Raw genomic sequence first — 56,645 nt, forward strand, 5'->3', positions numbered from 1 at the left:
GATCGGGTCGAGGTAGGCGAGCACGCGCTCGGACCGGCCGATGGCGATGCCGAGCACGACGCCGGCCACCACCGACAGCAGCAGCGCGACGGCCATCCGGCTCAGGCTCGGCGCGATGGAGTCGCCGGCGTCCCCGCCGAAGTACAGGTGCGCGGCCGGGCCGGAGAACCACATCTCCCGCATCCGGCCGACGATGTCGGACGGCGGCGGGAAGAACGGGCTCTCGGCGATCCGGGTCGCGGCCTCCCAGCCGGCGATGAGGACCACCAGCGGGAGCGCGCGGTGCAGCAGGCCGCGGACCAGCCGGCCCGCGACGCCGCGCGGGCGCGCGGCCCGCACGGTGAGGGCGGCCGCCGTCACGATGCACCACTCCCCTGTGCCTTGTGCCACCGGAACGCGCGGTTCTCGGCCTGCACCAGCACCATGTTGATGATCAGTCCGATGGTGCCGGCCCACACGGTGCCGGCGAGGACGTCGGTGTTGCCGTCCGGCACGGTGCCGGCCTGGGCGATGAACATGCCGAGGCCGTCGCCGAACCCGGAGAGGATCTCGGTGCTGACGGCGAGGATCAGCGCGATCGCCGCGGCGAGCCGCACGCCGGTCGCGATGAACGGGGCGGCGCTCGGCAGCGAGACCTTCAGCAGCACCTGCCACCGGCTGAAGCCGAAGGTGCGCAGCGTCTCCTTCGCCGTCGGGTCGACGTCGTGCAGCCCGTACATGGTGTTGAACAGGATCGGCCAGCTGGAGGCGTAGACGATGAGCGGCACCTCCATGCTGAGGCCGGAGCCGAGCAGCAGCCCGGCCAGCGGGATGAGCGCGACCGACGGGATCGGGCGAAGGAACTCCACGATGGCCCGGACCGCGGTGTTCACCGCGGGGACGCTGCCGAGCAGCAGCCCGAGCGGGACCGCGATGGCGGTCGCGATCAGCATGCCGAGCGCCCACGCGGTGAGCGTGACGCGCACGTTGAACAGGAAGTCGGAGTCGCCGAACAGCTCGACCGCGCGCACGGTGATGGTGGAGGCCGGCGGCAGATAGGAACGGTCCACAATCCCGGCTCTGCCGAGCAGCTCGCTCGCCAGGAACAGGACCGCCACCCCGGCGGCCCCCCGCGCCCACTTGCCGGGACGCGAGAGGCCACGGGGTGGCGTCGTCTGGTGTGCCATGGGGGAATCAGTGCTCGCCGGTCAGGACGTCGGCTGGAACAGGACGGACTTCATGTCGGGCTTCTGCTTGAGCAGGCCCGCGGTCAGCATGAGGTCCACGGTCCGCTGCATGCGGGTGGTGTTCAGCGAGGTCGGGTAGCCCGGCAGCGTGATGACGCCGGCGACCTTCGCGTCGATCTTGGTGTAGGTGGGCAGCGCCTGCTCGACGACCTTGCGGTCGCCGGTGGCGAGCTTCTGCGCCTTGATGATGGCCCGCTGGAACGCCGCGGCCGTCTTCGGGTTCTTCTGGGTGAACTCCTGGGTGCTGACGTAGCCGCTGATCGGCAGGTCGGTCACCGGCTCGGAGCCGCCGTCGACGGCCACCCGCGCGCCGAGCTTCTTCTCGGTGTCGGAGGTGAAGGGCTCCACGGCGTGGATCGCGTCGACCTGGCCCTTCTCCAGGGCGGTCGCCATCTGCGGGAAGGGCACCTGCACGTACTCGATCTTGGAGGCGTCGACGTTGTTGGCCTTCAGGATCGCGTCCAGCGTCAGCGACTGGATGTTGTTCAGGATGTTGACCGCGACCTTCTTGCCCTCCAGGTCCTTGGGGGTCTTGATCTTGGAGTCGGACTTGACCAGCAGGTCGAAGGTGTGCGAGGCCAGCGTCGCGCCCTCGGCGACCACGCTCAGCTTGAGCGTGCCCTTCTCGTTGGCCTGCAGGAACGACACGTAGTTGGCGCCGGCGATGACGTTCACGTCGCCCTTGATCAGCGCCGGGATGGCCTGGGTGCTCTGCTGGACGGGCTTGATCTCGACCTTGAGGCCCTCGGCCTCGAACAGCTTCTGCTTCTGGGCGATGTAGACCGCCACGTTGTCGGCCAGCGGGAGGGCCGCCACCGTCATCGTGTCCTTCTCCAGACCCTGGCCGCCCTTGGCGGAGTCGTCGGAGTCGCCGCAGCCCGCCGCGGCGGACAGGACCAGGGCGAAGGCACCGACCAGTGCTGAAAGACGGAGGGATTGCCGCATGGGCACTCCTTAACTCGCGGGGGAAGTTGCTTCGGCGGGGCCGCCGGTCGGGACTTGTGAGCCGGAGGAACGACTGTAGCCACCGCACCGCCACGCCTGAAGATCACGTTCGAGGGAGGGTATCGCGAAGTGTGCGACTTGAGTGGTTTGGCTCCGAATTGCGTGACTTTCTTGTGTCCTGGCGGCCGGTGTCCGGGCGGCGCCCGCCGCTCCCCGGCCGCCGGGAAGGGTCCCCTGGTCGAGCCGCCGCCGCCCGCCGGCGGACGTCCCGGCCGCGGGCGCCGGGAGGCCCGGAACCCCGCGGGGCTGCGGGTTCCCGCGTTGTCGAATATGGCGTCCAATGGCGCGCCGAAGTCACCGGGGCATTCCCGGAGGGCCTGATTGGACGCCGGCGGTGACAATCCAGCGCCATTCCAATTCGGAGAGTAACTGGTCACGGTCCGGTTGCGATGTACTTTCCCCTTCCGTTCACCGAAAGGAATGGAGCCATCAGCCGATGTCACGGTGCGTGACCATCGCATTGCGGTACGCGCGGACACCGTCCGTGATCGTCCATGCTCAGGAAAACGGACATATGGGTATAAAGTCACGATCGCTCCATTGGTCTATAACCGCTGACCTATGGTCCTTTGCGGCCTATCCGGGAATGTGCTGCAATGTCGTGCGCCGAGGGTGGAGGTGAGGTCGCTTTAACCCTGCGCGCCTATGAGGCCACGGAGAGTGCGACATCGTGTGGAGAGGGTGTTAGCGGCGGATGCAACCAAGCGACGAAGGTCGCGACGGTCCTCGACCAGGTAACGTCGAGGTTCAGTCGGACCGTTCGACACGGTCAGGCAGCAGGCTGAGCCTGCGGAACTGGCGTGTGCCACAGCGGCTGATCGTGCTGGTCCTGGTTCCGACGGTCGCCGCCGTCGTGCTCGCCGGGGTGCGCATTTCCAGCTCCCTCAGCGAGGCGGAGACGTACGGGCGCGTCGAGCAGATGGCCGAGCTGGGCGAGGGGATCACCCGCTTCGTCCAGGAGTTCGCGGCCGAGCGGGACATGGCCGTGGAGTACAGCGCCGCGGGCCGCGCCGGCGCGCTGCTGCCGGAGCTGCAGGCCCAGGAGCGGCGGACCGACGCCCAGGTCGCGGCGGTGCGGTCGGCCGCGAACGCGATCGACGGCTCCTACGGCTCGGAGGCCGTCCGCGACGCCCGCGCGGTGCTCAGCCGGCTGGACGGGATCACGGCCCTGCGCTCCCTGGTCGTCGGTACCAAGGTCCCGGCCTTCATCGTGCTGCAGAAGTACACCGGGGCCACCAGCGAGCTGATCGCGGTCCTCGACGGTATCTCCCAGAACGCGGCCGACGACCGGCTCGCGGAGGCGAGCCGGGCCCTCGGCGCCCTCGCCCGCGCCAAGGAGGCGGTCTCGCGCGAGCGGGCCCTGCTCCTCGTCGGCGCGCGGTCCCGGCAGCTGGCGGCCGACGAGCTGAACGAGCTCCGGGCGGCGCGCGCGCAGGAGGACAGCGAGCTCGCCGCCTTCCGCGACTCCGCGACGCTGGAGCAGGTCCAGCTGTACGAGGACACCGTCGTCGGCACCAAGATCGACCAGGCCCGGCTGCTGCGGCAGCGCGTCATCTCCGGCGTCGCCACCACCGGCGGGCCGCTGTCGCGCACGCTCGGCACCGCGCGCTCACCCAAGCTGCTCCGCGACTCGATGACCAGCATGATCGACAAGATGCGCGAGGTCGAGACGCGGCTGGCGAGCGACATCAGGGCCAGGAGCGACGACAAGGGCGCGGCGGCCCGGACGTCCTCGATCACCGACGCGGTCATCATCGCCGCGCTGCTGGCCATCGTGCTGCTGATCACGATCGTGATGGCGCGGTCGCTGGTGCGGCCGCTGCGCCGGCTGCAGGTCGGCGCGCTGGACGTCGCCAGCACCCGGCTGCCCGGGCTGGTCGACCGGCTGCGCGATCCGGAGGCCGCCGCCGGCGGCATCGAGGTCGAGCCGATCGACATCGACTCCACCGACGAGATCGGCCAGGTCGCGCGGGCCTTCGACGAGGTCCACCGCGAGGCGGTCCGGCTCGCGGCCGACGAGGCCGTCCTGCGCGGCAACATCAACGCGATGTTCGTCAACCTCTCCCGGCGCAGCCAGTCGCTCATCGAGCGCCAGCTGCGGCTGATCGAGGAGCTGGAGCAGAGCGAGCGCGACGAGGAGCAGCTCGCGAGCCTGTTCCGGCTGGACCACCTGGCGACCCGCATGCGGCGCAACTCGGAGAACCTCCTCGTCCTCGGCGGCCAGGAGCAGGTGCGGCGCTGGAACAAGCCCGTCCCGCTCATCGACGTCGTCCGGGCGTCGCTGTCCGAGGTGGAGCAGTACGAACGGGTCGCGCTGCGGGTTCAAGGCGACATGGCGGTCACCGGCCCCGTCGTCAACGACCTCGTCCACCTGCTGGCCGAGCTGGTGGAGAACGCCACCGCGTTCTCCTCCGAGCACACCAAGGTCACCGTCTCCGGGCAGATGCTCAGCGGCGGCGGCTGCATGCTGCAGATCACCGACAACGGCGTGGGCATGTCGCCCGAGGAGCTGGAGCAGGCCAACTGGCGGCTCGCGAACCCGCCGGTCATCGACTTCTCCGCGGCGCGCCGCATGGGCCTGTTCGTGGTCGGCCGCCTGGCCGTCCGGCACGGCATCCGGGTCGAGCTGCGCGCCGCCCAGGGCGGCGGGCTCACCGCGTTCGTCGTGCTGCCGGACGCCGCGATCAGCGCCGGCGAGTCCGGCGGCATCGGCGCCCGCGGGCTCGGGCCCCGCGAGTCCGGCTCGCACGGCCAGCTCTCCCCGCTCACCGCGACGGCCGCCGACCGGCCCGCCGCGGCGGGCGGCGCGTTCCGCCAGGACGGCTACGGGGCCGCCGGGTCGCCGATGGGCGCCCCGTCCGGCGGGACCGGCGGGCACCCCATGGTCGGCGGCGGCACCGGGCCGCTGCGCTCGCTCCGCGGCGGCACCGACGCCCAGCCGATCATCGGCGAGACCGGCCCGATCCCGGTCGGCGGCTTCTCCGGCACCGACGCCCAGCCGACGGTGCCGCCGCCCATCGAGCGGCGCCCGCCGCGCGACCGGCTCCGGGCGCAGGAGACCCGCCAGCCGGCGGACGACCCCTACCAGCCCGGCGACCGGCAGCGGCCGCGCCGGCCGGGCGAGCTGCCCATCCGCGAGCCGGGGGCGAATCTGCCCGACCGCCCGTCCGACGACGGCGCCCCGAACGGGCTGTTCCAGCCGCGCGGCGAGCGCCCGCAGGAGCCCGCCGCCCCCGCCGCCCCCGGCACCGCCGGGACCAACGGCTCCGGCTACCGGCCGGGCGGCCGCACCGGCCCGCAGTCCGTCGTCCCGGAGGCGCAGCCGGCGGTGCCGGAGCCCCGCTCCGCGCGCCAGATCCCGTGGGAGACCGGGCCGCTGCCGGTCGAGTCGCTCCCCGCGGCCGACGGCTACGCCTACTCCGACGGCGCGGCGCCGGCCCCGATGGAGGAGTACGCGCCGGAGCCGCCCGCCCCCGAGCCCGCCATGCGGGCCGCGGCGCCGCCGCCCGCGCCGGCCGAGCCGGCGGGGCCGCCGCGGATGCCCGAGCGGTCGCCCATCTTCGACGCGATGCAGTCCGAATGGTTCCAGCGCAGGTCCGGAGGGTCGTCCGGGGAGGATCCGGTGAAGGGTTGGGAATCGCCCGCGGACGCGGGTTTCCGCGCCGCCGAGGCCGCCCGGCGGCCGGTGGCGACGTCCCGAACGAACGTGGGGCTCCCGAAGCGGGTGCCCGGCAAGAACCGCGTGCCCGGAGCGGTCGGCCGCACCCCCGCGGGGGCCGCGCAGCCGGCCGGCGCCGCGCAGCCGCCGGCGGCGCCGCCGCCGGGAGGCCCGTTGCCGGGCGGGACCGGCCCGGTGCAGTCTGTGCAGGGACAGCAGCTCCCGGCGCCGCAGGGACCGCAGGTCCCCGGCCAGGAGGGGCCCGGCCAGTCGGCCGACGTGGTACGCAGCCGTTTCGCGAGCCTGCAGCGCGGCGTCCACCGGGGACGCAACGAGGCTCGAGGCACAGGAACTTCAGGTGAGGCGCCGTCACAGGGTGACGGCGAGACAGGAGGCACGCGGTGAGCGGGCAGGATCTCAACTGGTTGGTGACGAACTTCGCCGACCGTGTCGCGAAGGTCGCGCACGCCGTCGTGGTCTCCTCGGACGGGCTGCCGATGGCGTACTCGTCGGGGTTCCCGCCCGAGCGCGCCGACCAGCTGTCGGCGATCGCCTCGGGGCTGATGAGCCTCACCCAGGGCGCGGCGAAGATCTTCGACGCGGGCGGGGTGAACCAGACCGTCGTCGAGATGGACCGCGGGCTGCTGTTCGTCATGTCCATCACGAACGGGTCGGTGTTCGCGGTGCTGGCGGCGCCGGACTGCGACCTCGGGCTGGTCGCCTACGAGATGACGCTGCTGGTCGAGCGGGTGGGCCGGGCGCTGACCCCCGCGCTGCGCACCCAGGAGCAGCAGCCGCCCTACTCCGGGCCGTCCGTGACCGAGATGGGCGCAGGCCCCGCCCGCTATTGATCGTGACTGACTCTGACGGAGGTCGGCGACATGGATCGAGGCAGTCACTACGGAGGCGCCCCCGGCGGGCCGGGCGGCTCCGGACGCTGGCCCGGTGACCAGGGCCGGGCGCCGGGCCGCCCGCCCGAGCGGGACGAGGGCGAGGGCAGTTCGCTGGTGCGCCCCTACGCGGTCACCGGGGGGCGCACGAAGCCGCGCTACGACCTGGCCATCGAGGCGCTGGTCACCGCGGCGCCCTACCCGCCCCGGGACGTGGCCGTGCTGACCCCCGAGTACCGGGCGATCATGGATCTGTGCCGGTCCGCCCGCTCGGTGGCCGAGGTGTCCGCGCTGCTGCGCCTGCCGCTCGGCGTGGCGCGCGTGCTCGTCGCCGACATGGCCGTCGAGGGCCTGCTGCGGCTGCACCAGTCGCAGCCCGCAACCACCGCCGGCGGACAGCCGGACATCCGCTTGCTAGAAAGGGTGCTCAGTGGCCTTCGGAAGCTCTGACCAGGTCCCGCCCCCCGGGCCGCACGGCGGAGAGGCCGAGCTGACCTCGGTCAAGATCGTCGTCGGTGGCGGATTCGGCGTCGGGAAGACCACGTTCGTCGGCTCGGTCTCGGAGATCATGCCGCTCACCACCGAGGCGGTGATGACCGCGGCCAGCGCCGACGTGGACGACCTGTCGGCCGTGCCGGACAAGACGACCACGACGGTCGCGATGGACTTCGGGCGCGTGTCGCTCGACAGCGAGCTGATCCTGTACCTGTTCGGCACCCCCGGGCAGCACCGGTTCTGGTTCATGTGGGACGACCTGGTCCGCGGCGCGATCGGCGCCGTCGTGCTGGTCGACACCCGCCGGCTGGAGGACTGCTTCGCCGCGGTGGACTACTTCGAGGAGCTCGGCCTGCCGTTCGTGGTGGGCGTCAACGGGTTCCACGGCGAGTTCCAGTACGCCGTGGAGGACATCCGCGAGGCGCTGTCGATCAGCGCGCACGTGCCGATCGTGCAGTGCGACGCGCGGAGCCGCGAGTCCACCAAGCAGGTGCTGATCACGCTGGTCAAGCACGCGATGACGGTGCACGCCGGCGGTGCGCACGCCGCCGCGCCCGCCCCGCAGCCCGGTTCCACCTCCCCGAGCTGGACCTAGCCGCCCGCGCCGCCCGCCGGGGGCGCGGGCGCCGGGTTACGGTCGCGTAGGTCGTATGCACGATGCATGATTAATGGTCGTGTTCGATCATGTTGACGCGTATGGGGGGTTTGCGGTGAGCGAAGTGGAGCGGATCCGGACGTACGTGGCCATCGGCGATAGCTTCACCGAGGGCCTCAACGACCCCTATCCGGGCGAGGACGACGTGTTCCGCGGGTGGGCCGACCGGCTCGCGGAGCACATCGCCGCCCACAGCCCCGGTCTGCGCTACGCCAACCTCGCCGTCCGCGGCAAGCTCGTCCGGCAGATCGTGGACGACCAGGTGCCGCACGCCGTCGAGCTCGCCCCCGACCTCGTCACGCTGTGCGCCGGCGGCAACGACATGATCCGGCCGGGCGCCGACCCGGACGCGCTCGCGGTCGTGTTCGACGACGCGGTCCGCCGGCTGCGCGCCACCGGCGCCCGGGTCGTGGTCTTCACCGGCTTCGACACCCGCGGCCTGCGCTCGGGCCACCGGATCCGGGGCAAGGCGGCGACCTACAACATGCACCTGCGGGCCATCGCCGACCGCCGCGGCTGCGACGTCGTCGACCTGTGGCCGCTGCGCGCGTTCGACGACCCCCGCGCCTGGCACGAGGACCGCCTGCACCTGTCGCCGGAGGGGCACCGCCGCATGGCACTGCTGGTCGCCGGCGCGATCGGCGTCCCGGTCGAGGGGGACTGGCGCGAGCCCTGGCCGCCGCTGGACCGCGCCGACTGGCTGACCATGCGCCGCGAGGACGTCCGCTGGGCGCGCACCTACCTCGTCCCGTGGATCGGGCGCCGCGCGACCGGCCGCTCGTCCGGCGACGGCCGCGCCCCGAAGCGCCCCACGGCCCTCCCGCTGTAGGGCCGCCCCCCGGGGCCGGGCGCTCCGGTCAGCCGGCGAGGGCCTCCTGCAGGGTCTCGGTCACGGGGATCCGGCGGTGCAACCCGGTGATCTCCAGGGCGCGGCGGACGATCGGGCGAGGGCCGGCGAGGGTGAGGCTGCCGCCGGCGGCCGTCGCGGCCTTGTAGCAGGCGACGATGACCGACAGGCCGTTGGAGTCCATGAACTCCAGCTCGGCGAGGTCGAGGACGAGGTGCTCGCCGTGCTCGCGGCGGGCCTCGTTCAGCTCCCTGCGGAGGTCTTCCGAGCAGGCGATATCGAGTTCCCCGCGCAGCCGGACGACGGCTCGCCCGCCGTCGGCGCGCGTGGTCACTTCCCAAGGTGGCACGGGGGGTTCCCCTCCTGTGAGCCCAGCGTCCGGCGGAGGGCCGTCCGGCGGATGCTTTCCATCTGACAACTATCACCGACGCCCGCGCGCCTGCCAACCCGCCGCGACGGGGGTGTGTCCGTGTGTGCCGGGTCATAGGGTGCTGTCGGACGTGATCGCCCCCGCCGCTGTACAGGAGACGCGACTTGAGTGCCCCCCGGCTGCCGGACCATCTCGAAGTGCTGCTCACCGAGGAACCCGTACTGGACGTGTACGCGTACGGGCCCTGGCGCGTACCGGACGGCCTGTACGAGGAGATCCGCGAACGGGCGGTCGCCTACAACACCGACAAGCGCGCGGTCGTGCTGACCCGGCGGCTCAGCGACTTCTACGGGGACGGCACCAGCGCGGCGGGGGCCGAGCAGTGGTCGCTGCTGACGTTCCTGCTGGGGGCGTCGGCGGTGCGCGGCGGGTCGCGCGGCGACGTCGACTACGAGCTGCTGTCGGACTTCCTGGCGACGCCGGAGCCGGCGGTGCGCGACCCGCTGGCCTGGTTCACCCAGGGCGGGCGGTGGCGGCCGCCCGGCCTGTGGCTGCCCGAGCCGGCCGGGGACGACCCCGAGCGCCGAACGGTGATGTTCGAGCTGGCGCGGGCCGGGCTGGACGTCTTCGCGGGGCTGGAGCCGGTGGAGCGGCGCCGCGCGGCGCTGGCCGAGCTGTTCGACCGGCGCGCCGCCGACCCGGAGCTGCGCGAGGCGGACATGGCCGTCCCCAACCGGCGGCTGGAGGACGCCTGGACCGCCGGGCTGACCGACGCGGAGCTGGCCGTCCTGCCGGAGCTGGCGGGCCCGGTCGGGTACCTGGGGTGGGCGTGCCAGGGCCTGGACGCCGCGCACGAGCGGCTCGCCGCATCGGTCGCCGACGGGGACGAGGCCGACGCCGCGCTGGCCCGGCTGCTGCTGGCGGCCGAGGCCCAGGTCGTCCCGGCCGAGCTGGCGGTCGTGCTGGGCACCGCCCGCTACGAGAACGTGGAGGAGCGGTTCCGCGCCGCGCGCGAGGGGTTCTCGGCGGAGGCGTGGCAGGGCGACGTGCGCGCCTGGCTGGCGCGCGGCCTCGTCGCGGGGGAGGCCGACGCCGCCCGCGCCTGGCTCGACATGGCCGTGCGCCTCACCGGCGCGGTGCAGGGGCTGCCCGACGCGCCGGTCACGCCGAAGTGCCGCGTCCCGGTGCGCCCCTTCCAGGCCGACCTGCGCCGGCTGTTCACCGCCCGCCGCATCCTCCACGTGCCGTCGTTCGGGACCGGCGACAAGGATGCGGCCGCCGCGGCGGAGCGCCCCGGACGCGCCGCGCCGCCGGAGCCGGGGCTCGTCGGGCAGCCGGAGCTCACCCGGGTGCTGCGGGACGCGGTGACGGCCCGGCTGGCGGGCGAACGGGCCGTCCGGCTGCTCGTCACCGGCCCCGAGGGCACCGGCAAGGGCACCGCCGCCGAGGCCGTCGAAGAGCTGCTGGCCGCGCGCGGCGCCGTCCGCGAGGCGCTGTGGATCTCCGACCAGGTGTTCGCGTCGCTCGGCGTGAGCGACGCCGTGCTGTGGCTGCAGGCCCGCGTCCGCGACTGCCTGGAGGGGCGCATGCTCCTCGTCGTGGACGACCTGGAGAAGCTCGCCGCGAGCGAGCGCTGCGGCGCCGCCGCCGTGGAGGAGCTGCGGCGGCTCATGGCCCGCGCGCCGTCCCTCGACGTCGTCGCGCTGTGCCGGCCCGGCGGCGACCGCCGGTTGTTCGACGCCAACCCGGCGCTGGTGCGCGCGTTCGACGTCGCCCGCACCCGCGACTTCGGCGAGGACGACTTCGCCGAGCTGTTCACGCTCGCGGTCGCGCGGCGCGGCGGCCGCACCGCGCCGGAGGCCGCGGCGGCCGCGGGCGCGCTGCTGCGCCGGACGCCGCCGCTGCGGAACCTGCGCGGCGCCCGGCTCGCCGACCACATGGCGGGCCAGGCCGTCGCCGCGGCCCGCGCGCGGGCCGCGGACGCCGGCGCCGACGGGGTCGAGGTCACCGCCGCCGACCTGCCGCAGCGCCTCGTCGCGGGCCGCCCCGCCGAGACCGACCCGCTCGCCGAGCTGGCCGCCTGCGTCGGCATCGACCCCGTCAAGCGGGAGGTCGACGCCCTGATCGCCGAGGCCGAGGCGGCGCGGCTGCGCCGGGAGGCGGGCATGACGGCGCGGGCCCGCCCCCGGCACCTGGTCTTCACCGGCAGCACCGGCACCGGCAAGGGCAAGGTCGCCCGGATCCTCGGCCGGATCTACGCCGACCTCGGCGTGCTGTCGTCCGGCCACCTCGTCGAGGTGGAGCGCGCCGACCTGCTCGGCGAGTACGCCAGCGAGAGCGTGCTGCGGGTGCGGCGCGCGGTGGAGCAGGCGCACGGCGGCGTCCTGCTGGTCCGCGACGCGCACGCGCTGGTGTCGGTGTCGGCGGACGCGGCGCGCGGCCGGGAGGTGCTGGACGTCCTGCTGACCAGCGTCCAGGCCCACACCGAGGACCTCGTCGTCGTGCTGACCGGCCCGCACGCGGAGATGAACGGGCTGCTCAAGGCGCATCCCGAGCTGGCCGCCCACTTCCCCCGCACGATCCGGTTCGCCGACCTCACCGACGACGAGCTGGTGCAGGTGTTCGCGGCCAAGGCCGCCGCGTCGGGGTTCGAGCTGGCCCCCGGCGTGCTGGACAAGGTCCGCGCGCTGGTCGAGGCGGCGCCGCACGAGCGGAGCCTCGGCAACGTCCGCATCATGACCAACCTGCTGGACCGGGCCGTCGCGATGCAGGGCCGCCGCGTCCTCGCCGACGGCATCGTGGACGAGACCGAGTCCCTCGACGTGATCCTGCTGGAGGACGTCCCCGACACGCTGACCCGCGGCCGCGACGACGTGCCCGGCGACCCGCTCGCCGAGGTCGAGCGGCTGATCGGGCTCGCCGACATCAAGCGTGAGGTGGCCGCGCTCGTCGCGGAGGTCCGCGCCGAGCAGCTGCGCCGCGACGCCAAGGTGTCGCCCGCGCCCCCGGCCCGGCACATGGTGTTCAGCGGCAACCCCGGCACGGCCAAGACGACGATCGCGCGGCTGATCGCCGCCGTCTTCGCCCGGCTCGGCCTGCTGTCGTCCGGGCACCTGGTGGAGGTCACCCGCGCCGACCTCGTCGCCGAGTTCGTCGGGCAGACCGCGCCGCGGGTGCGGGGCGCGGTCGAGCGCGCCCTCGGCGGCGTCCTGTTCGTCGACGAGGCGTACGCGCTGTCGTCGGCGGGCGGCGACCGGCGCGACTTCGGCCACGAGGCGATCGCCGAGCTGCTGCGGCTGATGGAGGAGCACCGCGGCGACCTGGTCGTCATCGTCGCCGGCTACGACGCCGAGATGGAGCGGTTCCTGGAGGCCAACCCGGGCCTGGCGTCCCGGTTCCCGAAGAAGCTCCGCTTCCCGGACTACACCGACGACGAACTCGTCACGATCTTCGAGTTCATGGCGGCCGAGGCCGGGTTCGCGCTCGCGCCCGGGGTGCTGGACGCGCTGCGCGAGCGCGTCGCCGCGCAGCCGCGCGGCTCCTCCTTCGGCAACGCCCGGCTCGTCCGCAACCTGCTGGAGGCGGCGATCTCCCGGCAGGCCCAGCGCATCACCGCGGGCGACGACGCGGGCCGCGAGGTCGACCCGGCGGAGGTGGTGCTGCTGCGGTCCGAGGACCTGCCCGACGCGCCGCCCCGCGCGGACGAGGGCGGCTACGGCCTCTACATCTAGCCCGCCTGCGCGGTCTCCTGCGGGCCGCCGGCGCCGTAGGCGGCGGCCTGCAGCGAGTACAGGTCGGCGTAGAGGCCGCCGCGGGCCATCAGCGCGGCGTGGTCGCCCTCCTCGCTCACCTCGCCGCGCTCCAGGACGTAGATCCGGTCGGCGTAGCGGACGCTGGCGAGCCGGTGCGTGATCAGCAGCACGGTCCGGCCGTCGGCGTGCGTGCGGATCCGCTCGAACAGCTGGTGCTCGGCCCGCGCGTCCAGCGCCGCGGTCGGCTCGTCGCAGATCAGCAGCGGCGCGTCCCGGAAGAAGCCGCGGGCGACCGCGAGCCGCTGCCACTGCCCGCCGGACAGGTCGGCGCCGCCCTTGAACCGGCGGTCCAGCAGCGTCCCGTATCCGCGGGCGAGCTCCGCGACGACCTCGTCGGCGCCGGACGCGCGGGCGGCGGCGAGCATCGCGGGGTCCTCGCCGCCGTCCTCGCCGTCCTCGCCGGCCCCGTTCGCGGCGCGGTCGCGGCCCCGGCCCATGGTGATGTTCTGGCGGGCGGTCATCGGCCAGTGCGTGTACTCCTGCGCGATGACGGCGATGCGCTCCCAGACGTCCTGCGGGGGGACGTCCGTCAGCGGCACGTCGTCCCACCGCACCTCGCCGGAGTCCGGGTCGTACAGGCCCGCCATGATCTTGGCGAGGGTCGTCTTGCCGGAGCCGTTCTCGCCGACGAGCGCGACCACCTCGCCCCTGCGCAGGTCCAGCGAGACGCCGTTGAGGGACGGCGCGTCCGCGCCCGGGTAGGTGAACACGACGTCGCGGACGCGGATGTGCGCGAAGCCGTCCGGCAGCCGCCGGCGCTCCTCCGCCGGGGCGGGCGCGAGGGCGCGGTGCGGGATCCGCTGCTCGGCGGCGGCGCAGAACGCGACGTAGTCGCCGAAGTACAGGCCCTCCTCGTAGCACCGGTTGACGGCGAACACCAGGTTGGCCAGGGACGACTGGCCCGTCCGGATCGCGAGCACCGCCGTGCCCGCGACCGCCAGCGGCACTGCGCCCTTCCACAGCATGAACCCCAGCGCGACGTAGACGAGCGCCGTCGCGACGCCCTTCAGCATGTCGCCGGTGACCTTCACGACCAGCTGGCGGCGCGCCACGTCCAGCTCCACGCTCCGCTGGTAGGAGGCCGACCTGTCGTACTGGTCCAGCAGGAAGCCGCGCATCGTGAACGACCGCACCTCGGCGGCGTGCTGCCGGTCGACCATCAGCTCCGACAGGATCCACTTGCGCCGCGTCACCCCGATGAGGGACAGCATCATCACGTACCGCATCCGCGCGCTGCGCAGGGACGCCCACCCCTCCGGGACGGCGGTCAGCAGGAGCAGCGGCAGCAGCAGCGGGTGCAGCACGCCGAGCGTCCCGGCGGCGGCGACCATGCCGATGGCGCCGGTGAGCACGTCCACGGCGTGCTGGACGACCATGGGCGCCGACACCATGCCGCGCCCCTGGGCGCGCTTCAGGTCGTCCAGGAAGTCGGAGTCGTCCAGCGCGGTCATGTCCACCGCGGTCGTCGCCTCGTAGAGGCGCAGCTCGACCAGCCGCTCGACCTGCGGCTCCAGCCGCGCCTGCGCCCATCCGGCGCCGGCCTGGAGCGCGGCCCGCAGCGCCACCGCGCCCGCGACGAGCGCCAGCGACGGCAGCGCGTCGCGGACCCGGGACGGCGTCGGCGCCGCGCTGAACAGGGCGGTGAGCACCCCGGTCGTGGCCAGCAGCCAGAACGCGGTGAAGAACCCGGCGGCGACGTTGAGCGAGACCGTGGTGATCGTGTCGGGGGGGGGCGGGCCCGCCCCCCCCCCCCCCCCCCCCCCCCCCCCCCCCCGCCTGCGCGAGCGTCGCCGGGAACCGCCGCGCGATCGTGCCCAGCCCCGTCTCGGTGAGTTCCTTGTCACGTGCGTGCCAGGTGAGGATCACCTCCGGAAGCCCCGGGTCGGCGGGGGCCGCCCGGCGGCGCCGGTTCCTCCCGCGCAGCGTGAACCGCCTGGATAAACGCCGTCCCGCACCCATGCGCCGCCCTCCGCGCGTCCCGCCGGATTACTCCCCGCCGGGGGCAGTGTGCGCCTTAAGGGGGATGGTGTCCGCTTCATTCGTCACAGAGCGCGGTGATTTGTTCAAGTGGACAATCATGCGGCGGAGGGACGCGCCGCACCCTCAGTGTTGTCTAAGGTCTACGCATGAACGACGGCCGGTCGCACCAGCAAGCCGCCTACGGACGGGATCCGTACGGAGACCGCTACGACCCGTACGACGACCCGTACGCGGGTGACCAGCTCGCCGGAGGGCGGCACGACCGGGGCGGCCCGTACGACGGCGCGCCGGTCCGGCGCCGCCGGCGGCGGCGCTGGCCGCGGGTGCTCGGCGCCGTCGTGGTCGTGCTGCTGCTGGTCGTCGTGGGCGGGTACTTCTACATGGACTCGCGGCTCAAGCGCGAGTCGGTGCTGGTCGACTACCCCGGCCGCGTCGCCGACACCCCGGGCACGACCTGGCTGGTCGTCGGCTCCGACAGCCGCGAAGGCCTGTCGAAGGACGACCAGAAGCGGCTCGCGACCGGGTTCGCCGGCGGCCGCCGCACCGACTCGATGATGCTGCTGCACTACGGCTCCGGCGGGACGTCGCTGATCAGCCTGCCGCGCGACTCCTACGTCCCGATCCCGGGGCACGGGTCGAACAAGCTGAACGCGGCCTTCGCGTTCGGCGGCCCCAAGCTGCTCGTGCAGACCGTGGAGAAGGCCACCGGCCTCCGCATCGACCACTACGCGGAGATCGGCTTCGGTGGCTTCGTGGGCGTGGTCGACGCCGTCGGCGGCGTGGACATCTGCGTCAAGGACGACATCAAGGACCCCAAGGCGGGGCTCGACCTCAAGGCCGGCTGCCAGACGCTCAACGGCGGGCAGGCGCTCGGCTACGTGCGGACCCGCAAGTTCGCCCGCGCCGACCTGGAGCGCGTGGAGCACCAGCGCCAGTTCTTCGCCGCGCTGATGAAGAAGGCCACGAGCCCCGGGACGATGCTCAACCCGTTCCGCGGCGTCCCGCTGGCGATGAACGCCACCAGCAACTTCCTGGTGGACGAGAACGACCACCTGTACGACCTGGTCCGCATGATGTGGGCGATGAAGGGCGTGAGCGGCGGCAGCGGCGTGACCACGACGGTCCCGATCGGCGGCAGCGGCAGCTCGGCGGCGGCCGGCTCGTACATCACCTGGGACAGGGCCAAGGCGTCCAAGCTGTTCGACGCCCTCAAGCAGGACCAGCCCATCCCGCAGGACGTCATCACCAAGTGACGGGGAGCCGCCCGCCGGCACTCCTTGGCTACAGTCGGATTATGGCCGATGTGACGCCGGACGGCGCGGACCTGGACGAGCTGTCCTCCAAGGAGCTGTACGAGCGGGCGATGGACCTGGCCAGGCGGCGGCGGGACGTCGGCTTCCTGTGGGAGCTGCTGCGCGCGATCCCGGCCGCCGCGGCGGCGACGGGCGAGGTCGACCGCGCCGAGTTCGACCTGTTCCACGGCCTGTCGCTGCTGGAGGAGTTCACGCACGCGGGGGAGGGCGAGGTCGGCGAGGCGCTCCGGCCGCTCTACATCGGCTACCTCGCCGAGCACGCCAACCGGACCTGACCGTCTCTTTGCCCTCTCTTGATCTCTGTTCTGCCGCCCCTGGGAATCACTCTGCGTAGGCAAGCGACCGCAGAGGGTGGTTGAAGTGAACAAGAAGCATATGAAGATCGCCGCCATCGCCTTCGTGGCGTGGTACGTCATCAGCAGGCCCCAGGGGGCGGCGACTCTGGTGAACAACGCCCTGAGCGGCCTCGGGAGCGCGGCGGAGTCGTTGTCGCAGTTCATGAGCGCCATCCCGAGCTGACCGACGGCTCCCGGGCCCCGTACCCCCGGCGGTGCGGGGCTTCTTCGCGTCCGGGCGACCAAGCGGTGGCGCGCGCGTCACAGTAAAATCCCGCTTTGCGGGCAGACGCCGCTGGGCACAATTGGATCGGGTCAGTTGTGTCGCGCGCTACAACCAGGGACGGGCGTAATGAACAAGAAGAACTTGCGCTATGTGGCGATCGCCTTCGTCATCTTCTACTTGCTGAGCTCCCCGACCGACGCCGCGGGCGTGGTCAACAACGCCCTCGACGAGCTGGGCAACGCGGGCAACCAGCTCGCCGCCTTCGTGAACGCCTTGGGCTAGGACGACGGCGGCCGGGGCCGGTCGGGGGAGGCATCTCCTAAGATCGGCCTCATGTCTGTCTTCGACGTAGAGATCGACGGTCTGCGGGGCGGCTCCGCGGACCTCGCGCAGTACCGGGGCAAGGCCGTGCTCGTCGTCAACGTCGCGTCCAAGTGCGGCCTCACCCCGCAGTACTCCGGCCTGGAGCGGCTGCAGGAGCGCTACGCGGAACGCGGCTTCACCGTCCTCGGCGTGCCCTGCAACCAGTTCATGGGCCAGGAGCCCGGCACCGCCGACGAGATCGCCGAGTTCTGCTCGGCGACGTACGGCGTCACCTTCCCGATGACCGAGAAGGTCGAGGTCAACGGGGACGGTCGGCACCCGCTGTACCAGGGCCTCGTCGACGTCCCCGACGCCGAGGGGTACACCGGCGACATCCGGTGGAACTTCGAGAAGTTCCTCATCGCCCCGGACGGCGCGGTCGCCGCGCGGTTCGCGCCGCAGACCGAGCCGGAGACCGACGAGGTCACCGGCGCCATCGAGAAGAACCTGCCCGCCTGATCCCGGACGCGCCCTCCGCGCTCCGGGGGGCGCGCCGGCGCGGGGCGGGCGCGGCGCGGGCGGTGTGAATCGCGCCACACCGCGGCCCGGTTGCCCTCTATTCGATGACCCGTCTAACTTGGCAGTCCCGCGCGGCGACGCGAGTCCCGCGCGACGACGTGGAGGTGCCCATGCGCGGATGGACGGCGAACGACATCCCCGGCCTGTCCGGGCGGCGGGCGGTCGTCACCGGCGCCAACAGCGGCATCGGCTACCACACCGCGCTCCAGCTCGCCCGGCACGGCGCGTCCGTCGTGCTGGCCTGCCGCAGCGCCGAACGCGGCCAGGCCGCCGTCGACCGGATCCGGGCCGCCGCGCCCGGCGCCGACCTCGCGCTCGGCTCGCTCGACCTCGCCGACCTGGCGTCCGTCCGGGCGTTCGCGGACCGGCACGGCGCCGAGCCCCTCGACGTCCTCGTCAACAACGCGGGCGTCATGGCGATCCCGCGCCGCGCCACCGCCGACGGCTTCGAGATGCAGTTCGGCACCAACCACCTCGGCCATTTCGCGCTCACCGGCCTGCTGCTGCCCGCGCTGCGCTCCGCCCCGTCCGCCCGCGTCGTCACCGTCACCTCCGGCTTCGCCTGGACGGGCCGGCTGGACTTCGACGACCTGCAGGGCGAGCGCCGGTACCGCAAGTGGGCGGCCTACAGCCAGGCCAAGCTCGCCAACCTCCTCTTCGCCAAGGAGCTGGACCGGCGCTTCCCGGAGCTGACGAGCGTCGCCGCCCACCCCGGCTACGCCGCGACGAACCTCCAGCAGACCGGGCCGAGGATGCAGGGCAACACGCTCATGGAGAAGGCCACCGGCATCGGGAACGCGCTGATCGCCCAGTCCGCCGCGGCGGGCGCGCTGCCGTCCCTGTACGCCGCGACGGCGGACGTCGAGGGCGGCGCCTGCTACGGCCCCCGGCTGCTCCAGTACCGCGGCGCCCCCGCCAAGGTGGTCACGCCCCCGCAGGCGAACCGCCCCGGCCTCGGGGAGCGCCTCTGGGAGGTCTCCGAGGCCCTCACGGGCGTCACCTACGAGCACGCGCGGACCTGACCCGCTAGGACAGCCCCCGCACCGCCTGCGCCACCGTCGCGTCGACGACGGCCCCGGCGCCGGACGGCCGCCGCTGCGCGAGCCGCGCGGCCGCGTCGACCAGCCCCTGGATCAGTTCGGCCCGCAGCTCCGGCTCCGGGACGCCGCCCGCCTCCAGCGCGGCGGCGAGCGGCCGCAGCAGCTGCGCGTGCCCGGCCCGGATGCGGTCGAGGGCCGGCTGGGCGAGGGCGTGCTCGGCCAGCGCGACGGCGGCGGCGTGCCGGCCGTCCGTCATGACCTCCAGCTGGCAGCGGACGTAGGCGGCGACCTTGCCGTCCAGGCCGTCCGCACCGCCGAGGGCGCGCTCGACGAGCGCCGCCCAGCGCGGCAGCTCCTCGTCCAGGATCGCGGCGACGAGGTCGTCCTTCGAGCGGAAGTACTCGTACAGGCCCGGCCGGGACAGCCCGACCCGCCGCGCCAGCGCCGCCAGCGTCAGCGCCTCGATGCCCTCCTCGGCCACCAGCGCCCGCGCCCCGTCCAGCAGGTTCCGCAGCTGCCGGGCCCGGTGCTCCGCGACGGTCGCCTCACTGATCTTCGGCACCCGCCCATTCTAGGCTTCCCGACTCCTCGTCGGTATGTTCACGGGGCCCGGCCGATGTCCCAGTCGAGGGTCGCGGGGAGGGCGCCCTCCAGCGTGAGCAGCCAGCGCTTGACCTCGACGCCGGACCCGCCGCTGTAGCCGCCCAGCCCGGTCGAGGCGACGACCCGGTGGCACGGCACGATCAGCGGGATCGGGTTGCTCCCCATGATCTGCCCGATGACCTGGGCGTGCACGCCGGTGCCGCTGCGGTCGCCCAGCTCGCCGTAGGTGACGGTCCTCCCGTAGGGGACGGACTCGTACAGGGTCGTGAGCACCTGCCGCTGGGCGTCGGAGGTGAGGCGCCAGTCGATCGGCACCTCGAACTCCTTCAGGTCGCCGGCGAAGTAGTCGCGCAGCGCCGCGAGGACCGGGGCGACCCGGCCGGGGGCGTCCACGACCGGCAGCCCGGCGGCCTTGGCGGTCCGCGCACGGGCCGCGGGGGTGTCGCGGAAGTGCAGCGCGGCGATCCCCGTCCCGGTCTCGGCGACGAGCAGGCGCCCGAGCACAGTCTCGACCGTGCCGAACGCGAGGGTCTCGGTCATCGTGCGATGCTCCTTCCCAGTGCCCCCAGCCTCCCACGCCCCACCGACACCCCCCACCCGTGCTGGGTTCGCAGGGTCCGCGTGCCAGTGCTGGTCCTTTCTCCTTTAACACCGGGACGTGGCTTCAGGTTGCAAGCGTGCTGTGGAGGCGGGCGCATTCGGTGACCAGGCGGCCGGAGCCGGCGCGTGAGGCCACTTCGGCGACCTCCGGAATGGGGCCCTTGGCGCCGGTGAGCTCGGCGAGCCGGGTGGCCTGGGCGACCAGGGAGGGAAGGCCGGAGGGCGCGCGTTCGCCCGGCGCGGGGAGGAGGCGAGGGAGCGCGGTGGCCAGGATCGTCCAGACGCCGGCGTGGGCGCCCGCGTCGGCGGCGGCCGTGAGGGCCTTGAGGGTGCGCGGCAGCGGGATGCGGCCCAGCGCGGCGAGTCGGCCGAGCGCGGCGCCCGTCTCCTCCGCCGGGAGGGCGCCCCGCGAGCTGAGCGTGACCAGCGCGTCGACGGCGTTCGACCTGTCGCGCTGGTCCTTGTCGGCCAGCGTGCAGGCGAGGAGGGTGCCGGTGGCGACCCCTGCGGGGCCGTCGGCCTCGGCGACGCCGAGCATCGCGGCGCCCGGTTGCCATCCGTCGTCCCCCATTCGGGCCACGTAGCGGACGAGGTGCGCGGCGGCGACCTCGCGGTGGGACGGCAGGACGGCGGGCCAGTGGCCGATCCGCTCCAGGAAGCGCCAGGACTCCCCGTTGCGCCCGCCCGTCGCGGGGAGGGCGCACGCGTGGTCGATGTCGGTGTCGCCGGTCATGGCCACCGTGGCGCGCACCGGGGACGGGGCGCGCCACGCCGGGCGCTCGGCGGCCGCGCCCGGCCGGCCGAGGACCGTGCAGGTGACCACGGGGTCGGGGAGCCCGCCCGCGGCGAGCCAGGACGCGACGGCCCGGCCCGCCTCGGACGCCAGCCCCTTCGCCCGCGCCGCGGCCGCCGGGTCGATCTCGCGCGGGACGCGGAGCATCGCCTGCGCGAGCTCGGCCCGCCCCGGCGCGGCGCCCGCCTCCTCCAGGCGTTCGAGGCGGCCGACGAGGACGTCCGGGTCGATGTGCCCGCTCGCCTCGGTCGGGGCCGCGAGCAGGAGCGGCACCGTCCCGACGGCGGCGGCGATCTCCTGGAGCCGCCACGCCAGGAACCGTGCCAGCGGCGGCCCGGACGCCTCCGCGGCGGGACGGAGACGCCGCAGGGTCAGGGCGGCGCGGAGGCCGGCCGCGCGCGACCGGCGCTGGAGCAGCAGGTTCTGCGCCGGGAGCGCGATCCAGCTCTCCCGGACGAGGTTGCGCATGTACGAGCGGTCGTCCGGCTTGGTGATCCACGGCGCGATGTCGCCGGCGACCTTCCGGAGCGCCTCCCGGGTCCCGTCGGGGTCGCGGTGGGCGGACTCCATGAGCGCGGCCAGGAACCGCTCCGCCGGGGCCCACTCCTCGTCGGAGCGCAGCCGGACGGCGAACTCGTCCGCGAGTTCGGCGAGGGAGCCGACGGGCGCGGGCATCGACCGGGGGACGTAGGGCGGCGGGCCCGGCGGTGCGGGCTCGGGGACGGCCTCGACCGCGCCGAACGCGTCGGCGATCACCGCGCGCGGCCCGGCGGGCAGGACCGCGGCCGCGTCCCGGACCTCCGCCCGGACGGCCTCGCCCGCGTGGGCGGCGTGCTTGGCCGCGATCTTCACGGCGCGCTCGCGCAGGTCGACCGCGTCGGACGGGAACACCGCGGTGAGGGCGCGCAGCGTGGCCTCGACCCGGCCGCGCTTGCGGGCCGTCCGGTCGAGCCAGGTCAGCGCGGCCCGCACGAGCTTGCGCTCGGGCCGGAACAGCACCGCGTCCGCCGCCTCGGCGAACAGCGCCGCGTCGAGCCGGCCGAGGTCGTCGGCGCGGCGCACCTGCCGCAGCGCGAGGTCGGCGACCGCCGGCGGCGCGGCGGGCAGGAGCCGCACGTAGTCGCGGACGCGGGCGGTGGTCTCGTCGTCGGTGGGCGCGAGCGCGTCGTGGAGCTGGACGAACCAGCGCAGGGTGTGCGCGGTGCCGCCGCGCAGGAAGCGGCTGACGCACCCGTCCAGGAGGAGTTCGCGTTCGACGCGTCCGGTAAGGGCCAGGCCGGTCAGGGAGTCGGCCCAGGTGCTCTTGCGGGCCTTGTCCCACTGGACCCAGTTCGCGTCGTTGGCGAGGGCGGCGCCCACGCCGTCCGCCTCGAACAGCCTCGGGAGGAGGGTGTCCAGGAAGGGGTCGTCGGCGAGCCCGTCCGCGTTGCCCGCGCCGGTGACCCAGCCGACCACGAAGCCGTCCGTCACCGGGGGCGCGGCACCGGCCGACGTGGCGAGCGCCGCCGCGGTGTGCCAGCGCGACCACTCCTCGTCGGAGACCCGCAGCCGGTCGCCGATCCGGCGCGCGACCTCGGCGCGCCACTGCGCGGGGCGGTCCGCCGTCACCTCGACCAGCAGCCGGGTGGTGTACTCGCTCCACGACCAGAGCCGCAGGTCGGTGCGGCACAGCCAGGTCGCGGCCGCCGCCGGGCCGCCGATCACGCCGGCGCCGGCGATGAGCAGGCGGCTGATCCCCTCGTTGTCGAGGAACCCGTACCGCGTCCGGGCGCGCAGCTCCTTCAGCAGCCTGGGGAGTTCGGCTGCGGCGGTGCGGCGCTCGGCCTCGTCCAGCGCCCTGACGGCGCGCGCCGTCGCCTCCATGCCGCCCGCCTCGATCGCCTTCCGGAGCTCGGCCCAGGTGCTCATCGCGCGGCCTCCGCCGTCTCCTCGGCCGTCTCCTCGGCCGCGCGGCGGGCGATGCGCGCCGCGAGGACGTGCTTGCACGGCCCGCGTTCGCCCCGATGGTCGAACCACCAGGGGCACGTGCAGGCGGCGCGGTCGCCGTCGAAGCGGACCTCCCGCTCACCGCCGCCGCTCAGCACGATCGCCGTGCCCGCGGAGGTGAACCGCACGGCGCCGTCCTCGACGAGCGCCCGCGCCGACCGCAGCCGCGGGTTGAGGCCGGCCACGCGCGCCGGGTCATAGGGGAGTTCGCGGTGGAAGAAGGCGGCCTCGGCGGCGTCGAAGCCGACGCGTCCCGACGTGCCGAGCTGGGTCAGCGCGGCCCTCGTCCGGGCGAGGTCGAGGCCGGACCGCTCGGCGAGCAGGCCGGGTTCGACGCGCGGCTCGAAGGACAGCAGCGCGCCGAGCAGGTCGGCGTCCCCGGCGGCCTCGTCGGTCGCGATGTCCTCCAGCACGGCGCCCTCACCGGAGAAGCCGCGCGAGTGCTGGGGGGACAGGGTGAGGACGTACCTCATGCCGGGAAGCTCCAGCTCCCACACGCTCGCCACGGGCCCGCCGCCATGGGTGAGGGGCGGCCCGTAGACGCGCAGGGCCCGGGCGAAGCGGAGCAGCGGCAGCATCGTCCGCAGGCGGTCCGGGCCCGCGAGGCACACGGCGCCGGGCGCCGGACGGGACGTGACCCGCAGCGTCCTCCCGGCGGGCACGGCCCACAGGGGTTCGCGCTGCGCGCGCGGCAGGGTGCGCAGGAACCGCACGGCGCTCGGCCCGTCCAGCTCGCCGCGCGGGTCGAACCCGGCCGTGATGACCTGCACCTCGGCGAACCCCCGCAGCCACCGGTCGGGCAGCGGCACCTTCTTCTCCACGACCGCGCCGTCCATCGTGGTGACGGCCAGTTCCTCGGCGCCGACCGCCAGGTGCAGCGGATCGGACCCGCCGACGCGGGCGAGGGCCTCCCGCAGGGGGCCGTTGACGTCCACGTTGGTCGTGCCCCGTTCGTGGACGTCGCCGTCCAGCGCGGGCTCCAGCACGTCCAGCCGGGCGTACACGCCGCCGCACGCGGAGAACGACTCCATCCGGATCCGGTCGCCGTTGCAGGTGACGACCGGGTCGCGGAAGGACGTCGGGCGCGGCTGGAAGTAGCGGGTCTGGGCGACGTCGGCCAGGGCGAGCAGCGCCGCCGCGGCCGGCGCCGCCTGGGTGAGCACGCCGCTGAAGAAGTGCGGGTGCGCGCTCGGCCCGCTGCTCGTCGTCCCGCCGGACGTCGACAGGCCGAGAAGCCCCGCGTCCAGCCCCGAGGGCCGCGTGTACGTGTACGACTGCGCGGCTCCGGCCGCCACTGTCCTGCTCGCCATGCCCGAGAACGTAGAGTCCGCCTCGGACAAATCCTCCGGTTCCCGGGTCAGCCGAGCTGGCCGGGGAAGAGGAGCGACAGTTCGCGCGGGTACCCGGCGATCAGGCGGAGTTCGTCGTCGGTCAGCGGACGGCCCGTCTGGGCGTTGCACAGCTGGACGAGCTTGAACGCGAGGTCCTCGTCCTCCGGCTCGACGCCCAGTCCGTCCATGACGTGCCTGAAGCCGGCCTTGCCGCCGTACTCGCCGGTGAGGACGACCCGTCCGGGGCGGGTGGCGTGGATGCCGGACTCGTGCGCGAACGCGTTCCCTCCCACGCCTACCTCGCGCCCGACATCGACTTCGCGCTGGCGGCGCTCGGCGCGGTCGCCGGTCTCGTGCCGGGGCCGGGGAGGCCGTGTTCGCCGTCGCCCGCACGGCCGGATGGCTCGCGCACGCGCTGGAGGAGTACGCGCGGCGCGGCCCGCTGCGGCCCCGCGCCGTCTACACCGGCCCGCCGGTCCGCTGAGGCGGGGTCGCGGCGGCACCTCGCAGAACCGGGGGTAGGCTCGGTGACGTGCGACGGTTCCTCACCCCAGGCTGGCTCGGGCTGCACGCGCTCGCGATCGTGCTGTGCGGCGCGTTCCTCGGGTTCGGCTGGTGGCAGTTCGACCGCGCCCAGTCCGGCAACGACCGCAGCTGGGCGTACACGTTCGAATGGCCGATCTTCGCGATCTTCGTGATCGTGATGTGGATCAAGATGATCCGGGACGAGCGGGCCGGTGTGAAGCCCGCGCCCACGGTCATCGAGGAGCCCGCGGAGGCCGAGGTCAAGCGGGAGCTCATCAAGCAGCACGAGGAAGAGGACCCCGCCCTCGCCGCCTACAACCGCTACCTCGCGCGCCTCAACTCCGAGAACGCGCGCGGCCGCCGCTGAACCCCCGCGTGCGGGCGCGCGGCGCGGTGGAGCCCCCGTCCGCCGAACGAAAGGTGTGTTTCCTGTGGAAGGCGCGGTCACCAGGTACCGGATCCTGGCGCTGATCGTCGGCACCCTGCTGGTGCTGCTGGTGATCGGGATGGTCCTCAAGTACGGGCCGACCGACATGCCGGAGATGGCGGGCATCGTGTCGCCGATCCACGGCCTCTTCTACATGGTCTACGTGGCGTTCGCCTTCGACATGTGGCGGCGCACGGGCTGGCCGATCGGCAAGATGGTGCTGATCGTGCTCGGCGGCGTCGTGCCGCTGATGACCTTCTTCGTGGAGCGCAAGATCGTCCGCGAGGCGCGCGCGCTGCCCGCCGCCAAGGCCGAGGCCGGCGCGAGCGCCTGACAATCCTCCTCCGGGGCTGGTGCCCGCGGCCCTTCATCGCCTAACGTTTGACTGAGTCAAACGTTTGGAGGCGCCATGGAGGTGACCGAGGAGGACGTCGGCACGGTCCGCGCGTTCAACCGCTTCTACACCGGTGTCATCGGGGTGCTCGGCGAGGGGCTCGTCCGGTCGCCGTACTCGCTGACCGAGGCACGGGTGATCTTCGAGCTGGCCCAGCGGGAGGACACCGAGGTGCTCGCGCTGCGCCGCGCCCTCGACCTCGACGCCGGCTACCTCAGCCGGATGCTGGCCCGGTTCGAGGCCGACGGGCTCGTGCTGCGCGAGCGCGCGCCCGGCGACGCCCGCCGCCAGGTCGTCCGGCTCACCCCGCGGGGCCGCGAGGTGTTCGCCATGCTGGACGAGCGGACCATCGCCGAGATCCGCGGGCTGCTGGACGGCCTCGCCGCCGGCGACCGCCGCCGGCTGCTCGCCGCGATGCGCACCGTCCAGGGCGTCCTCGGCGGCCGGCCGCGCGCGGACGACGTCGTCCTGCGCCCGCTGCGCCCCGGCGACCTCGGCTGGGTGGTGGAGCGCAACGGCGCGCTGTACGACGTGGAATGCGGCTGGGACCGCACCTACGAGGCCCTCGTCGCCTCGGTGGTGGCCGACTACGTGCGCGACCACGACCCGGAGCGGGAGAACGCGTGGATCGCCGAGTCGGACGGCGTCCGGGTCGGCGGGGTGTTCTGCGTCAAGCGCGCCGAGGACGTCGCGCAGCTGCGGCTGCTGCACGTCGAGCCGGACGCCCGCGGCCTGGGGGTCGGCGCGGCGCTCGTCGACGCCTGCGTGCGCTTCGCCGCCGAGGCCGGCTACCGGGAGATCATGCTGTGGACGACGGCGCTGCAGCGCCCGGCGCACCGCCTCTACGCGCGGGCCGGGTTCGTCCTCGAGGACGAGGAGCCGCCCGTGGAGCGCTTCGGCGACGTGGTCCACGGGCAGGTGTGGCGCAAGAAGCTGTGACCCGGGACCCGCGGAGGCGACGCGCCTCCGCGGGCCCGGTTCTCGCAGCGATCCCTAACTGCGGCGGCGGCCGGGACGGGGGTCGGACGGAGTTCCGGCCGCCTGTGCTACCGGCGTGGTGCCGGTCTTTCTGGGGGCTGGCTCTCACCTCCCTTCCGCTCGCGCCGGCCGGGGGCGTGACGGCCCGTCCGGCGAAGGGGGGAGGGCGCCGAAGGGCGCCCGGGTGACTGAGACCGGGCCGGCGGCGCGGTGGGACGTGGCCGCCGGCCCGGCCGCCGGGGGGTGCCGGTGCCGCGGGGGCGTGCGGCACCGGGGCCCGGGGAAGGCCGCTGCGCGGAGCCGGCCGGGTACGGCCGAGAACCCGAGGTGTGTCGCCGCGCGCCGGCGTGGAGCGCGCCGCGAACGCCCTCGGCCGTACGGGCCGGGCCGCCGGGGAGGGGGAACGCGGGAAGGGGCCGCCCGGTGCGTCGCATCTCGACTCCTCCTGGTTCCCGACCTGGGACTTTGCCGCCCCGAGGATCTTTCGTTCACTGTGTGTCACGATCTCGTTGCGTTAAGTACCCGGCCGTCATGTGCGCGTAAACGCGCTCCGTGCAAAGAATCAAGATCGCGAAGTGGTCTTTGCCTCCGCATTGCCCGGGGCGGCCTTCCGGCATCCTTTGCGTCATGCCTTGCACCTCGTGCGGCGGGACGGTCGCCCCGGACGGCCACTGCTGGGACTGCGGCACCCGCCAGCCCGCCTACCGCGCCCACCTGGAGACCGCCACCCCCACCGCGGCCGCCGTCACCGACCGCGCCGGCCGCGCCGTCAACGCCGACGCCGCGGCCCTCACCGCCGCGGGCCCGTGGACGATCGCCGCCGTCTGCGACGGGGTCTCGATGTCGCCCCGCGCCGATCGCGCGGCGCGCGTCGCCGCCGACACCGCCGCCGCCGTCCTGGCCGCGCGCCTGCCGGGAGCCCTTCCCGAGCACGCCCTGGACGAGGCCGCTCTCCGCGCCTCCCGCGCCGTGGCCGCTCTCGCCGCCTCGGTCCACGCGGCTCCCGCCTGCACCTATGTCGCGGCCGTCACCGGTCCGGACGGCGTCTGGGCGAGCTGGGTCGGCGACAGCCGCGCCTACTGGCTCCCCGACGAGGGCCCGGGAATGGCCCTGACCCAGGACGACGTTGACGCGCAGGAAGTCCTGACCGCCTGGCTGGGCGCCGACGCGGGCGACCCGCACCCGCGGACCCGCAGTTACCGTCCGCAGGGCGCGGGCCACGTGCTCCTGTGCACCGACGGCCTGTGGCGCCACCTGTCCGACCCCGCTGCCCTGCGCGCGCACTTGGGCGGCCACACCCCGCTCGATGGCGCACGTGCCCTCGTCCAGTACGCCTTGGACGAGGGCACCCGCGACAACACCACCGCTCTGGTCATCCGCGTAGAGCCGGCTCAGCGTTGAACGAGCGTGGTCAGGAGCGGACGTCCTTGAGCCGCTGCGCGAGGGCCTTGTTCATCGCGTGGAACTGGGGCAGCGTCCGATCGGTCAGCTGGCCTCGGACGAAGGGCACCGCGACGCCGCTGAACTCCTCGCTCTGGACGAGCCTGACGCGGCCCGGCGCGATGGGCTCGATGCGGAACCGGTGCTCCCCGTCGAAGACCCCGCCGGGGCCGATCTTGCCGATCCAGCGGAGCTCGCGGCCGGGGTCGGCCGCGAGGACGGTCGGGGTGAAGGTTGTGTCGCCGCCCGGGTCGCGCAGGACATTGCGCAGGGTGGCGCCCTTCTCCAGCCTGCCCTCGGAGGAGACGATGAACGGGTTCCACTGCGCGTAGGCGGGCAGGTCGGCCAGGACCGTCCACACCTGCTCGGGCGTGGCGTCCAGCTCGATCGAGGTGCGCAGCGTGAAGGGGCGCAGGTTCGTCCAGGCCGTGTAGCCCGCGAGCAGGGCGGCGACGACGGCGAGTGCGGCCAGGAGGCGGCGCCGTCCCCGCCGCGGTGCCCGCTCGCCGTGGTCCGGGCGGGCGGGGATGGACGGAGCGATGGTCATGCCGGGTTCTCCTTCACGGGCAGGACGCCGCGGAGGGCGGCGTCGACCAGGTGTTCGGCGTAGGCGCGGTCGATGGGCAGGCCGGTGATCAGGAGCCGGTAGTACAGGGCGCCGGCGAGCTGGTCGAACAGCAGCGCCGGGTCGCTGTCGGGCCGCAGGTCGCCGCGCCGCCGGGCCCGGTCGATCAGCCCGATGGCCAGCGCGTTGCGCTGCTCGAACACGGCGCGGACGAGCGCTCCGATGTCGGGGTGCCGCGCGGCGGCGGCGACCAGCTCGCCCACGAGGCCGGACGAGGGGTCGCCGGGCGGGTGCCCGGGGCCGGCGCTCCGCGTCCGGTTCAGGCCGAGCGCGATCTGCTCCAGGTAGTCGGCGAGGTCGGCGCGGAGGTCGCCGGTGTCGGGCACCGGCACCTCGTCCTGCATCCGGGCGATGACGGCGATGGCGAGGTGGTCCTTGGTGGGCCAGCGCCGGTACAGCGTCGTCTTGGCGACCGCGGCCGCGCGGGCCACCTGGTCCACGGTGAACGCGGCGTAGCCGTGCGCCAGGAGCTGCTCCTCGGCGGCCCGCAGGATCTGCTCGTCGGCGTCCGGGTCGCGGGGGCGGCCGCGGCGCGGCCGTGCGGGAGGCATCCGGCCCTCCTTTCGATACGGGCGTTTCGTAAATCCACGGTAGCCCGGCCGGACGGGATTACGCAACGCCCGTATCGAAATTCGGGCTTGATCGCTCAGAGCGAACGTTGCTGCGGAAACAAAATGCAGCTCCGTTTTCTTGAGTGTGTATGACTCAACTTGAGGTTGGGTCGATGACGGACTTGGAGCTGAGCATGAGCGAAACCCTGACGCTGCCGGTGCTGCCCCTGGAAGACGGGGTCGTTCTGCCCGGCATGGTGGTCCCCCTGGACCTCTCCGAGAACGGCGAGGTCCGGGCGGCCATCGAAGCCGCGCGGGCGGTGTCGCAGTCCAAGGGCCCGGGCATCCGGTCGGCGGCCAAGCCGCGGGTGCTGCTGGTGCCCAGACTGAACGGACGGTACTCCGACGTCGGCACCCTCGGGGTGGTCGAGCAGGAGGGGCGGCTGCCGGGCGGCGAGCCGGGCGCGGTCGTCCGCGGCGTGTCCCGGGTGCGGATCGGGACCGGGACGACCGGCCCCGGCGCGGCGCTGTGGGTCGAGGGCACCGTGATCGAGGCGCCGCCGGCGTCCGGGCGGGCGCAGGAGCTGGCCAAGGAGTACAAGGGCCTGGTCGGCGCGATCCTGCAGAAGCGCGGCGCCTGGCAGGTCGTGGACGTGGTGCAGCAGATCGACGACCCGTCCACGCTGGCCGACAACGCCGGATACGCGCCCTACCTGACCGACGAGCAGAAGATCGAGGTCCTGGAGACCGTCGACGTGGTCGAGCGGCTGGAGCTGCTCATCGGCTGGACCCGCGACCACCTCGCCGAGCTGGACGTGGCGGAGACGATCCGCAAGGACGTCCAGGAGGGCATGGAGAAGACGCAGCGGGAGTTCCTGCTGCGGCAGCAGCAGGAGGCCATCCGCAAGGAGCTGGCCGAGCTGAACGGCGACCCCGCCGACGAGGAGGACGACTACCGGGCCCGGATCGAGGCCGCGAACCTCCCCGAGAAGGTGCGCGAGGCGGCGCTGAAGGAGGTCGACAAGCTGGAGCGGTCGTCCGACGCCTCGCCCGAGGGCGGCTGGATCCGCACCTGGCTCGACACCGTCCTCGACATCCCGTGGAACGAGCGCACCGAGGACGCCTACGACATCGCGGGCGCCCGCGAGATCCTGGACGCCGACCACGCCGGGCTGGACGACGTGAAGGAGCGCATCGTCGAGTACCTGGCCGTGCGCAAGCGGCGCGAGGACCGCGGCCTCGGCGTCGTGGGCGGCCGCAGAAGCGGCGCCGTGCTGGCGCTGACCGGTCCTCCCGGCGTGGGCAAGACCTCGCTGGGCGAGTCCGTCGCGCGGGCCATGGGCCGCAAGTTCGTCCGGGTCGCCCTGGGCGGCGTCCGGGACGAGGCCGAGATCCGCGGCCACCGCCGCACGTACGTGGGCGCGCTTCCCGGCCGCATCGTCCGGGCGATCCGCGAGGCCGGCTCGATGAACCCGGTCGTCCTGCTGGACGAGGTCGACAAGGTCGGCGCCGACTACCGGGGCGACCCGACGGCGGCGCTGCTGGAGGTCCTCGACCCCGAGCAGAACCACACCTTCCGGGACCACTACCTGGAGGTCGAGCTCGACCTGAGCGACGTGCTGTTCCTCGCCACGGCGAACGTGGTCGAGGCCATCCCCGGGCCGCTGCTCGACCGGATGGAGCTGGTGGAGCTGGACGGCTACACCGAGCACGAGAAGGTCACCATCGCCCGCGACCACCTGCTGCCGCGCCAGCTCGACAAGGCGGGGCTGGAGGCGTCGGAGGTGGCGTTCGGCGACGACGCGCTGCGGCTGCTGGCGGCCGAGTACACCCGCGAGGCCGGCGTCCGGTCCCTGGACCGCTCGATCGCGCGGGTGCTGCGGAAGGTCGCCGCGAACGTGGCGCTGGAGAAGGCGGCGCTGCCGGTCGCGATCGGCGCGGCCGACCTCAAGGAGTACCTGGGCCGGCCCAGGTTCACCCCGGAGGTCGAGCTGAGCCGGGGCGAGCGCCGCACCGGCGTGCCGGGCGTGGCGACGGGCCTCGCGGTCACCGGCGCGGGCGGCGACGTGCTCTACATCGAGGCGTCGCTGGCCGACAAGGAGACCGGCGACACCGGCGTGACGCTCACCGGGCAGCTCGGCGACGTCATGAAGGAGTCGGCCCGGATCGCGCTGTCCTACCTGCGCTCGCGCGGCGCGGAGCTGGAGCTGCCGGTCGGCGACCTGAAGGACCGCGGCGTCCACGTCCACGTGCCCGCCGGCGCGATCCCGAAGGACGGCCCGAGCGCGGGCATCACGATGACGACGGCCCTGGCCTCCCTGCTGTCGGGGCGGCCGGTCCGCGCGGACGTCGCGATGACCGGCGAGGTGTCGCTGACCGGGCGGGTGCTGCCGATCGGCGGCCTGAAGCAGAAGCTGCTCGCCGCGTCCCGGCTCGGCATCACCACCGCGATCGTGCCGAAGCGGAACGAGCCCGACCTCGAGGACGTCCCGGCCGAGGTGCTGGAGAACATGACGGTCTTCACCGTCAGCGACGTCCGCGAGGTGCTGGACCTGGCCCTGGAGCCGGCCACCACCGCGGTGGCGGCCTGACGCACGGCGGACGCCCCCGACGCACGGCGACCGCCTGAAGCACGGCCGAACGCCCGCGCCGATCCGGCGCGGGCGTTCGCATGCCGGGATTCGGTCCCGGCCGTAACCCGGGGCCGCGCATACTCCGGGACGGGGCGGGGACCAGCCGCCGGGTGTTGGTGGAAATGTGGCAGCCCGCGACGCCGGGCGAACGGGTCCCGTGGTACATCGTCGCCTTGCGCGTCCTCGTCGTCCTGGTGGCGCTGGGCCTTCTCGGCGTCTTCTTCTACTTCGCGTTCAGGCTCACGCTCACGCCCGTCCAAGACAACGGCCAGGCGGGCGGCAACACCGATCCCGGCCGCTCACTGCGCTTCTACCTGGACCGCCCCACCAAGGAGGCCGTCTTCCAAATAGGCGGCAACCTGGCGCTCCTGGCCCCGCTCGGCGTCCTGCTGCCCATCGTCTGGACGACGCTGCGCGGCCCCATACGCCTGGCTCTCCTGACCGGAGTGCTCTCCCTGACCATCGAGGCCATCCAGGGCGCCCTGGTGGTGGGACGCGCCTTCGACATAGACGACGTCATCCTGAACGTGTCCGGCGTGGTCCTGGCCTACCTCTTCCTGGGCCGCCGCCTATCCAAGGCCCTCCGCGGCGCCTAGCAATTTGAGGCGCGGTGCGGGTTTTCTCGGAGAGTTATCCGGGAACCACGGAATTGATCAAGCTTTGACCGTGGAACTACTGGATCGCCGCGCCGAATAGGCGACAGAGTGGCCGACATTGGCCGTCCATAATGTCGCGAGCGGCGAAGTCGTTGATGGCTTTCTGGATATCTTTCCTTGCATGACGCATGTGCCGGTTCGGCGGGGGAACTGGGCTCCGGTCATGGCCGGGCTCGCCTGCACGGCGGGGTTCTGCGTGCTCGCCGCACTGTGGTTCACCCGGGGCATCTGGTCGGACGACGCCACTGAGCGCCTGCCGGGCCTTTTCGACTATCCCAGCGCCTACCTCGGCGACAGCGTCCTGCTTCCGGTCGCCGTCGCGCTTCTCGGCGGCGGGGCGCGAGCCCTGCCCGCGGCTGCCAGGGAGCGTTCGATCGCCGCGATCGCGGGGACGGGCGGCGCCATTGCGCTGACGTGCCTGCAAATGCTGTGGCTGCTCGATGACGATCCGGGACGCAATTGGACGCTGCCGTCCCCGCACCGATTCAATATCGCGGGGATCTGGCACGCGGTCTACGCGGTGGCGGTGGCCGCCCTTCTCGCGGGCGCGGCCGCGTTGCTGGCCCGCCGGATGTCATGCGCGCTGAGGGCGGGCGGCGCGCAGCGCGAAACGGCTCAGAGGCTGCTGAGCGGAGCCGGGGCCACGGCCGTGCTGTGCTGCCTGTTCTGCTACGCGGTGCTGGCGGCGCGCGACTCGTCGGCCGCGACCTTCGGTTCCCGATCCACCCTCGCCGGCTTGGGGCTGGCGTTCGCCGCCGTCCTGGTCCTGGCGGCGCTGGTGCTGCGGCGCTCCTTCCGGCACGTGTGGCCGGCGGCGCTCCTGGGCCTGCTCGCGGCGGCCGCGGCGATCGCCTTCTTCCGCGTCTCCTGGCGCGCCGAACGGACCGAGATCCTGGGCGCCGCCCAGGCCGTCCTCACCGCGTCGGGGGTCGCCCTCGTGACGCTGGTGCCGCGGCGTGCCGCTCCGCAGGCCGACGCGGACGCCGAGGCCCTCGCCTACCGCGGCTATCGCCCCGGCCTGGGGAACGCGGCGCTGGCCGGGCTGATCCTCGCGGTCCTGCTGCCCGTCCTCTGGACCCTCGCCGCCGCGGAGACGGCCGCGTCGCACTGGCCGGCCGCGGCCGGGTGGACCGCCGGCTACGCGGTGGCGATCGCCGCGGCCGCCGGGGCCGTCGTCCGCGGGAACCGGCTGGAGTGGCTGCGCCAGGCGGCGGACGTGCTGGCGGTCTTCGCGCTGCTCGGCGTGATCGTGCTCGGCGCGGTGACGGCGCCTCGCTGGCACCAGGCGTCCGACTCGGCGCCGCTCATCAGCTTTGTCATCGCGATAGGCATCTCGCGGGTGTTCTTCCCCGTGCTCGGCAGCCGCCTGCACGCGGAGATCAGGGACGAGATGGAGGGGGCGGACGCCGAGGGCCGCTTCCAGTTGAGGGGAGCGGCCCGGCTGAGCGCGACGGCGACGCTCGGCATGCTGATCGTCGCGGGCCTGACCGCCGCGATCGCACTGCTCTCCTTCACCCTGGCGGCCGCGATCGACCGGAAGTACGCCGACGACGCCGGCGCCCTCCCGGGCGTGTGGTGGCTGCTGGCCGCGGGGCTCGGGCTGGTCGCGGGCCTGGCCGCGCTGGCCTGGGTCAAGACCAGGGCCGGGGCGCCGGCCCTCGCGTTCGCGGTCCCCGCGGCCGTCCTCGCCTGGCCGGCGGTGGTGGTCGTCCGCGGCGTGCACGGGGTGCCGCCGGAGACCTGGGCGGCGGTGGCCGGCGGCGTCCTGCTGGCCCTCTGGTCGGCCAACAGCCTGCTCAACAACGCGGGCCTGCTGCGCCGCAGCCCCATCGACGCCCTGTTCTGGGCGGTGATCGGGTCCGTGGCCGTGAGCGCGTTCGTCTCCGGATCGTTCGCGCTGTCCGCGGCCCTCGCATCCGATCCCGCTCACGTGTACACCTGGTTCGCGGGGATCTCCACGGCGACGGCGGTGCTCGCGGTGCACGGCGGGCTCACCGCGGCGGCGGGCAGCCTGGTCTCCCGCGGGCCGCATGAGCAGACCCGCCACGGGCTGATGCACAACCTGGTCCAGGACTCGACCGTCATGGTCCTGCTCTATCTGATCGCGCTGGTCATCCCCGTCGTCACGGTGCTGCACCTGCCGGCGAGCATGAACTACTGGGAGCGGCTCGTGGCGACGTTCGCGATCGTCGGTCCGTTCCTCACGTACTTCCTCGGCCCCTACCAGTGGCAGCTGACCACGAACCTCGAGCACCTCGGCCGGGAGATCGACTCCAGGCTGGAGCCGGACGAGCGCGAGGGGGCGCGGCGGCTGATCGACGCCGAGTCCGGTCCGCTCGCCCGCAACAGGGCCCTCCTCGCGGCCGCCGGGGGCCGGATGGCGGGGGGCGAGCAGCAGAGCTTCCTCCGCGTCCTCAGCGCGCACATACGCAACCAGAACCTGGTCGCCAACGCCGTGGTCGTCCTCGGCCTGATCGGCATCCTGATCCTGGTCGGAGGCAAGACCAGTGCCGCGTTCGCCTACCTGCGCCGCGAGATGCGCCTGGACCCCCGCCCCCAGCCGTGAAGGGCGGCCCGCGCCCGGCCTCGGCTCAGCGGGGGATCAGGTGGAAGACGCGTAGCTCGCGTTGGGCGCGTTCCACGTAGTCGTTGTAGACGGGCCAGACGGCGGTGAGGCGGGGCCAGACCTCCTTGCGTTCCCTGTCGTCCAGGAGGTGGGCGGTGACGGGGACGGTGCGGCCCTGGAAGCTGACCTCGGCGGCGGGGTTCTTGAGGAGGTTGCCCGTCCAGGCGGGGTGCTTCTCGCGGCCGAAGTTGGAGCCGACGACGTACCAGCCGCCCGCCGGGTCGGGCAGGCAGGCGAGCGGCGTCCGGCGGGGGAGGCCGCTCTTGGCGCCGGTCGCGGTGAGGACGAGGCTCGGGACGAGGAGCTGGCCGAGCATGAGCCGGCCGCCCGTCGCCCTGTGCAGGGCCCGGTCCACGGGCGGGACGACCTTCGGGCCCACCTTGGCGAACCATTCGGCGCCCGAGACCCGGTGGAAGACGGGCCCGAAGGTGCGCTGGATCAGGGTCGGCATCGGCTTCTCCTCGGCGGCGGCGAGCCGTCCGGCCCGGCGCGGGTTCAGGTGGCCGCTGCGCGCCAGCCACCGCAGCCCGTCGGCGACGGTCTCCTCGACGGGGCGCAGCGTGAGGTCGAGCGCCTCCAGGATGGGGCGGTCGTCGGTCGGGACGAGCGTGACCATGAATTCGGCCGCGTCGCGGGTGAGGGGGTAGTCGAAGTGGCGGACGCGCTTGGCCGCGTCCAGCGCCGAGCCCAGCGCGAGCATGGCGCGGGACGGGACGCGTACACGGCGGCACTTCACCCCGGTGAGGCGGTCGCACAGGTCGGCGTACTGCGGCCAGGTCAGGTAGTGCCCGCCCAGGACCCAGCGGCTCGGGCCCTGGCGCGCCTCGACGGAACGTGCCAGCGCCTCGCCGAGGTCGCGGACGTCGATGACGGAGACGCCGCCGCCCGGCAGCGGCCACACTTTGCCGAGCGCGGCGGCGAGCCCCTCCATCAGGGCGTCGAGCGAGGGCTGGTCGGGGCCGCAGACGCCGCCCGGGTAGACGATCGTCACCGGTGCGCCGTCCTCCTGGAGGCCGCGCACGTAGCGCTCGGCCGCCAGCTTGGACCTGCCGTAGTCGGTGCGGGGGTTCGCCAGCGCGTCGCCCGCGGTGATGACCGTGCCGGACGGAGGGACGAACACCCCGATCGTGGACACGTGGATCACGGGGGACAGGCCCTGGGCGACGGCGCCGCCGACCACGTTGCGGGTGCCCCGGACGTTGACCTCGACCAGGTCGCCGGCGCCGCCGGTCACGCCGATCGCGGCGGCGGCGTGGACGGCGGCGTCGCAGCCGGTGAGGGCTTCGGACACCGCGTCCGCGTCCAGCATGTCGCCCTGGACGAGTTCCACGTCCTCCACCGCGACGCCGACCGTCCGGAGCACCCCGGCCGCCCTGCCGGGGTCGCGCACGAGCGCGCGCGGGCGGTGCCCGGCGGCGAGGAGGGCGCGGACGGTGTGGGAACCGACGAACCCCGAGGCGCCGGTGACGAAGATCCGCATGGGGACAAACTAGCGCTTGGTCCGATCTGGGCGACAGCCCGTTCGCGGCGTCCGGTCAGCGTAGCGCCGGTATTTTCGGACGCCTTCATTACCGGCCGGGGGACGGTACGCCGTTGACGCCGCTGGAACGGTCCAGCGACACTCGTGACGCACCTGACCGCCGACCGGGAGGGGATCGATGAGGATCGGACTGGCCGGCGCGGGGCGCATCGGCGCGCGCCACGCCGCCGCTCTCCGCGCACTGCCCGAGGTGGACGCCCTGCTCATCGCCGACGCGGACGCCGCCCGCGCGCGCGACCTCGCGGCCCGCCTCGCGTCCCCGGCGCGGGCGCTGGGCACCGTCGGCGAGCTGTTCGAGGCCGGGCTGGACGGCCTGGTCGTCGCGGCCGCCACCGACGCGCACGCGGCCCTGGTGGCGCGGGCCGTGGCCGCGCGAACTCCCGTCTTCTGCGAGAAGCCGCTCGCCGCGGACGTTGATGGAACGTTCCACACCGTCCGGGCGGCGGCCGCCGCCGGGGTGCCGGTGCAGGTCGGGTTCCAGCGCCGCTTCGACGCCGGGAACGCGGCGGCCCGGGAGGCCCTCGCGTCCGGGCGGCTCGGCTGGCTGCACACCGTCCGGTCGTGCAGCTTCGACCCTTCGCCGCCGCCCGCCGAGTACGTCCCGTCGTCCGGCGGGCTGTTCCGCGACTGCGTCATCCACGACCTGGACCTCATCCGGTTCGTCACCGGGCGCGAGGTCGTCCGCGTGATGGCCGCGGGCGCCAACCGCGGCGACGACTTCTTCCGCGAGTGCGGCGACATCGACACCGGTTCGGCGCTGCTCGTCCTCGACGACGGGACGCTCGGCGTCGTCTCCGCCACCCGCTACAACGCCGCGGGCTACGACGCGCGGCTGGAGCTGTTCGGCTCCAAGGACAGCATCGTCGCCGGCCAGGACGACCGTACGCCCGCCACTCCGCTGCCCGAACAGGACGCCGAGCCCAGGCCCGCCTACAGCGGCTTCATGGAGCGCTTCTCCGACGCCTACGACGCCGAGATCCAGGCGTTCGTGGACATGGTCGCCGGCCGCCGCACCAACCCGTGCCCGCCCGAGGACGCCCTGGAGGCGTTCTACCTCGCCGAGGCGTGCGAGATGTCGATGCGCGAGGGCAGGATCGTCGGCACCGAGGAAGTGCGCCGATGACCCTCAGCTCCACCACGAGCGACTCCACCACGGGCTTCGACCTCATCACGATGGGGCGGGTGAGCGTCGACGTCTACCCCGACCAGGTCGGCGTCCCGCTGGAGGACGTCGAGTCCTTCGGCAAGTACCTCGGCGGCAGCCCCACCAACGTCGCCGTGGCGGCGGCCAGGTACGGCCGTAGCACCGCCGTCATCACGCGCACTGGCGACGACCCGTTCGGACGGTTCGTCCACAAGGCGCTCCGGGGTTACGGCGTAGACGACCGGTACGTCACGGCCGTCCCCGGCCTGCCGACCCCACTGGCCTTCTGCGAGATCTTCCCGCCGGACGACTTCCCGCTGTACTTCTACCGCTATCCGAAGGCGCCCGACCTGGAGATCCGCCGGGACGAGCTGGACCTGGAGGCGATCCGCCGGGCGCGCATCGTGTGGGGCACCGTCACGGGCCTCTCCCAGGAGCCCAGCCGTGAGGCGACCCTGGCGGCGCTGGCCGAGCACCCCGGGCAGACCGTCATCGACCTCGACTACAGGCCGATGCTGTGGGACGACCCCGCCGAGGCCCCGCACTGGGCAGGCCGCGCCCTGGAGCACGCGAAGGTCGCCGTCGGCAACCTGGACGAGTGCGAGGTCGCGGTGGGGGAGCGTGAGCCGGACGCCGCCGCCCGCGCGATCCTCGAACGCGGCCCGGAACTCGCCATCGTGAAGATGGGCCCGGACGGCGTCCTCGCCGCGACGGCGGAGGAGAGCGTGCGGGTCCCGCCGGTCGAGGTCGACGTCGCCAACGGGCTCGGCGCCGGGGACGCGTTCGGCGGCGCCGTCTGCCACGGCCTCCTCGCCGGCTGGGACCTGCGGCGGCTCGTGGAGTTCGCGGGCGCGGCGGGCGCGATCGTCGCGTCCCGCATCGCCTGCTCGGCCGCCATGCCCGCGCAGGACGAGGTCGAAGCACTGCTCAAGGAGACCGGTTGACGTCCTCCCCCGCCTGAAGGCGAGGGATTCCAATCCGTCCCCTACGGAGGGAGGAGAGTGGGTTGAGGTTCGCGGTTCGCCGGCCGGGCCAGGGCCCTGCCTCCCCGCGCGGCCACCGTGCGTCCCACGGCGGTGTCTTTGATGTTGCGGGCGGCGTTGATGTCGGCGTTGGCCCGGTGCCCGCAGGCGACGCATCGGAACACCGCTTGGCTCTCGCGGTTGTCCGGGGCGCGGTGCCCGCAGGCGTTGCAGGTCTGCGACGTGTACGCCGGGTCGACCCGGACCAGGCGCCCGGGTGCCTTGTGCTCCAGGCGGGTGACCAGTTGTCCCCAGCCGTTGGCCAGGATGCCCCGGTTGAGCGCGGCTTTGGCGCGCACACCCGTGCCGGGTGCGTCGATGGTGCCGCGCGCCGACCGGGTCATGGCGGCGATGTTCAGGTCCTCGACGGCGATGACGTCGAACCGGCGCGCCAGGTCCGTCGAGGTCTTCTCCACCCAGTCCTTGCGGCGGTCGGCCTCACGTGCTTTGAGGCGGGCGACGGCGGCCTTGACGCGGGCACGCCGGTTCGACCCCCGGCGCGCGCGGGCCAGGCGGCGCAGCAGCCGCTTCAACCGCTCGGCCTCACCCGGCGTCAGGCCCGGCACGCTGCTGGTCTCACCCGTGGACAGCGCCGCCGACACCACCACGCCCCGGTCCACACCGACCGCCGCACCATTGCCGGGCGCGGGGATGGGGTCGGGGACGGCGGCGAATGCGACATGCCAGCGCCCGGCGCGGTCGCGGGTCACCCGGAACGACTTCACCCCCGGCGGGACGGGCCGGGACCAGCGGAACCGCACCCACCCCGCCTTCGGGATCCGCACCTCACCGGTACGGCGCGACAACCGCCGCACCTCCCAGGCCCGGCCGCGGGCACCGACGATCCGGAACCCCTCATGCACCCCCGCCTTGCGCCAGGTGGGGCGCCGGTGCGTACCCGCGAAGAAGTTCGCCATGGCCTGCGCGAAGTCCTTCAGCGTCTGCTGCTGCACCGTCTGCGACCCCGCCGCCAACCACCCGAACGCGGCCCGGGCCTCGGTCAGCTGCCGGGCCTGTGCGGCATACCCCGGAGCCGGGCCCCGCCGCGGCGTCCACCACGCCTGCTGCTCCACGGCCAGGTTCCATACGAACCGGGCATGCGAGCAGTGCTCCAGCAGCCCCGCCTCTTGGGCGGGGGTCGGGCACAACCGGTACCGGGACATGCCCGCACCATACCGACCGCCACCGACACAACCCGGAGAGTCATTGTGCCCCAGCATTCCGCGTTTCCTTCCCGCCCTGAAGGACGGGGTTTCCACGCTGCAGGAATCCGATGAACCACCACCTGCCCGCCGGCACCGCCGGAGAAGGCCCCTACGGGCTCGTCGTCACGCCCGAGTCGGCCGGCTGGACGCACTCCGCGCTGCGCGTCCTCGACCTCCCGGACGGCGGCGAGCACACCTTCGGCACCGGCGCGTTCGAGACGATCGTGCTGCCGCTGGCCGGGTCGTGCACGGTGGAGTGCGACGGCGCGCGGTTCGAGCTGGCGGGCCGCGACGACGTGTTCAGCCGGGTCAGCGACTTCGCCTACGTGCCGCGCGACGCCCGGGTCACGGTGCGGGGGAGCGGCCGGTTCGCGCTGGCCGGCGCCCGCTGCGAGAACCGGCTGGAGCCCCGCTACGGCCCGGCCGAGAAGGTGCCGGTGGAGTTGCGCGGCGCGGGCGCGGCGAGCCGCCAGGTCAACAACTTCGGCACGCCGGACGGCTTCCCGTTCGCCGAGAAGCTGATCGCTTGCGAGGTGCTCACGCCGGGCGGCTGCTGGTCGTCCTTCCCGCCGCACAAGCACGACGAGGACCGGCCGGGCGAGTCGGTGCTGGAGGAGATCTACTACTTCGAGGTCGCCGGGGACGGCATGGGCTACCAGCGCGTCTACGGCACGGCGGAGCGTCCCATCGACGTGCTCGCCGAGGTCCGCACCGGGGACGCCGTGCTGATCCCGCACGGCTGGCACGGGCCGTCGATGGCGCCGCCCGGCCACGACCTCTACTACCTGAACGTGATGGCCGGCCCGTCCCCGGAGCGGGCCTGGCGGATCTGCGACGACCCCGCGCACGCGTGGATCCGCGACACCTGGTCCGGGCAGGAGACCGATCCGCGGCTCCCGCTGACCTCGGCGGACGGGCGGCGCTGACGCGGCGGGCGCGCGCCGCGGCCCCCGGACGGTGCCGAATTGTGAGCGGGATCGCGCGCACGCCCGCCCTCATCTGTGATCAACTCCTCACACCGACACATTCGGGGAGAAACGGAGAGCAGCCGATGAGAGGCGTTGTCGCGCGCGGGTCGACCCGGAGGCTCGCGGTCCTGGCCGCCGCTGGGCTGCTGGCGCTGAGCGCCTGCAGCAGCTCGGGCGGGAAGAAGTCCGAGGAGGCCCCCGAGGGCGCCGGCCCCCGGCTGAAGATCGCGATGGTGACCCACTCGGGCGCCGGCGACACGTTCTGGGACATCGTCCAGAAGGGCGCGAAGGCGGCCGCCGCCAAGGACAACGTCGAGTTCCTCTACTCGGCGGACCCGGACGGCGGCAAGCAGGCGCAGCTCGTCCAGGCGGCGATCGACAAGAAGGTCGACGGGATCATCGTCACGCTCGCCAAGCCCGACGCGATGAAGGACGCGCTGGCGCGCGCCGCCGCCGCGAAGATCCCGGTCGTGTCGATCAACTCCGGCGCCGCGGAGTCGGTGCAGCTCGGCGCGGTCGCGCACTTCGGGCAGGACGAGTCGATCGCCGGTGAGGCGGCCGGCACCGAGCTCGGCGAGATCGGCGCGAAGAAGGCGCTGTGCGTCATCCACGAGCAGGGCAACGTGGGGCTGGAGGCCCGCTGCGCCGGCGCGAAGAAGACGTTCGGCGGCGACCTGGAGAACCTGTTCGTCCAGGGCACGAACATGCCGGACGTCAAGTCGTCCATCACGGCCAAGCTCCAGTCGGACAAGGCCATCGACGGGATCCTGACGCTCGGCGCGCCGTTCGCCGCGACCGCCGTCGACTCGGTGAAGGAGACCGGCAGCAAGGCCAAGATCGGCACGTTCGACCTGAACAAGGACCTCATCGCCTCGCTCAAGGCGGGGTCCATCGAGTTCGCCGTCGACCAGCAGCCGTACCTGCAGGGCTACGAGGCCGTCGACCAGCTGTGGCTGCTGAAGAACAACGGCAACGTCCTCGGCGGCGGGCGCCCGGTGCTCACCGGCCCGGCGATCGTCACCAAGCAGAACGCGGGCGACCTGGAGGCGTTCGCGAACCGGGGGACGCGATGACGCAGGCGGTCGCCGAGCCGCCCCCGGTGGCCGGCCCCGGCTCCGACGAGCGCCTGGCCCGGCGGTCGCCGCTCCGGCGGCTGCTGGGCCGCCCGGAGCTCGGCGCGCTGCTCGGCGCCGTCGCGCTGTTCGTGTTCTTCTCGGCGGTCGCGGACGCGTTCCTGCGCGCCGGGTCGTTCTCGACCGTGCTGTACGCCAGCTCCACGTTCGGGATCATGGCGGTCGGGGTGTCGCTGCTGATGATCGGCGGCGAGTTCGACCTGTCGGCCGGGGTGATGGTGACGTCGTCGGCGCTCATCGCGGCGCTGACCTCCTACCAGCTCACGCTGAACGTGTGGGCCGGCGTCGCGATCTCGCTCGTGGTGACGCTGGCGCTCGGCATGGTCAACGGCATCCTCTACATCAAGACCAGGCTGCCGAGCTTCATCATCACGCTGGCCACGTTCTTCATGCTCGCCGGGCTGAACCTCGGCGTGACGAAGGCGCTCACCGGCAACGTCGCCAGCGACTCCGTCCGCGACATGGACGGCTTCGGCTCCGCCCGCGCGGTGTTCGCCTCCGACGTGGACGTCCTCGGCGTCAACGTGAAGATCACCGTGTTCTGGTGGCTGCTGTTCACCGCGATCGCGACCTGGCTGCTGCTGCGCACCCGCGCCGGCAACTGGATCTTCGCGGCGGGCGGCGCGGCGGCCGGCGCCCGCGCGGTCGGCGTCCCGGTCGACCGGGTCAAGATCGGCCTGTTCATGGGGGTCGCGTTCTGCGCCTGGTTCTCCGGGATGCACCTGGTGTTCGCGTTCGCGACCGTCCAGTCCGGCGAGGGCATCGGCAACGAGTTCCTGTACATCATCTGCGCGGTCATCGGCGGCTGCCTGCTGACCGGCGGCTACGGGTCGGCGATCGGCGCGGCCATCGGCGCGTTCATCTTCGGCATGACGAACAAGGGCATCGTGTACGCCGAGTGGAACCCCGACTGGTTCCGGTTCTTCCTCGGCGCGATGCTGCTGATCGCGACCGTGGTGAACCTGATCGTGCGGCGCAGAGTGGAGCGGTCGTCATGACGGACGCGAAGGCGGCGCCGCTGCTCCGGCTGGCCGGCGTCGGCAAGAACTACGGCAACGTCATCGCGCTGCGGGACGTCGACATGGAGGTGTCCGCGGGCGAGGTCACCTGCGTGCTGGGCGACAACGGGGCGGGCAAGTCCACGCTCATCAAGGTGGTCGCGGGCCTGCACCGGCACGACGCCGGGACGTACGAGGTGCAGGGCGAGGAGGTCTCCTTCGGCTCGCCCCGCGACGCCCTCGACCGGGGCATCGCGACCGTCTACCAGGACCTCGCGGTCGTCCCGCTGATGCCGGTCTGGCGGAACTTCTTCCTCGGCTCGGAGAAGCGCAAGGGCTTCGGCCGGCTGGACATCGGGTTCATGCGCAGGACCGCCCACGCCGAGATGGCCGCGATGGGCATCGACCTGCGCGACGTCGACCAGCCCATCGGGACGCTGTCGGGCGGCGAGCGGCAGTGCGTCGCGATCGCCCGCGCCGTCTACTTCGGCGCCAAGGCCCTCGTCCTGGACGAGCCGACCGCCGCGCTCGGCGTGAAGCAGGCCGGGGTGGTGCTGCGCTACGTCCTCCAGGCGCGCGAGCGGGGCCTCGCGGTCGTGTTCATCACCCACAACCCGCACCACGCCTACCCGGTCGGGGACCGCTTCCTGATCCTCAACCGGGGCCGCAGCATCGGCTACCGCACCAAGGACGCGATCACCCGGGAGGAGCTGACCGGCCTCATGGCGGGCGGCGCCGAACTGGAGGAGCTGGCCCACGAACTGGACGCGGCGGCCTCCCCGGCCTCCCCGGCGTCCGAGGCCGACGCCTAGCGGACGGCGCGAGGGTCAGGCGGGGGCGAGCCAGGCGCGGCACAGCCACCAGGCGTTGACGCCGCCGAAGGTGTCGGACGTGTCGATGCCGGTGACCTCCGCGAACCGCCGGACCCTGTTCCGCACCGTGTTGGGGTGCACGAACAGGGCCTCCGCGGCGGCGGTCACGTCGCGGCCCGCCTCCAGCCAGGCGCACACCGCGCGGGCGACCGGCCCGGCGCTCGCGCCGAGGTCCGCGCGGGCCGCCCGGTACCGGTCGAGCAGGGCGGAGGCGAGGTCGGTGCGGTCGGCCGCCGCCGCGACCACGGCCACCTCGGCGATGTGCACCACCCCGGTCCGCCCGGTCGCCTCGGCGGCGGCGAGCGCGGAGACGGCGAGGCGGCGCGCGGCGGCCAGGTGCTCCGCCTCGGCCGGCCCCGCGAGCCCGGCCGGCGCCACCCCATCGCCGGCCGCCGGCGGCGCGGCCGTCACCGTGAACAGCAGGCCGTCCAGCAGCGCGGACAGCGCCGGCGGCCGGACGGGCGGCGGGTGCCCGCGGCCGGCGCCGGCCGGGCGGGCGGCCAGCACCCACAGCGCGCCGCCGGCGGGCAGGCCCGCCTCGGCGGCGGCGAGCGCCGCGGCCGAGCCGCCGTCCAGCAGGCGCCGCAGCCGCACCGCGTCCCGCTCGCCCCGGCCGGGCCCGGCTCCGGCCCGCGCCTCCGCCAGCGCCTCGCGGTGCGCCCGGATCAGCCGGGACCGGACGGCCTCGGCCCAGTCGTCGTACAGCTCCCGCGCGTCCAGCAGCAGCGCCGCGCCGACGCCCTCGGCGGCGGCGACCTCCCGGACCCGCGCCCAGATCCCGCGCTCGGCGACGTGGATCGCGCTCAGCACCGCCTCGACCGGCACGCCCTGCCGGGCGCGGGTCACGCCGAGCTCCGCGACGAACGCCAGCTCGCCCTCGGTCGGCCCGCGCCGCGCCGCGATCGCGCGGGTGGCGGCCGCGAGCAGCGCGCGGGTGTGCCCGGCGATGTCGGCGGGCGGCAGGACCGACATCTCGCGCACCACGGACGTCACCCCGGCGACCACGGACGGCAGCAGATCCTCCTCGCGGGAGATCCGCTCGATGAGGTCCATCACGGGCGCCCAGCCGGCATCGCTCTGGTTCATGGCCCGATTGTGGTGCGCCACAACCCCGTCCGCCAAATGCGTGCCGTCCTCCATGTTCCCGGGCGCGGGCGGTTCCTAGGGTTGGAGGCCACCACAAGCGGACGCGTCGTTTCCAGGAGTGCCCTCATGACCTCTGCCCGCCGTGTCGCCGTGATCGGCGCCGGACCGGCCGGCCTCGCGACCGGCAAGGCCCTGCACGACGCGGGCGTGGAGGCCGTGCTCTACGAGCGGGGCGACCGCGCGGGCGGGCTGTGGGCGCGCGGCGCCGGCCTCTCGCCCGCCTACGCGTCCCTGCACCTCAACACCAGCAAGGGCCGGACCGAGTTCGCCGACTTCCCGATGCCCCGGCACTGGCCCGACTACCCGTCCGCCGACATGGTCGGCGGCTACCTCGCGGACTACGCGGAGCGCTTCGGGATCGTCCCGCACATCCGCTTCGACAGCCACGTCGCGTCCGTGGCGCGGGACGGCGCGGACGGCCCGTGGGCGGTGACCACCGAGGCCGGCGACACCGCCCGGTACGACGCCGTGGTGGTCGCCAACGGCCACAACTGGGACCCCCGGTGGCCCGACCCCGCGCCGCCCGGCGAGTTCACCGGCGCCCAGATGCACGCGCACGCCTACCGCGACGCCGAGCAGTTCCGCGGCAGGCGCGTCCTCGTCGTCGGCATGGGGAACTCGGCCATGGACATCGCCGTGGACGCCTCGCACGTCGCCGAAGGCCCGGTACTGCTGTCGGCGCGGCGCGGCGTCCACATCGTCCCGAAGTACCTGTTCGGACGGCCGTCCGACGCGACCGGCGGCGCCCTCGCCGCGCTGCCGTGGCGGGTCAGGCAGCGCGTCGCCGAGACGATGCTGCGGCTCGCCGTCGGCCGCCCGCAGGACTACGGCCTCCCCGCGCCGGCGGGCGGCCTGTTCCAGAACCACCCCACGATCAGCGACACGATCCTGCACCGCCTGACCCACGGCGAGGTGGCGCCGCGGCCGGGCGTCGAGCGCTTCGACGGGGACGCGGTCGTGTTCACCGACGGCACCGCCGACCCCGTGGACGTGGTCGTCTGGGCGACCGGCTACCGGGTGAGCATCCCGTTCCTGTCCCGCGAGCTGGTGGGCGCCGATCCCGAGCGGCTCCCGCTCTACAAGCGCGTCTTCCACCTGGACGAGCCGGGCCTGGCCTTCGTCGGGCTCATGCAGTCCACGGGCGCCGCGCTGCCGATCGTCGAGGCCCAGGCCAAGCTGGCGGCGGCGTACTTCGCCGGCGCCTACGCGCTGCCGCCTCCGGCGCAGCGGCGGCGCGCGGTCGCCCGCGCCCTGCGCGCCGCGACCGAGCGGTGGGGCGACCGGCGCCCCATGATGCGCGTCGACTTCGACCAGTACGTGGCCGACCTGCCCCGCGAGCTGAAGGCCGGCCGGGCCCGGCTCGCGCGGGGCGGCGCCCGGCCGTTCACCCCGGCGCACCGCGAGGAGACACCCGCATGAGCACACCCCGCCCGTCCGGCGGCCGCGACCCGCGCGGCCTGCGGGTCCTCGTGACCGGCGCGTCCGGCACGTTCGGCCGCGCCATCTGCGCCCGGCTGAGCGGCGGCGGCGCCCGCGTCGTCGGCCTGGACCTCGCGCCCCGGCCGGACGACCCGGTCGAGGTCCTCGCCTGCGACATCACCGACGACGACGCGGTGCCCGCCGCCGTGGCCGCGGCGATCGAGCGGCTCGGCGGCCTCGACCTGCTGATCAACAACGCCGGGATCGGCGGGCCCGCCCCGGCCGAGCTGCCGCCCGGCGACGAGGTCCGCCGCCAGCTCGACATCAACCTGCTCGGCGTCTGGCGGGTGACGTCGGCGTGCGTGGACGCCCTCGTCGAGTCGCGGGGACGCGTCGTCATGCTGTCGTCCCGCATGGCCGTCATGCAGCTGCCCCTGGCCGCCGCGTACGGCGCGTCCAAGCGGGCGCTCGTCGCCTACGCGGACGCGCTGCGCATGGAGATCGGCACCCACGTCGGTGTGACGTGCGTGTACCCGTCGGCGGTGCGCAGCCCGATCCACGACTCGACCGCCGCAGCGGGGCTGTCCCTGGAGGGCGTGAGCGTCTACGAGCCGCTCGACGGTGTGGTGGACGCGGTGCTGCGCGCCGCACTGGCCCGCCGCCCCCGCCGGGACGTGACGACGACCCGGCGCGGCGCCGTCGAGTTCTTCCTCGCCCGGCACCTGCCCGCGCTGACGGACCGGATCGTCGCCCGCACGTTCGCCGGGCGCGTCCGCTCGGGCGCGTTCGCGGGCGCGGAGCTGGCGGCCGGCGTCGTCCGCCGCCACGCGGGCCGCCGGTGAGCCGCCGGTGAGCACCGCCGCGCAGGCGCCGCCCGGCGCCGGGGCCCGGCCCCGCGGCCGCGACCTCGCCGGATACGCCGCCGGGTCGCTCGGCATGGGCGTGTGGGTCACCGTCCCCGGCCTGCTGCTGCTGTACTTCATGACGCACACGCTCGGCGTGCCGCCCGCCCTCGCCGGGCTCACGCTGCTGCTGCCGAAGATCATCGACGCGGTCGCGCACCCGCTGTTCGGGACGCTGTCGGACCGGCAGGCGCGCCGCGCCGGGCACCGCCGCGGCATGCTGCGCTGGGGGCTGCTGCTCGCGGTCGCCTGGATCGGGCTGTTCTCGGTGCCGGGCGGCCTCTCCGGCTGGTCGGCGGCGCTGTGGGTCGGCTGCTTCTACATCGCCGGGAACGTGCTGTACGCGTGCTTCCAGGTGCCGTACCTGACGACGCCGTCCGACCTGCGGATCGGCTACCACGAGCGCACCCGCGTGTTCATGTACCGGATGCTGCTGCTCACCGTGGGCCTGCTCGGCGCCGGGGTCGCGGCCCCGGCGCTGGTATCGGCGGGCGGGCGCGGCGACTACGCGCGGATGGCGGTGCTGCTCGCCGGGGTGCTCGTCGCCACCGGCGCCGTCGCCGTCGTCTTCGTCCGCCGGCTCACCGACCGGTGCGGGTTCCGGGTCCCGGACGGGCAGGGCCACTCCGTCCTCGCCGACGTCCGGATCGCGTGGCGGGACCGCGAGTTCCGGGCGCTGGTGCTGTCCTACCTGTTCACCGGCATCACGACGCACCTGTTCCTCGCCGCGGTGCCGTTCTACACCGAGTACGTGCTGGACGACGAGGGCCTCACCGCCGTGCTCATGGGCGCCTTCCTCGTCCCGGCCGCGATCGCCGGGCCCGTCTGGACGCGGGTGTCGCGGCGGACCGGCAAGCAGCGCGCGCTGCTGCTGTGCCAGGGCGCGTTCGTCCTCGGGCCGCTCGCCCTGTGGCCCGGCGACATGCTGGGGCTGCCGGCCACCGCCGCCGTCATCGCCGTGCTCGGCGTCGCCTTCGCCGGCCTCCAGCTCTTCGCGTTCTCGATGGTCCCGGACGTGGTGGCCGCCGCCGAGTCGCGCGGGACGGCGCGCGCCGGCGCCTACACCGGCGTCTGGACGGCGACCGACGCGACCGGTACCGCCATCGGCCCGTACGTGTACTCCGCCGCCCTCGCGCTCGGCGGCTTCGTCTCCACCACCGAGGGCCGCGCCGTCGCCCAGCCGGACTCGGCGCTGCTGGCCCTCCTCATCGGCGTGACCGTCGTCCCCGCCGCGCTGATGGCGGTCGCCGTGGTGTTCCAGCGCCGCTTCTCCCTCGACCGCGCGCACGCGGACGCGCCCGAGCCGGCGCCGTAGCCCCGCCCGTCAGGACCACTCAGCGCCCGTCAGGACCACTCCGCCTTCGCGAGGATCTTGTCGAGGCCCGGGGTGTCCCACTCGTCCAGGATGAGGAGCCGGGGCTGCGCCAGGTACCAGTACCGCTGGACGAAGGACGGCCCGGCGGGCTGGAACTGCCTGGCGCCGGTCAGGAAGAGGCACCGGAGGCGCCATTCGCGGTACTGGGCCTGCCGCGACCCGACGGCGGCGGTCGCGGAGCGGGCGGGCCGCTCCCGGTCGGCCTCGGTGCCGATGCCGTTGAGGTCGCCCCGGCGCGGGCAGGTGCGGAACGCCTCGGTCTCCGGCCCCCAGGGGCGGTTCAGGGCGAACCTGCTCCAGCCGGTCTCGGTGTCGTTCGCCCACGGCTCGCCGATGACCAGGAATCCGGGGCAGTTGTTCTGGTAGATCCGGGCGTCGCGCCCCTCGGGCGGGGGACCCCCGATCGTCCGCGGGGAGCACGGGCCGGGGGTGCTCACCCAGTAGTTGCCCTGGGGCCTGCCCGGCAGGTTCGTCAGCTCGGTGCGCCGCCATCCCACCGGGACCGTGACCGAGAACCCGCCGAACGACATCTTTTGCCCGGACGGCGTCGGAGTGGCCGCGGCGGCGGAGGTGGTGTCGCGGTCGGGGCGCGTCGCGGCGTAGACGCCGGCACCGGCGGCGGCGCTGCCGGCGATCGCGGCGCCGGCGATCGCGACGCCCGCCTTGCCGCCGACCGCGGACAGGAACCCGCCCGACCCGGACGCCGCACCGCCCGTGCCGGCGGCTCCGGCCGTACCGGCAGCCCCCGCAGTTCCGGCGGCCCCGGCCGTGCCCGCGCTCGCCGCCCCGGCGGTGGCCGCTCCCGCCCCCGCCGGGACCAGCCCGGCCGCGGCGAGCGGGAACAGGGCGGCGAGGGCCGCCGCGGCGACGGCCAGGGCGCGCACGCCGCGCTGCTCCCAGTCCCGCCCGTACGACTCGACGGCGATGCGGTCGAGTTCGGCCACGAACTGCGCCGCGCCCGGCGGGCGGTAGGCGGGGTCCTTGGCCATCCCCTGGAGCACGAGGGTGCGCAGCGGCTCGGGGACGTCGTCCGCCGGGACGGGCGCGGCGGCGTGCTGGCCCATCAGCGCCGCCCGGTCGTCGGCGCGGTAGGGCCGCTCGCCGGTCACGCACTCGTAGAAGACGCAGGTCGCGGCGTAGACGTCGGTGGCCGGGGTGGCGGGTTCGCCGCGCCACTGCTCGGGCGCCATGTACACCGGGGTGCCGGACCGGTCGCCCTCGCCCGTCCACACGGCGATGCCGAAGTCGATGAGCTTGCTGAGCCCGTCCGCGCGGACGACGACGTTGGCGGGCTTGTAGTCGCGGTGGACGACCCCGGCCGCGTGCGCGGCGGCCAGCCCGCGCAGCGAGCCCTTCAGCACCAGCAGGGCCGCCTCCGGTCCGAGGGCGCCGTGCTCGGCGAGCACCCGCTTCAGCGAGACGCCCTCGACCGCCTCCATGATGAGCGCCGTGCCGTGCTCGTGCTCCACGAGCCGGTAGAGCCGCGCGACGTGCGGGTCGTCGACCCGGCCGAGCATCTGCGCCTCGTGGCGGAACGCGTCCTTGGCGGACGGGTCGGCGCCGGCGGGCAGGTACTTGATCGCGACGGGGGTGCCGGTCCGGGCGTGCCGGGCCAGCGCCACCCGGCCCTGCGCCCCGCGGCCGAGCTCGCGCACCTCGTCGAACTCCGAAACGCGCCATTGCGCCACGAGGCACCTCTTTCCAGTCCGTCCCTGATCGTTCCAGTCATGTGACGCAGCGGAACAGGGGATGGTTGGTCACTCTTTCGACACGAGGATGCCACGCGCGGTGAAGGCCACGTCGGGGTCCGGATGCGTGCGCAGGACGCGCAGGACGTCCCGCCATTCGGGCGGCCAGCCCGCGCGCGGTCCGTGCCGTCCGGCGAGCGCGCATGCGAACAGGCCGCCCGCCGGGTCGCCGCGCCCGGCGAGCCGCTCCGCGTGCGGGTGCAGCCCGGCGGGGTCCGGGAGCCCGGCGCGCGGGCCGTCCGCGAGGGCCTCGGCCACCCGCTGGACGGCGAGGACGGGGGCGCCCGCGCAGGAGTCGGCGAGCGCGTCCACGGCCGGGTCGTCCCAGTGCACGGTCGCGGCCGTCAGCTCCCGCACGAGCTGCGCGGGAAGCCGCTCCGTGACCGCCCGCAGGACGGGTCCCGCGCCGTCGCGGCGGTTCGCGGCGGCGCGCCGGAGCGCGTCGGCCAGCGCCGCCAGCCGCTGCTCGGCCGGGAGGTCCCGCTCGGGCTCGGCGTTCGCGGCGTCGCCGGCCTCCGCCAGCGTCGCGGCGGCGTCCGCGAGCGCGTCCGTTCCGGTGCCGCCCACCGCGCAGCCGACGAGCGTGAACAGCGCGGTGCGCCAGCGGCGCGTCTCGCCGAGGTCGGTGAGGACGGCCGCGAGCCGCGCGGGGATCTCCGGCGCCCACTGCGCCCACCGGCCCAGCGCCGCCAGCGCCGCGTCGGACGCCTCCGGGTCGGGGGAGCGCGCCACCCGCACGACGAGCGCGGCGTAGTCGGCGCGGAACGCGCCCTCGATCTCGTACGGCCACGCGCCGAGCACCTGGCGGGCGAGGTCGCGCGGCCCGGCCGCCGCCTCGGCGAGGATCCGCCGGGCGGCCGGGTCGGACATGTGCGCCCGGGCGGCGGACGCGATCGCCGCGCGCACGTCCCGGTGCTGGCCGGGGTCGTCCCAGGCGGCGGCGACGACGTCCAGCGCCTCCGGCACGCGGGTGCGCAGCAGGATCCGCAGCGCCTCCTTCCGCGCGGTGATCTTGCCGCCGGTGAGGACCGGGCGCAGCAGCGCCGCCAGCGCCGACGGCCGGACGAACCGCGCCGCGCGCCCGGCCGCGTAGACGGCCACGTGCGCGTCGTCGGACGAGGCGAGCGCGAGCAGGTCGGGCAGGACGTCCTGCGGGCGGGCGGTCCACGGCGCGGCGGTCAGCGCGGCCCGGCGCAGGCGGGCGTCGTCCGCCGCCAGGTACGGGCGGAGCCGCGCGGCGTCCACCCCCGGGACCTGCGCGATGGCCGCGACCGCGCGGGCCCGGTCGGCGTCCGGGAGCCGCGCGTCGCCCGCGACCCGGTCGAGGAGGCGCAGGTAGGCGGCGTGCTGCCGGGCCGTCCACCCGCGCGTCCAGCGCGGCTCCACCCACGGGACGTAGGTGACGCCGCCGCGCCGGAATCGCCCCTCGGGCGTGGACTCCGCCAGGACGAGGTGCAGCAGGTCGGTCCGCTCCGCCGCGATCGCCGCGAGCACCGGCGGGAGCCCGACCGTGGACGGGTCCCCGGCGACGACGCGCTCCACCCGCTCGCCGCGCGTCGCGGGCGGCTCCAGCCAGCCCGCGACGGCCTCGCGGATCACCCGGTCGTCGCGGGCGCCGAGGGCCTTCTCCAGCGCGTCCTGGAGCGCCGGGACGCCGTGGGCGCGGCGCCCGAGCGCCCGGACGAGCATCAGCGCGAGCCCGTGGTCGTCGCGGCGCGCGCCCTCGTCGAGCAGCGGGGCGAGCCGCTCGACGAGCCGGTGCTCCTGCCCGCGCCGCAGCACGCGGTCCAGCCGGCCGAGCGGGACGAGGGAGGAGCTGCCGATGACGCGCCTCAGCAACCCGATGCCGGCCGCCGTCAGCTCGGCGTCGTCGCGGATCGCGCCCTGCCGGAAGAACGCGGTGCCGAGCTGGACGAGCGTCAGGCGCGTCGCGTTGGAGCAGTCGCGGGCGTTCAGCGCGTCCTCGGCGAGCCGCTCGAAGGCCGGCGCGTGCTCGGCCCCCAGCGCCGCGCCGGGGACGGCCGCCAGCGCCCGCAGCGCGGCGACCCGCACCGGCTCCTGCTCGTTGCGCAGCCGCCCGAGGGAGTCCAGCAGCGCGGACAGCACGGCCGGGTCGCGTTCGCGCCCGGCGCACGCGACGAGCAGCGCGTACCCTGCCGCGCGTTCGTCGGCGTCGGGCCGCCGGGTCGGCTCCTCCAGGACGGGCCGGGCCTCCGCGAACGGCAGGTAGGCCGAGACGGCCTGCACCCGCTGCTGGTGCCCGGCGACCGCGCGCAGCCCCAGCATCCGGCGCGCCTCCCGGACCCGCACGGCGCGCGGCAGGACGTTCATGAGCGCGTCCCCGAGCTCGCGCGCCGCGAGGTCGACGCCGTCCATCGCGGCGTCGAACAGCGCGCCGCGCCGGGCCGGGGCCACCGCCGCCAGCAGCAGCCGCAGCGCGGGCTCGTCCTCCCGGACGGCGCGCGCGACCGCGGCGAGGCCGTCCCCGCCGGCGCGGGCGAGTCGGTCCCGCATGGACCGCCGCCGGATCAGCGAGGTGAGCATCGTCCGGGTGCCGTCCGCCAGCAGCAGCCGCAACGTCCGCTCCGGCTCGGCGTCCAGCAGCGCGCCGACCTGCGGCCGGAGCGCGTGCGGCAGCCCGGCCGCGTGCCAGTGGTCCTCCAGGAGGCCGAGCACCCGGCCGGGGTCGTGCCGCACCGCCGCCGCGACGCCCGGCCCGTTCCAATGCCACCAGCTGGAGCGCGCGCCCGGCGTCAGTGCGGCGAGGTCCCGTTCGGCCTGGTCCAGGAACGTCCCGGGGTGGGCGCCGCCCAGCGTGTGCGGGTTCGGGACGGCGTGCGCGAGCGGCCCGAGCCGCTCGGCCGCGCGCTCCGGGGTGCAGGCGGGCAGCAGCGCGGCGGCCTCGTCCGCGCCCCACCGCTCCAGGACCGGCCCGATGAGCGCGTCCGCGAGGTCGGCGCGGCGGTGCCGGCGCACCGCCCGGTACGTCGCGGACCTGACCGCCTGCGGGGCGTCCATGAGCCGCTCCGCGAGCGGTCCCGGCGCGGTCGCGTACCGCACCGCCAGCCGGGTCGCCCGCAGCGCGAGCACCGCGTCCGGGTCGCCGGTCGCCGCCACCAGGTGCGCGAGGGACGCCTCGTCCCGCACGGCGGACGCGATGGACAGCGCGGCCGACCGCTCGTAGTGGCCGCGCCCGCCGAGCTCGGCCAGCAGCGCGGCGAGCTCCGGCGCGCCTCGGGAGGCCCGCAGCGCCGCCAGGCGGCGGACGCGGGCGCGGTACGGGAGGGGCTCGATCTCGGCGAGCAGATCATCGGCGCGCATGACGCGCCATCGTGCCCGATCCCCCGCCCGGGTTCACTCGCTTTTCTGCTCTTCGGGCACGGGCCGGGAGGCGGTGATCTGGTCGGCGAGCATCCGGACGCGGGCCTCGTGCTCGTCGTAGCCGACGACGACCGGCGGCTCGTTGTAGGGCATCGTGTCGGACGAGCGGCGCAGCTTCACGTACTGGCCGCACGCGTCGATCGCGTACGGCTCCATGTCGTCCTGCAGCGCGCCGATCACCGTGATGCCGTGCGTCTCGCCGATCTTGCGGAACAGCGCGACGGCCTCCTTGCGGTGCTCCTTGCCGAGGTTGCGGCCCAGCTCGTCCAGCACGAGGACGAGCTGGCTACCAGCCCCCTGACGGGGGCCCGCCCCCGCCGGCCGCCCGCCGCCGGAGCTGGCGAGCGCCGCCGCGCACACCAGCTTGACGGCCTTCTCGTCCATCAGCGCGGTGTTGGCGCGCCGGTTGTAGGGGACGTACCGCTGGCCGTCCGAGCGCCGCCACTTCGGCGTGACCCGCCACCGCCACTCCTGCTCGGGGTCGCCCGGCTGCTCCGGCGTCGGGAACTCCAGCGTCGCGCCGTAGCCGCCGTAGCCGACGTCGAGCTTCTCGAACTCCTCCGCGACCCGCTGGAGGCGGGTGCGGATCGCGGCGGTCAGCGCGGTGCGGTGCGCCTCCGCCGCGCCCGCCGCCTCCGTCGCGCCCTTCTGCGCCTTGTCCAGGTCGGCGCGGCGCGCCGACAGCTGCACCTCGATCTGCCGCCGCTGGTGCCGCTCGTAGTCCTCCTGCCTGCGCAGATGCCCCTCCAGGGCCTGCGCGAGGCGGGCGAACGTGGCCTGCTCGCGGTCGGTGCGGCGGCCCTCGCCCTCGGCGCGCTCGCGCAGCAGGAACCGGATCTCCTCCGGCATGTCCTCGTCGGACGGGCCGTCCGGGAACACGCGGCGCAGCGCCTCCGACAGGTGCTTCTCGGCGGTGTGCCACCACTCGGCGGGCGTCCAGGTGGCCTCGTCGTCGTCGAGGCCCGAAAGCCATTCGGCGGCGGCGTCGCGGGAGCCGCCCCAGTCCTTCTCCAGCGCGTCCAGGCCGAGCGCGGCCCGCTTGTCGGCCAGCTCGGACGACGCCCTGCGGATCCCGTCGCGCTCCCTCTCGCGGGCCTCCTTGCGCCCGCGCAGCCGGTCGATCTCCAGCGCGCGCGTGTCGGCCTTCGCCTGGAGCCGCCGCAGCGTCTGCTCCGCCGACCCGAGCCGCGGGCCCAGCCGCGCCTCGCCGCCCGCCAGCTCCTCAAGGGTCTCGCGCAGTTCCGCCATGCGCTCGCGGACGTCGTCCAGCTCCTCCGCCGCGCGCGCGCCGCTCAGCCGCCGGCCGGCGAGCGCCACGTCGGCGGCGGCGTCGGCCGTGGCCTGCCGCGCGTCCTCCAGCGCCTCGGTCGCCGCCTCCAGCGCCGTCCGGGCCGCTTGGACGCGGGCCACGCGGCCGGTGACGGGCTCGGCGAAGCCGCCGATGACGACCGTGCCGGTGCCGTCGCCGTCGAGCGCGGCGAAGAACCGCCCCAGCCCCTGCTCGCAGCGCACGCCCTCGGGCAGCCCCTCGCCGCCCGCCGGGACGATCATGGAGCCGGGTAGCGCGGCGAGGGCCGCGACGGCGCCGTCCAGGTCGTCCGCCGCGACGACGACGGCCTCCCGGTACGGCCACAGCGCGGCCTCCCAGCGCTCCCGGACGTCCTCGGCCAGCTCGACCGCGTCCAGCAGGCCGACCGCCGCGATGCCCCCCGCCGCCAGCGCACGGATCTGCTCCGGGGCGCTGCTCTGCCCCGCCTCGGCCTCGGCCAGGGCGCGCTCCGCGCGCGCGACGGCGCCCTTGGCCATCCCGTACTCCTGCTGGGCCTCGTCGCGGCGCGCCTCGGCCTCCTTCAGCTCGGCGCGCGCGGTGTCGGCGTCCCGGCCGTCGGCCTCCCGCTGCCGCTCCTCCAGCGCCGACACCTGCCGGCGCAGGTCGTCCATGCGGCCCCGGGCGACGGCCTTGTCCGCGCTGAGCTTGTCGGCCTGCCCCTTCAGCTCGGCGAGCGCCGCCTGCGCCTCCTGGACCCGCGCGTCCAGCGCGCCGCCGGTGAGCTGCTCGATCTCCCGCTCCGCGGCCTTCGCCGCCTCCGCCAGCTCCGCGCCCTCCCGGCCCAGCCGCTCCTGCTCGGCGGCGTGCGCGGCGTCGGCCTCCGCCGCGTCCACCAGCAGCCGCGCCCGCCGCGTGCGCCAGTGCCGCAGCGCCGCCGCCACCTCGTCGCGCGCGCGGTCGTGCCGGTCGAACGTCTTCAGCAGGCTCGCCGCCTCCCGCTCCCACTCGGCGAGCCGCTCGGCAGCCTCCGCCGCCTTCGCGCGCTCCCGGTGCTCGTCGGCGCGGGACTTGCGCTCGGCCTCCAGCTCCCGGTCCAGCCCCGTCAGCGCCGCGATCGCGCTGAAGATGCGCTCCGGGCTGATCTCGTTCAGCGGCTGCGACAGCAGGTTCGTCGCGACCTTCGACCGCACCGACGTCGACAGGAACGACACGCACCGGACCTGCCCCCCGTACAGGACGCGGGTCAGGTCCTTCGCGACCAGGTCGCGGCGCCCCGCGCTGCGGGGAAGGCCCGCCCACAGCCGGTCGGCGAGCGCCACCCGGTCGGCCTCGGACGGCGCCGACGCCAGGTGCACGCCCTGCCGCCACCGGATCTCCAGGTGCGGCGCGTCCGCGTTGACCCGCAGCCACACCGTCACCGCCGGATCGTCCTCCACCGGCTCGGGGTGGTCGAAGACGCCGACGATGTACCCGTGGTCGGCGCTCGCCCACTGGCTGTCGCCCTGCGCCGCCAGCTCCGCGTTGAACAGCAGCTCCGCGACCGCCCGCGCACCCGACGCGAACCGCCACTGCTCGTCCCCGAGCAGCGCCGTGATGGCCGCGATGAACGACGACTTGCCC

At 74.6% G+C, this 56,645-nt stretch carries 46 protein-coding genes (2 of these 46 running past the window's edge); 28 read left to right on the forward strand and 18 right to left on the reverse strand.

Annotation, left to right across the window (positions count from 1 at the left end; all coding sequences use genetic code 11):
• The 3 genes in view from ACGFI1_RS11880 to ACGFI1_RS11890 are tightly spaced (at most 21 nt apart) and all read right to left on the reverse strand, a layout consistent with a single transcriptional unit that may run on beyond the window.
• On the reverse strand, positions 1 to 360 hold the beginning of the coding sequence (locus ACGFI1_RS11880) for an ABC transporter permease (RefSeq protein ID WP_240808553.1). The gene continues 489 nt to the left of window position 1, outside the view; the window shows 360 of its 849 coding nt (coding positions 1–360); the start codon lies at positions 358 to 360; the stop codon falls past the left edge of the window.
• On the reverse strand, positions 357 to 1,166 hold the full coding sequence (locus ACGFI1_RS11885) for an ABC transporter permease (RefSeq protein WP_387070749.1): 810 nt from the start codon (positions 1,164 to 1,166) through the stop codon (positions 357 to 359). The genes ACGFI1_RS11880 and ACGFI1_RS11885 overlap by 4 nt, the downstream gene beginning before the upstream one ends.
• Positions 1,167 to 1,187: 21 nt before the next feature.
• A complete protein-coding gene (locus ACGFI1_RS11890) occupies positions 1,188 to 2,171 on the reverse strand; it encodes an ABC transporter substrate-binding protein (RefSeq protein ID WP_387070746.1) in 984 nt (327 codons plus the stop codon).
• 862 nt (positions 2,172 to 3,033) lie between these two features.
• Here ACGFI1_RS11890 and ACGFI1_RS11895 point away from each other — a divergent pair.
• The 5 genes from ACGFI1_RS11895 (at position 3,034) to ACGFI1_RS11915 (ending at position 8,758) form a co-directional block, all read left to right on the forward strand.
• Entirely contained in the window at positions 3,034 to 6,294 is a 3,261-nt protein-coding gene (locus ACGFI1_RS11895; RefSeq protein WP_392784970.1) for a sensor histidine kinase, read from the forward strand.
• A complete protein-coding gene (locus ACGFI1_RS11900) occupies positions 6,291 to 6,740 on the forward strand; it encodes a roadblock/LC7 domain-containing protein (protein ID WP_138639453.1) in 450 nt (149 codons plus the stop codon). Before ACGFI1_RS11895 ends, ACGFI1_RS11900 begins: the two co-directional genes overlap by 4 nt.
• A 30-nt stretch (positions 6,741 to 6,770) precedes the next feature.
• Positions 6,771 to 7,229 carry a DUF742 domain-containing protein gene (locus ACGFI1_RS11905; RefSeq protein ID WP_138639454.1) on the forward strand — a complete coding sequence of 153 codons (459 nt, stop codon included), beginning with the start codon at positions 6,771 to 6,773 and terminating at the stop codon, positions 7,227 to 7,229.
• 40 nt (positions 7,230 to 7,269) lie between these two features.
• Positions 7,270 to 7,869, forward strand: coding sequence for a GTP-binding protein (locus ACGFI1_RS11910; RefSeq protein WP_386869967.1), 600 nt, complete (start codon positions 7,270 to 7,272; stop codon positions 7,867 to 7,869).
• Positions 7,870 to 7,942: 73 nt separating this feature from the next.
• Positions 7,943 to 8,758, forward strand: a complete 816-nt coding sequence (locus ACGFI1_RS11915) for an SGNH/GDSL hydrolase family protein (RefSeq protein WP_392784972.1) — start codon at positions 7,943 to 7,945, stop codon at positions 8,756 to 8,758.
• Positions 8,759 to 8,786: 28 nt separating this feature from the next.
• Here the strand turns inward: ACGFI1_RS11915 and ACGFI1_RS11920 are convergent, their stop codons facing one another.
• A complete protein-coding gene (locus ACGFI1_RS11920) occupies positions 8,787 to 9,125 on the reverse strand; it encodes an STAS domain-containing protein (RefSeq protein WP_171069265.1) in 339 nt (112 codons plus the stop codon).
• 185 nt (positions 9,126 to 9,310) lie between these two features.
• On the opposite strand from ACGFI1_RS11920, the gene ACGFI1_RS11925 reads away from it, so the two are divergent.
• The gene (locus ACGFI1_RS11925; RefSeq protein WP_392734016.1) at positions 9,311 to 12,877 is read left to right on the forward strand and encodes an AAA family ATPase; all 3,567 of its coding nucleotides are present in this window, start codon (positions 9,311 to 9,313) and stop codon (positions 12,875 to 12,877) included.
• Here the strand turns inward: ACGFI1_RS11925 and ACGFI1_RS11930 are convergent.
• Positions 12,874 to 14,607, reverse strand: coding sequence for an ABC transporter ATP-binding protein (locus ACGFI1_RS11930; RefSeq protein ID WP_392784974.1), 1,734 nt, complete (start codon positions 14,605 to 14,607; stop codon positions 12,874 to 12,876). The two genes, ACGFI1_RS11925 and ACGFI1_RS11930, sit on opposite strands and share 4 nt — an antisense overlap.
• Before the next feature lie 477 nt (positions 14,608 to 15,084).
• Between ACGFI1_RS11930 and ACGFI1_RS11935 the strand changes: the two genes are divergently transcribed.
• From ACGFI1_RS11935 to ACGFI1_RS11960, 6 genes are all read left to right on the forward strand, one after another.
• Positions 15,085 to 16,191, forward strand: a complete 1,107-nt coding sequence (locus tag ACGFI1_RS11935; protein WP_387070737.1) for an LCP family protein — start codon at positions 15,085 to 15,087, stop codon at positions 16,189 to 16,191.
• Positions 16,192 to 16,232: 41 nt separating this feature from the next.
• Positions 16,233 to 16,526, forward strand: a complete 294-nt coding sequence (locus tag ACGFI1_RS11940; RefSeq protein ID WP_138639460.1) for a hypothetical protein — start codon at positions 16,233 to 16,235, stop codon at positions 16,524 to 16,526.
• A gap of 85 nt (positions 16,527 to 16,611) precedes the next feature.
• Positions 16,612 to 16,770, forward strand: a complete 159-nt coding sequence (locus ACGFI1_RS11945) for a hypothetical protein (RefSeq protein WP_171069266.1) — start codon at positions 16,612 to 16,614, stop codon at positions 16,768 to 16,770.
• A 168-nt stretch (positions 16,771 to 16,938) separates the two neighbouring features.
• Positions 16,939 to 17,094: a hypothetical protein gene (locus tag ACGFI1_RS11950; RefSeq protein ID WP_171069267.1), complete on the forward strand. Its 156-nt coding sequence runs from the start codon at positions 16,939 to 16,941 to the stop codon at positions 17,092 to 17,094.
• Positions 17,095 to 17,145: 51 nt separating this feature from the next.
• Positions 17,146 to 17,634: a glutathione peroxidase gene (locus ACGFI1_RS11955; RefSeq protein WP_301177727.1), complete on the forward strand. Its 489-nt coding sequence runs from the start codon at positions 17,146 to 17,148 to the stop codon at positions 17,632 to 17,634.
• 170 nt (positions 17,635 to 17,804) lie between these two features.
• Complete coding sequence (locus ACGFI1_RS11960; protein ID WP_301177728.1) at positions 17,805 to 18,716, forward strand: oxidoreductase; 912 nt, start codon at positions 17,805 to 17,807, stop codon at positions 18,714 to 18,716.
• Positions 18,717 to 18,720: 4 nt separating this feature from the next.
• Here ACGFI1_RS11960 and ACGFI1_RS11965 read toward each other — a convergent pair whose 3' ends face one another.
• The 5 genes from ACGFI1_RS11965 to ACGFI1_RS11985 form a co-directional block, all read right to left on the reverse strand.
• Entirely contained in the window at positions 18,721 to 19,296 is a 576-nt protein-coding gene (locus tag ACGFI1_RS11965; protein WP_301177729.1) for a TetR/AcrR family transcriptional regulator, read from the reverse strand.
• 38 nt (positions 19,297 to 19,334) lie between these two features.
• Positions 19,335 to 19,877 (reverse strand): methylated-DNA--[protein]-cysteine S-methyltransferase, encoded by a 543-nt coding sequence (locus ACGFI1_RS11970; protein ID WP_392784977.1) that lies wholly within the window; start codon positions 19,875 to 19,877, stop codon positions 19,335 to 19,337.
• A 124-nt stretch (positions 19,878 to 20,001) separates the two neighbouring features.
• Positions 20,002 to 22,638 carry a DUF6493 family protein gene (locus ACGFI1_RS11975; RefSeq protein ID WP_392784979.1) on the reverse strand — a complete coding sequence of 879 codons (2,637 nt, stop codon included), beginning with the start codon at positions 22,636 to 22,638 and terminating at the stop codon, positions 20,002 to 20,004.
• Positions 22,635 to 24,026 (reverse strand): SWIM zinc finger family protein, encoded by a 1,392-nt coding sequence (locus ACGFI1_RS11980; RefSeq protein ID WP_392784981.1) that lies wholly within the window; start codon positions 24,024 to 24,026, stop codon positions 22,635 to 22,637. The genes ACGFI1_RS11975 and ACGFI1_RS11980 overlap by 4 nt, the downstream gene beginning before the upstream one ends.
• A gap of 47 nt (positions 24,027 to 24,073) precedes the next feature.
• Entirely contained in the window at positions 24,074 to 24,340 is a 267-nt protein-coding gene (locus ACGFI1_RS11985; protein WP_392784983.1) for a hypothetical protein, read from the reverse strand.
• Between the two features lie 239 nt (positions 24,341 to 24,579).
• On the opposite strand from ACGFI1_RS11985, the gene ACGFI1_RS11990 reads away from it, so the two are divergent.
• The 4 genes from ACGFI1_RS11990 to ACGFI1_RS12005 all read left to right on the forward strand — a co-directional run bounded on the left by ACGFI1_RS11990 (position 24,580) and on the right by ACGFI1_RS12005 (position 27,772).
• Positions 24,580 to 24,939, forward strand: coding sequence for a hypothetical protein (locus ACGFI1_RS11990; RefSeq protein WP_138641225.1), 360 nt, complete (start codon positions 24,580 to 24,582; stop codon positions 24,937 to 24,939).
• A 64-nt stretch (positions 24,940 to 25,003) separates the two neighbouring features.
• The gene (locus ACGFI1_RS11995) at positions 25,004 to 25,333 is read left to right on the forward strand and encodes a DUF3817 domain-containing protein (RefSeq protein ID WP_392784985.1); all 330 of its coding nucleotides are present in this window, start codon (positions 25,004 to 25,006) and stop codon (positions 25,331 to 25,333) included.
• A gap of 75 nt (positions 25,334 to 25,408) precedes the next feature.
• A complete protein-coding gene (locus ACGFI1_RS12000; RefSeq protein ID WP_387070718.1) occupies positions 25,409 to 26,332 on the forward strand; it encodes a bifunctional helix-turn-helix transcriptional regulator/GNAT family N-acetyltransferase in 924 nt (307 codons plus the stop codon).
• A gap of 666 nt (positions 26,333 to 26,998) precedes the next feature.
• Positions 26,999 to 27,772 carry a PP2C family protein-serine/threonine phosphatase gene (locus tag ACGFI1_RS12005; RefSeq protein WP_392784987.1) on the forward strand — a complete coding sequence of 258 codons (774 nt, stop codon included), beginning with the start codon at positions 26,999 to 27,001 and terminating at the stop codon, positions 27,770 to 27,772.
• A gap of 10 nt (positions 27,773 to 27,782) precedes the next feature.
• Here the strand turns inward: ACGFI1_RS12005 and ACGFI1_RS12010 are convergent, their stop codons facing one another.
• Together ACGFI1_RS12010 and ACGFI1_RS12015 are read right to left on the reverse strand one after the other, a co-directional pair.
• The gene (locus ACGFI1_RS12010) at positions 27,783 to 28,358 is read right to left on the reverse strand and encodes an SRPBCC family protein (RefSeq protein ID WP_392784989.1); all 576 of its coding nucleotides are present in this window, start codon (positions 28,356 to 28,358) and stop codon (positions 27,783 to 27,785) included.
• Positions 28,355 to 28,987 (reverse strand): TetR/AcrR family transcriptional regulator, encoded by a 633-nt coding sequence (locus ACGFI1_RS12015; RefSeq protein WP_392784990.1) that lies wholly within the window; start codon positions 28,985 to 28,987, stop codon positions 28,355 to 28,357. The genes ACGFI1_RS12010 and ACGFI1_RS12015 overlap by 4 nt, the downstream gene beginning before the upstream one ends.
• 194 nt (positions 28,988 to 29,181) lie before the next feature.
• On the opposite strand from ACGFI1_RS12015, the gene lon reads away from it, so the two are divergent.
• The 3 genes from lon to ACGFI1_RS12030 all read left to right on the forward strand — a co-directional run bounded on the left by lon (position 29,182) and on the right by ACGFI1_RS12030 (position 34,842).
• A complete protein-coding gene (gene lon, locus ACGFI1_RS12020) occupies positions 29,182 to 31,578 on the forward strand; it encodes an endopeptidase La (RefSeq protein WP_392784992.1) in 2,397 nt (798 codons plus the stop codon).
• Positions 31,579 to 31,730: 152 nt separating this feature from the next.
• A complete protein-coding gene (locus ACGFI1_RS12025; protein WP_386869846.1) occupies positions 31,731 to 32,216 on the forward strand; it encodes a VanZ family protein in 486 nt (161 codons plus the stop codon).
• A gap of 181 nt (positions 32,217 to 32,397) precedes the next feature.
• Entirely contained in the window at positions 32,398 to 34,842 is a 2,445-nt protein-coding gene (locus ACGFI1_RS12030) for a hypothetical protein (protein ID WP_392784994.1), read from the forward strand.
• A gap of 25 nt (positions 34,843 to 34,867) precedes the next feature.
• On the opposite strand, the gene ACGFI1_RS12035 is transcribed toward ACGFI1_RS12030, so the two are convergent.
• On the reverse strand, positions 34,868 to 36,382 hold the full coding sequence (locus ACGFI1_RS12035) for a nitroreductase family deazaflavin-dependent oxidoreductase (protein ID WP_392784996.1): 1,515 nt from the start codon (positions 36,380 to 36,382) through the stop codon (positions 34,868 to 34,870).
• 178 nt (positions 36,383 to 36,560) lie between these two features.
• Between ACGFI1_RS12035 and ACGFI1_RS12040 the strand changes: the two genes are divergently transcribed.
• Together ACGFI1_RS12040 and iolC are read left to right on the forward strand one after the other, a co-directional pair.
• Positions 36,561 to 37,565, forward strand: coding sequence for a Gfo/Idh/MocA family protein (locus ACGFI1_RS12040; protein WP_392784998.1), 1,005 nt, complete (start codon positions 36,561 to 36,563; stop codon positions 37,563 to 37,565).
• Positions 37,562 to 38,530, forward strand: a complete 969-nt coding sequence (gene iolC, locus ACGFI1_RS12045) for a 5-dehydro-2-deoxygluconokinase (protein ID WP_392785000.1) — start codon at positions 37,562 to 37,564, stop codon at positions 38,528 to 38,530. Before ACGFI1_RS12040 ends, iolC begins: the two co-directional genes overlap by 4 nt.
• Before the next feature lie 41 nt (positions 38,531 to 38,571).
• On the opposite strand, the gene ACGFI1_RS12050 is transcribed toward iolC, so the two are convergent.
• A complete protein-coding gene (locus ACGFI1_RS12050) occupies positions 38,572 to 39,771 on the reverse strand; it encodes an RNA-guided endonuclease InsQ/TnpB family protein (protein WP_392785002.1) in 1,200 nt (399 codons plus the stop codon).
• A gap of 110 nt (positions 39,772 to 39,881) precedes the next feature.
• On the opposite strand from ACGFI1_RS12050, the gene iolB reads away from it, so the two are divergent.
• The 4 genes from iolB to ACGFI1_RS12070 all read left to right on the forward strand — a co-directional run bounded on the left by iolB (position 39,882) and on the right by ACGFI1_RS12070 (position 43,724).
• Entirely contained in the window at positions 39,882 to 40,739 is an 858-nt protein-coding gene (iolB, locus tag ACGFI1_RS12055; protein ID WP_386869834.1) for a 5-deoxy-glucuronate isomerase, read from the forward strand.
• A 125-nt stretch (positions 40,740 to 40,864) separates the two neighbouring features.
• Positions 40,865 to 41,854 (forward strand): sugar ABC transporter substrate-binding protein, encoded by a 990-nt coding sequence (locus tag ACGFI1_RS12060; protein ID WP_392785004.1) that lies wholly within the window; start codon positions 40,865 to 40,867, stop codon positions 41,852 to 41,854.
• Positions 41,851 to 42,912, forward strand: a complete 1,062-nt coding sequence (locus ACGFI1_RS12065) for an ABC transporter permease (RefSeq protein ID WP_386869831.1) — start codon at positions 41,851 to 41,853, stop codon at positions 42,910 to 42,912. Before ACGFI1_RS12060 ends, ACGFI1_RS12065 begins: the two co-directional genes overlap by 4 nt.
• A complete protein-coding gene (locus ACGFI1_RS12070) occupies positions 42,909 to 43,724 on the forward strand; it encodes an ATP-binding cassette domain-containing protein (RefSeq protein WP_392785005.1) in 816 nt (271 codons plus the stop codon). Before ACGFI1_RS12065 ends, ACGFI1_RS12070 begins: the two co-directional genes overlap by 4 nt.
• A 15-nt stretch (positions 43,725 to 43,739) precedes the next feature.
• Here the strand turns inward: ACGFI1_RS12070 and ACGFI1_RS12075 are convergent, their stop codons facing one another.
• A complete protein-coding gene (locus ACGFI1_RS12075; protein ID WP_392785007.1) occupies positions 43,740 to 44,870 on the reverse strand; it encodes a helix-turn-helix domain-containing protein in 1,131 nt (376 codons plus the stop codon).
• A 126-nt stretch (positions 44,871 to 44,996) separates the two neighbouring features.
• Between ACGFI1_RS12075 and ACGFI1_RS12080 the strand changes: the two genes are divergently transcribed.
• From ACGFI1_RS12080 to ACGFI1_RS12090, 3 genes are read left to right on the forward strand one after another with little or no spacing between them, the layout of a single operon-like run.
• Positions 44,997 to 46,349: a flavin-containing monooxygenase gene (locus tag ACGFI1_RS12080; RefSeq protein ID WP_392785009.1), complete on the forward strand. Its 1,353-nt coding sequence runs from the start codon at positions 44,997 to 44,999 to the stop codon at positions 46,347 to 46,349.
• Positions 46,346 to 47,191, forward strand: a complete 846-nt coding sequence (locus ACGFI1_RS12085) for an SDR family NAD(P)-dependent oxidoreductase (protein WP_392785011.1) — start codon at positions 46,346 to 46,348, stop codon at positions 47,189 to 47,191. Before ACGFI1_RS12080 ends, ACGFI1_RS12085 begins: the two co-directional genes overlap by 4 nt.
• Before the next feature lie 7 nt (positions 47,192 to 47,198).
• A complete protein-coding gene (locus ACGFI1_RS12090; RefSeq protein WP_386869821.1) occupies positions 47,199 to 48,566 on the forward strand; it encodes an MFS transporter in 1,368 nt (455 codons plus the stop codon).
• Positions 48,567 to 48,595: 29 nt separating this feature from the next.
• Here ACGFI1_RS12090 and ACGFI1_RS12095 read toward each other — a convergent pair whose 3' ends face one another.
• The 3 genes from ACGFI1_RS12095 to ACGFI1_RS12105 form a co-directional block, all read right to left on the reverse strand.
• Positions 48,596 to 50,314, reverse strand: coding sequence for a serine/threonine-protein kinase (locus ACGFI1_RS12095; RefSeq protein ID WP_392785014.1), 1,719 nt, complete (start codon positions 50,312 to 50,314; stop codon positions 48,596 to 48,598).
• 69 nt (positions 50,315 to 50,383) lie between these two features.
• Positions 50,384 to 53,695, reverse strand: a complete 3,312-nt coding sequence (locus ACGFI1_RS12100; RefSeq protein WP_392785015.1) for a hypothetical protein — start codon at positions 53,693 to 53,695, stop codon at positions 50,384 to 50,386.
• 33 nt (positions 53,696 to 53,728) lie between these two features.
• A protein-coding gene (locus tag ACGFI1_RS12105) for a chromosome partitioning protein ParA (RefSeq protein ID WP_392785017.1) crosses the window boundary here: on the reverse strand, positions 53,729 to 56,645 show its 3' portion. The gene runs 194 nt beyond the window's last position; the window shows 2,917 of its 3,111 coding nt (coding positions 195–3,111); its start codon lies off the right edge, out of view; it ends in the stop codon at positions 53,729 to 53,731.

Origin of the sequence: Actinomadura geliboluensis, assembly GCF_043197915.1 — a bacterium.
GTDB lineage: Bacteria > Actinomycetota > Actinomycetes > Streptosporangiales > Streptosporangiaceae > Spirillospora > Spirillospora geliboluensis.

What these genes read in the sequence shown, in the direction of transcription:
- ACGFI1_RS12065 (WP_386869831.1), top strand. Translation starts at nt 41,851, where the DNA reads ATGACGCAGGCGGTCGCCGAGCCGCCCCCGGTGGCCGGCCCCGGCTCC.
- ACGFI1_RS11955 (WP_301177727.1), top strand. Translation starts at nt 17,146, where the DNA reads ATGTCTGTCTTCGACGTAGAGATCGACGGTCTGCGGGGCGGCTCCGCG.
- ACGFI1_RS11940 (WP_138639460.1), top strand. Translation starts at nt 16,233, where the DNA reads ATGGCCGATGTGACGCCGGACGGCGCGGACCTGGACGAGCTGTCCTCC.
- ACGFI1_RS11885 (WP_387070749.1), bottom strand. Translation starts at nt 1,166, where the DNA reads ATGGCACACCAGACGACGCCACCCCGTGGCCTCTCGCGTCCCGGCAAG.
- ACGFI1_RS11960 (WP_301177728.1), top strand. Translation starts at nt 17,805, where the DNA reads ATGCGCGGATGGACGGCGAACGACATCCCCGGCCTGTCCGGGCGGCGG.
- ACGFI1_RS12030 (WP_392784994.1), top strand. Translation starts at nt 32,398, where the DNA reads ATGACGCATGTGCCGGTTCGGCGGGGGAACTGGGCTCCGGTCATGGCC.
- ACGFI1_RS12040 (WP_392784998.1), top strand. Translation starts at nt 36,561, where the DNA reads ATGAGGATCGGACTGGCCGGCGCGGGGCGCATCGGCGCGCGCCACGCC.
- ACGFI1_RS12010 (WP_392784989.1), bottom strand. Translation starts at nt 28,358, where the DNA reads ATGACCATCGCTCCGTCCATCCCCGCCCGCCCGGACCACGGCGAGCGG.
- ACGFI1_RS12070 (WP_392785005.1), top strand. Translation starts at nt 42,909, where the DNA reads ATGACGGACGCGAAGGCGGCGCCGCTGCTCCGGCTGGCCGGCGTCGGC.
- ACGFI1_RS11915 (WP_392784972.1), top strand. Translation starts at nt 7,943, where the DNA reads ATGGTCGTGTTCGATCATGTTGACGCGTATGGGGGGTTTGCGGTGAGC.
- iolC (WP_392785000.1), top strand. Translation starts at nt 37,562, where the DNA reads ATGACCCTCAGCTCCACCACGAGCGACTCCACCACGGGCTTCGACCTC.
- ACGFI1_RS12075 (WP_392785007.1), bottom strand. Translation starts at nt 44,870, where the DNA reads ATGAACCAGAGCGATGCCGGCTGGGCGCCCGTGATGGACCTCATCGAG.
- ACGFI1_RS11890 (WP_387070746.1), bottom strand. Translation starts at nt 2,171, where the DNA reads ATGCGGCAATCCCTCCGTCTTTCAGCACTGGTCGGTGCCTTCGCCCTG.
- ACGFI1_RS11905 (WP_138639454.1), top strand. Translation starts at nt 6,771, where the DNA reads ATGGATCGAGGCAGTCACTACGGAGGCGCCCCCGGCGGGCCGGGCGGC.
- ACGFI1_RS11975 (WP_392784979.1), bottom strand. Translation starts at nt 22,638, where the DNA reads ATGAGCACCTGGGCCGAGCTCCGGAAGGCGATCGAGGCGGGCGGCATG.
- ACGFI1_RS11935 (WP_387070737.1), top strand. Translation starts at nt 15,085, where the DNA reads ATGAACGACGGCCGGTCGCACCAGCAAGCCGCCTACGGACGGGATCCG.
- ACGFI1_RS12050 (WP_392785002.1), bottom strand. Translation starts at nt 39,771, where the DNA reads ATGTCCCGGTACCGGTTGTGCCCGACCCCCGCCCAAGAGGCGGGGCTG.
- ACGFI1_RS12000 (WP_387070718.1), top strand. Translation starts at nt 25,409, where the DNA reads ATGGAGGTGACCGAGGAGGACGTCGGCACGGTCCGCGCGTTCAACCGC.
- iolB (WP_386869834.1), top strand. Translation starts at nt 39,882, where the DNA reads ATGAACCACCACCTGCCCGCCGGCACCGCCGGAGAAGGCCCCTACGGG.
- ACGFI1_RS12015 (WP_392784990.1), bottom strand. Translation starts at nt 28,987, where the DNA reads ATGCCTCCCGCACGGCCGCGCCGCGGCCGCCCCCGCGACCCGGACGCC.
- ACGFI1_RS11970 (WP_392784977.1), bottom strand. Translation starts at nt 19,877, where the DNA reads ATGACCGAGACCCTCGCGTTCGGCACGGTCGAGACTGTGCTCGGGCGC.
- ACGFI1_RS11950 (WP_171069267.1), top strand. Translation starts at nt 16,939, where the DNA reads ATGAACAAGAAGAACTTGCGCTATGTGGCGATCGCCTTCGTCATCTTC.
- ACGFI1_RS12035 (WP_392784996.1), bottom strand. Translation starts at nt 36,382, where the DNA reads ATGCGGATCTTCGTCACCGGCGCCTCGGGGTTCGTCGGTTCCCACACC.
- ACGFI1_RS11980 (WP_392784981.1), bottom strand. Translation starts at nt 24,026, where the DNA reads ATGGCGAGCAGGACAGTGGCGGCCGGAGCCGCGCAGTCGTACACGTAC.
- ACGFI1_RS12060 (WP_392785004.1), top strand. Translation starts at nt 40,865, where the DNA reads ATGAGAGGCGTTGTCGCGCGCGGGTCGACCCGGAGGCTCGCGGTCCTG.
- ACGFI1_RS12100 (WP_392785015.1), bottom strand. Translation starts at nt 53,695, where the DNA reads ATGCGCGCCGATGATCTGCTCGCCGAGATCGAGCCCCTCCCGTACCGC.
- ACGFI1_RS12080 (WP_392785009.1), top strand. Translation starts at nt 44,997, where the DNA reads ATGACCTCTGCCCGCCGTGTCGCCGTGATCGGCGCCGGACCGGCCGGC.
- ACGFI1_RS12005 (WP_392784987.1), top strand. Translation starts at nt 26,999, where the DNA reads ATGCCTTGCACCTCGTGCGGCGGGACGGTCGCCCCGGACGGCCACTGC.
- lon (WP_392784992.1), top strand. Translation starts at nt 29,182, where the DNA reads ATGAGCGAAACCCTGACGCTGCCGGTGCTGCCCCTGGAAGACGGGGTC.
- ACGFI1_RS12085 (WP_392785011.1), top strand. Translation starts at nt 46,346, where the DNA reads ATGAGCACACCCCGCCCGTCCGGCGGCCGCGACCCGCGCGGCCTGCGG.